The organism is Algoriphagus lacus (assembly GCF_003583985.1).
In the GTDB taxonomy this organism is placed as follows: domain Bacteria; phylum Bacteroidota; class Bacteroidia; order Cytophagales; family Cyclobacteriaceae; genus Algoriphagus; species Algoriphagus lacus.
Window position 1 is genome coordinate 1 of the sequence record NZ_QXML01000015.1, and the last position, 57,671, is coordinate 57,671.

49 protein-coding genes (1 of these 49 running past the window's edge) are annotated in these 57,671 nt (G+C 40.4%); all 49 read left to right on the forward strand.

From position 1 onward, the window contains the following. A partial coding sequence (locus tag D0X99_RS19300; RefSeq protein WP_119479515.1) for an oligosaccharide flippase family protein occupies nt 1-1,249 on the forward strand: 1,249 nt, incomplete at its 5' end. Nucleotides 1,250-1,853: 604 nt separating this feature from the next. Continuing rightward, complete coding sequence (locus D0X99_RS20350; protein ID WP_147392271.1) at nt 1,854-2,342, forward strand: glycosyltransferase family protein; 489 nt, start codon at nt 1,854-1,856, stop codon at nt 2,340-2,342. Then, nucleotides 2,339-3,418: a glycosyltransferase gene (locus D0X99_RS19310; RefSeq protein ID WP_119479517.1), complete on the forward strand. Its 1,080-nt coding sequence runs from the start codon at nt 2,339-2,341 to the stop codon at nt 3,416-3,418. The genes D0X99_RS20350 and D0X99_RS19310 overlap by 4 nt, the downstream gene beginning before the upstream one ends. A 1,119-nt stretch (nt 3,419-4,537) precedes the next feature. Beyond that, on the forward strand, nt 4,538-5,311 hold the full coding sequence (locus tag D0X99_RS19320; RefSeq protein ID WP_119479519.1) for a WecB/TagA/CpsF family glycosyltransferase: 774 nt from the start codon (nt 4,538-4,540) through the stop codon (nt 5,309-5,311). Beyond that, a complete protein-coding gene (locus tag D0X99_RS19325) occupies nt 5,295-6,950 on the forward strand; it encodes a capsule assembly Wzi family protein (RefSeq protein ID WP_119479520.1) in 1,656 nt (551 codons plus the stop codon). Before D0X99_RS19320 ends, D0X99_RS19325 begins: the two co-directional genes overlap by 17 nt. Before the next feature lie 18 nt (nt 6,951-6,968). Continuing rightward, nucleotides 6,969-8,363, forward strand: coding sequence for a UDP-glucose 6-dehydrogenase (locus D0X99_RS19330; protein WP_119479521.1), 1,395 nt, complete (start codon nt 6,969-6,971; stop codon nt 8,361-8,363). Between the two features lie 284 nt (nt 8,364-8,647). Continuing rightward, the gene (locus D0X99_RS19335) at nt 8,648-9,952 is read left to right on the forward strand and encodes a nucleotide sugar dehydrogenase (RefSeq protein WP_119479522.1); all 1,305 of its coding nucleotides are present in this window, start codon (nt 8,648-8,650) and stop codon (nt 9,950-9,952) included. Between the two features lie 108 nt (nt 9,953-10,060). Next, nucleotides 10,061-10,891 (forward strand): polysaccharide biosynthesis/export family protein, encoded by an 831-nt coding sequence (locus D0X99_RS19340; RefSeq protein WP_233553764.1) that lies wholly within the window; start codon nt 10,061-10,063, stop codon nt 10,889-10,891. A gap of 9 nt (nt 10,892-10,900) precedes the next feature. Then, nucleotides 10,901-13,285 carry a GumC family protein gene (locus D0X99_RS19345; protein ID WP_119479523.1) on the forward strand — a complete coding sequence of 795 codons (2,385 nt, stop codon included), beginning with the start codon at nt 10,901-10,903 and terminating at the stop codon, nt 13,283-13,285. Nucleotides 13,286-13,294: 9 nt separating this feature from the next. Continuing rightward, the gene (locus tag D0X99_RS19350; RefSeq protein WP_119479524.1) at nt 13,295-15,088 is read left to right on the forward strand and encodes an ABC transporter ATP-binding protein; all 1,794 of its coding nucleotides are present in this window, start codon (nt 13,295-13,297) and stop codon (nt 15,086-15,088) included. Between the two features lie 436 nt (nt 15,089-15,524). Continuing rightward, nucleotides 15,525-16,214 carry a glycosyltransferase family 4 protein gene (locus D0X99_RS20795; protein WP_394336587.1) on the forward strand — a complete coding sequence of 230 codons (690 nt, stop codon included), beginning with the start codon at nt 15,525-15,527 and terminating at the stop codon, nt 16,212-16,214. 8 nt (nt 16,215-16,222) lie between these two features. After that, entirely contained in the window at nt 16,223-16,918 is a 696-nt protein-coding gene (locus D0X99_RS19360; protein WP_119479526.1) for an FkbM family methyltransferase, read from the forward strand. 2 nt (nt 16,919-16,920) lie between these two features. Then, a complete protein-coding gene (locus D0X99_RS19365; protein ID WP_119479527.1) occupies nt 16,921-17,931 on the forward strand; it encodes a glycosyltransferase family A protein in 1,011 nt (336 codons plus the stop codon). Beyond that, nucleotides 17,932-18,612 carry an acylneuraminate cytidylyltransferase family protein gene (locus D0X99_RS19370; protein WP_119479528.1) on the forward strand — a complete coding sequence of 227 codons (681 nt, stop codon included), beginning with the start codon at nt 17,932-17,934 and terminating at the stop codon, nt 18,610-18,612. It begins immediately after the preceding gene. After that, nucleotides 18,605-19,645 (forward strand): N-acetylneuraminate synthase, encoded by a 1,041-nt coding sequence (neuB, locus tag D0X99_RS19375; protein ID WP_119479529.1) that lies wholly within the window; start codon nt 18,605-18,607, stop codon nt 19,643-19,645. Before D0X99_RS19370 ends, neuB begins: the two co-directional genes overlap by 8 nt. Then, entirely contained in the window at nt 19,635-20,774 is a 1,140-nt protein-coding gene (gene neuC / locus D0X99_RS19380) for a UDP-N-acetylglucosamine 2-epimerase (protein ID WP_119479530.1), read from the forward strand. The genes neuB and neuC overlap by 11 nt, the downstream gene beginning before the upstream one ends. Nucleotides 20,775-20,784: 10 nt before the next feature. After that, entirely contained in the window at nt 20,785-22,173 is a 1,389-nt protein-coding gene (locus D0X99_RS19385) for a hypothetical protein (protein ID WP_119479531.1), read from the forward strand. A 12-nt stretch (nt 22,174-22,185) separates the two neighbouring features. Further along, nucleotides 22,186-23,325 (forward strand): glycosyltransferase family 4 protein, encoded by a 1,140-nt coding sequence (locus D0X99_RS19390; RefSeq protein WP_119479532.1) that lies wholly within the window; start codon nt 22,186-22,188, stop codon nt 23,323-23,325. Continuing rightward, nucleotides 23,326-24,456 carry a glycosyltransferase family 4 protein gene (locus D0X99_RS19395; protein ID WP_119479533.1) on the forward strand — a complete coding sequence of 377 codons (1,131 nt, stop codon included), beginning with the start codon at nt 23,326-23,328 and terminating at the stop codon, nt 24,454-24,456. After that, nucleotides 24,453-25,559 (forward strand): glycosyltransferase family 4 protein, encoded by a 1,107-nt coding sequence (locus tag D0X99_RS19400; RefSeq protein WP_119479534.1) that lies wholly within the window; start codon nt 24,453-24,455, stop codon nt 25,557-25,559. Before D0X99_RS19395 ends, D0X99_RS19400 begins: the two co-directional genes overlap by 4 nt. A gap of 56 nt (nt 25,560-25,615) precedes the next feature. Continuing rightward, entirely contained in the window at nt 25,616-26,962 is a 1,347-nt protein-coding gene (locus D0X99_RS19405) for an O-antigen ligase family protein (protein WP_147392272.1), read from the forward strand. Nucleotides 26,963-26,986: 24 nt separating this feature from the next. Then, nucleotides 26,987-28,312, forward strand: coding sequence for a phenylacetate--CoA ligase family protein (locus tag D0X99_RS19410; RefSeq protein ID WP_119479536.1), 1,326 nt, complete (start codon nt 26,987-26,989; stop codon nt 28,310-28,312). Continuing rightward, entirely contained in the window at nt 28,312-28,776 is a 465-nt protein-coding gene (locus D0X99_RS19415; RefSeq protein WP_119479537.1) for a hypothetical protein, read from the forward strand. The genes D0X99_RS19410 and D0X99_RS19415 overlap by 1 nt, the downstream gene beginning before the upstream one ends. Then, a complete protein-coding gene (locus tag D0X99_RS19420; protein WP_119479538.1) occupies nt 28,773-30,428 on the forward strand; it encodes a hypothetical protein in 1,656 nt (551 codons plus the stop codon). The genes D0X99_RS19415 and D0X99_RS19420 overlap by 4 nt, the downstream gene beginning before the upstream one ends. Continuing rightward, the gene (locus tag D0X99_RS19425) at nt 30,425-31,486 is read left to right on the forward strand and encodes a lipid II:glycine glycyltransferase FemX (RefSeq protein WP_119479539.1); all 1,062 of its coding nucleotides are present in this window, start codon (nt 30,425-30,427) and stop codon (nt 31,484-31,486) included. The genes D0X99_RS19420 and D0X99_RS19425 overlap by 4 nt, the downstream gene beginning before the upstream one ends. Then, a complete protein-coding gene (locus tag D0X99_RS19430; RefSeq protein WP_119479540.1) occupies nt 31,483-32,679 on the forward strand; it encodes a glycosyltransferase family 4 protein in 1,197 nt (398 codons plus the stop codon). Before D0X99_RS19425 ends, D0X99_RS19430 begins: the two co-directional genes overlap by 4 nt. Then, nucleotides 32,676-33,560, forward strand: coding sequence for an NAD-dependent epimerase/dehydratase family protein (locus D0X99_RS19435; protein WP_119479541.1), 885 nt, complete (start codon nt 32,676-32,678; stop codon nt 33,558-33,560). Before D0X99_RS19430 ends, D0X99_RS19435 begins: the two co-directional genes overlap by 4 nt. Further along, on the forward strand, nt 33,557-34,588 hold the full coding sequence (locus D0X99_RS19440; RefSeq protein WP_119479542.1) for a glycosyltransferase: 1,032 nt from the start codon (nt 33,557-33,559) through the stop codon (nt 34,586-34,588). The genes D0X99_RS19435 and D0X99_RS19440 overlap by 4 nt, the downstream gene beginning before the upstream one ends. Before the next feature lie 3 nt (nt 34,589-34,591). After that, nucleotides 34,592-36,442: an asparagine synthase (glutamine-hydrolyzing) gene (gene asnB / locus D0X99_RS19445; RefSeq protein WP_119479543.1), complete on the forward strand. Its 1,851-nt coding sequence runs from the start codon at nt 34,592-34,594 to the stop codon at nt 36,440-36,442. After that, the gene (locus tag D0X99_RS19450; protein ID WP_119479544.1) at nt 36,439-37,401 is read left to right on the forward strand and encodes an MraY family glycosyltransferase; all 963 of its coding nucleotides are present in this window, start codon (nt 36,439-36,441) and stop codon (nt 37,399-37,401) included. The genes asnB and D0X99_RS19450 overlap by 4 nt, the downstream gene beginning before the upstream one ends. Continuing rightward, nucleotides 37,401-38,375: a hypothetical protein gene (locus D0X99_RS19455; RefSeq protein WP_119479545.1), complete on the forward strand. Its 975-nt coding sequence runs from the start codon at nt 37,401-37,403 to the stop codon at nt 38,373-38,375. Before D0X99_RS19450 ends, D0X99_RS19455 begins: the two co-directional genes overlap by 1 nt. A 574-nt stretch (nt 38,376-38,949) precedes the next feature. After that, a complete protein-coding gene (locus tag D0X99_RS19460) occupies nt 38,950-39,420 on the forward strand; it encodes a nucleoid-structuring protein H-NS (protein ID WP_119479546.1) in 471 nt (156 codons plus the stop codon). A 26-nt stretch (nt 39,421-39,446) separates the two neighbouring features. Then, nucleotides 39,447-40,022 (forward strand): hypothetical protein, encoded by a 576-nt coding sequence (locus D0X99_RS19465; protein WP_119479547.1) that lies wholly within the window; start codon nt 39,447-39,449, stop codon nt 40,020-40,022. Then, complete coding sequence (locus D0X99_RS19470; RefSeq protein WP_119479548.1) at nt 40,019-40,858, forward strand: hypothetical protein; 840 nt, start codon at nt 40,019-40,021, stop codon at nt 40,856-40,858. Before D0X99_RS19465 ends, D0X99_RS19470 begins: the two co-directional genes overlap by 4 nt. Continuing rightward, nucleotides 40,845-43,295, forward strand: a complete 2,451-nt coding sequence (locus tag D0X99_RS19475) for a leucine-rich repeat domain-containing protein (RefSeq protein WP_119479549.1) — start codon at nt 40,845-40,847, stop codon at nt 43,293-43,295. Before D0X99_RS19470 ends, D0X99_RS19475 begins: the two co-directional genes overlap by 14 nt. Before the next feature lie 352 nt (nt 43,296-43,647). Beyond that, a complete protein-coding gene (locus D0X99_RS19480) occupies nt 43,648-45,156 on the forward strand; it encodes a hypothetical protein (RefSeq protein WP_119479550.1) in 1,509 nt (502 codons plus the stop codon). Further along, nucleotides 45,147-46,706 carry a hypothetical protein gene (locus D0X99_RS19485; protein WP_119479551.1) on the forward strand — a complete coding sequence of 520 codons (1,560 nt, stop codon included), beginning with the start codon at nt 45,147-45,149 and terminating at the stop codon, nt 46,704-46,706. The genes D0X99_RS19480 and D0X99_RS19485 overlap by 10 nt, the downstream gene beginning before the upstream one ends. A 241-nt stretch (nt 46,707-46,947) precedes the next feature. Then, on the forward strand, nt 46,948-47,454 hold the full coding sequence (locus D0X99_RS19490) for a winged helix-turn-helix domain-containing protein (protein ID WP_119479552.1): 507 nt from the start codon (nt 46,948-46,950) through the stop codon (nt 47,452-47,454). Nucleotides 47,455-47,553: 99 nt separating this feature from the next. Further along, on the forward strand, nt 47,554-48,174 hold the full coding sequence (locus tag D0X99_RS19495; protein ID WP_119479553.1) for a class I SAM-dependent methyltransferase: 621 nt from the start codon (nt 47,554-47,556) through the stop codon (nt 48,172-48,174). A gap of 207 nt (nt 48,175-48,381) precedes the next feature. Then, nucleotides 48,382-49,293, forward strand: a complete 912-nt coding sequence (locus D0X99_RS19500) for a glycosyltransferase family 2 protein (protein ID WP_119479554.1) — start codon at nt 48,382-48,384, stop codon at nt 49,291-49,293. A 3-nt stretch (nt 49,294-49,296) separates the two neighbouring features. Beyond that, nucleotides 49,297-50,241 (forward strand): ATP-grasp fold amidoligase family protein, encoded by a 945-nt coding sequence (locus D0X99_RS19505; RefSeq protein WP_119479555.1) that lies wholly within the window; start codon nt 49,297-49,299, stop codon nt 50,239-50,241. A 234-nt stretch (nt 50,242-50,475) separates the two neighbouring features. Continuing rightward, nucleotides 50,476-51,309, forward strand: a complete 834-nt coding sequence (locus D0X99_RS19510) for an ABC transporter permease (protein WP_119479556.1) — start codon at nt 50,476-50,478, stop codon at nt 51,307-51,309. Between the two features lie 252 nt (nt 51,310-51,561). Beyond that, entirely contained in the window at nt 51,562-52,524 is a 963-nt protein-coding gene (locus D0X99_RS19515) for a glycosyltransferase family 2 protein (RefSeq protein ID WP_119479557.1), read from the forward strand. A 27-nt stretch (nt 52,525-52,551) separates the two neighbouring features. Then, nucleotides 52,552-53,259, forward strand: a complete 708-nt coding sequence (locus D0X99_RS19520; protein ID WP_119479558.1) for a GNAT family N-acetyltransferase — start codon at nt 52,552-52,554, stop codon at nt 53,257-53,259. Continuing rightward, nucleotides 53,256-54,407 carry a dTDP-4-amino-4,6-dideoxygalactose transaminase gene (rffA, locus tag D0X99_RS19525; protein ID WP_119479559.1) on the forward strand — a complete coding sequence of 384 codons (1,152 nt, stop codon included), beginning with the start codon at nt 53,256-53,258 and terminating at the stop codon, nt 54,405-54,407. Before D0X99_RS19520 ends, rffA begins: the two co-directional genes overlap by 4 nt. Further along, nucleotides 54,404-55,015 carry a NeuD/PglB/VioB family sugar acetyltransferase gene (locus D0X99_RS19530; RefSeq protein ID WP_119479560.1) on the forward strand — a complete coding sequence of 204 codons (612 nt, stop codon included), beginning with the start codon at nt 54,404-54,406 and terminating at the stop codon, nt 55,013-55,015. Before rffA ends, D0X99_RS19530 begins: the two co-directional genes overlap by 4 nt. A 176-nt stretch (nt 55,016-55,191) precedes the next feature. Then, nucleotides 55,192-55,968, forward strand: coding sequence for a glycosyltransferase (locus tag D0X99_RS19535; protein WP_158587739.1), 777 nt, complete (start codon nt 55,192-55,194; stop codon nt 55,966-55,968). Nucleotides 55,969-56,297: 329 nt separating this feature from the next. Then, nucleotides 56,298-57,188 carry a hypothetical protein gene (locus tag D0X99_RS19545; protein ID WP_119479563.1) on the forward strand — a complete coding sequence of 297 codons (891 nt, stop codon included), beginning with the start codon at nt 56,298-56,300 and terminating at the stop codon, nt 57,186-57,188. 52 nt (nt 57,189-57,240) lie between these two features. Continuing rightward, on the forward strand, nt 57,241-57,671 hold the start of the coding sequence (locus D0X99_RS19550; protein ID WP_119479564.1) for a DegT/DnrJ/EryC1/StrS family aminotransferase. The gene runs 646 nt beyond the window's last position; only the first 431 of its 1,077 coding nucleotides appear in the window; it begins with the start codon at nt 57,241-57,243; its stop codon lies off the right edge, out of view.

A 57,671-nucleotide genomic window follows, 5' to 3' on the forward strand; every position in this document is an offset into this window, starting at 1 on the left:
GGAAGTTACACAAGCAATTGCAAGGTTTCTTCCGTCTTACAGATTATCAAACTCCAGGATCAATCTGGTTACAACAGGATTGGGAGTGACTTTAATAAGTTATTCCTTATTCTTGTTGTTTTTTTTCCTATTCGAACCATTAGTGTCAACTTATGTGCTGCTTCAGGAACTCCCTGAAAATTCTTATGCCTTAGTTGCTTTTTATGTGTTTTTAAATGGAATTTTTTTATTCATCCAAAACAACCTTAGGTGGACGATGCAGAGCTTGAAGTTTGCTTACACATCCCTCATTTATACTTTTTTGAATTTGATTTCAATCGGTGTGTTTCTTTTCTATTTGGATTTTGGACTTAATGGAGTATTAATCTCTGGAATAATTTCAACTTCAATTTCAATAGTAATCTCCTTTTTTTTTCAAAGAGAATATTATTCGGGGATCTTTTCACTAAAGTATGCACAACGAATTTTGAATTTTTCAATCCCTTTAATATTATCTGCTGTAGCGGTTTACTTTTCTTTGTATCTAGACAGACTAATCATCAATAAGTATTTAGGATTAAAGGAATTAGCAGTATTCGGAGTGGCATTTAGATTTGCTGCCTTAGTGGGTTTGGCTACTACAGGCTTTTCCAGTGCCCTTACCCCCTTGATTTATAATGACCCTTATTCCAAAACAACAAAAGAATCGATTGGTATTCTTTTTAGACATTTTTCCAGAGCATCACTTATTTTTCTTTTGTTCTTGACCTTTTTTTCCAGTGAAATTCTGATTTTTCTAACTACTCCGGAATACCTCGAGGCAAGAGTTTTAATTCCAGTCGTAACTTGTTCAATGATTTTTTCTTCCGTTTATGTTTTTTTTCCTGGGCTGACGCTTGCTAAAGAAACCGGAAAATTGGCACTGATAAATATCTTATCATCACTTGTAAATCTTGGTCTTTGTCTTCTGCTCATTGGGAGGTTTGGAGTAATAGGAGTTGCCTTTTCGACCTTGATAAGTTCTCTTTTTGGTTTAGTGGTCAATATAGTTTACAGTAATAAGTATTATTATCAATCTGTTATTTCTTTAGTAAAGGATAAATTTATTCTAATCATAGGAATTGTACTTTGTGCAACTATCCTCTATGATGACTTTATTTTTGTAAATTCTATTCAGTTGGATAGTCTATTGGCTAAATGCTTAATATTTTCTATATTTTTAATTATTTACATTATTCAATTGAGAAAAGGAAGCTTGTATTCCAATTGATTTTCCTTTCGATTAGATGAAAATAGCTTATTATCTAGTACATGACCTAACCCGTAATGATGGGGTAGTCAAAAAGATAAAATCCCAAATTTCGGAATGGGAAAATCTCGGTGTTGAAGTCAAGGTTTTTGCTATTTCCGGTTTCTGTGAAAATTCGATTATCGATGCAAATATTTATGGGTTCTCAGGTTTTATATCTTCTCGAGTTCGTCCAAATAAAAATCTGTTAAACGATATTGATGAGTTTAATCCTGATTTGGTTTATCTCCGATACGATACAGTTACGGCAAATATTCTCTTTTTGGCTAAAAAGTATAAGCTCATTTGTGAACTCAACACCATTGACCGGGATGAAGCAAAGCTTTTTTTCAAGAGTAATGTAAATCTAAAATCCACCTTTAGACTCTTGGCTTTCTACTTGCTCAGAAATAGATTTTTTCATCAAATGTCGGGGTTAGTTTCTGTTACACATGAGATTTTGAACCATAATTCGATCCGAAAGTATCAGATTCCTCAGGTTTGTGTTCCAAATTCGATCCAAACCTCTCAATATCCTACCTTAAAGTCACCAGATCCTAGCCAAAGTCGGATTGGACTGTTTTTTATGGGGACTCCCGACCAACCTTGGCAAGGCTTTGATATTTTGGAACAATTAGCACAAGACCTTCCTGAATTTGACTTTCATGTGGTTGGACTTTTAAAGCCTTCTTATTCTAATGTTTATTATCATGGTTTTCTTTCTGCTGAAAAGTATTTGCCTATCATGATGAAATGTCATGTATGTATTGGCACATTAGCGCTTTTCAGGAAAAATATGGAGGAGGCTTGTCCTTTGAAAATCAGGGAATATATAGCAAATGGATTTCCCATAATTATAGGGTATAAGGAAGCAATGTTTGAAGATCACAGTCATTTGCCTGAATGGGCTCTTGAAATTGACCCAAGAAATCCCAACCTTGTTTCAATACGGGAGTTTTGCGTTCGAGTGAAAGATAGAATTGTCTCCAATGCAGAAGCTTTTCCGTTAGTTGATTCCTCAATATTGGAAAAAAGGAGAGTAGACTTTTTTGATTCCATCCTTTCCCAGGAATGAAAATCCATCTGATAGTTACTCAACTCGAACCTGCAGGTGCTCAAAAAGTGGCAATCGATCTGGCTAACGGACTTGCCCAGCGCGGACACGAGGTGATGGTTGTGTTTTTTTTTGAAAAAGTACCGGTTACTTATAGGCTTGAACCTAACGTTTCAATTAAAATCCTTCTGGATTCCGGAAAACCATTGAATAAAATCTTTAACACATATTTTAAACTTAAGGAATATTGGAAAACGTCTCCTCCGGATGTATGCTTGGCCTTTACGCATTACGCTAACATCTACGCTGCGATTTGCGGAAAAAGTCTGGGAATCCCTGTCATTGTTTCCCATCATAACGAAAGGACTACTTATAACCCTGTAGTCCAAAAGGTCGATCAGTTTTTACAAAACAATGGATGGTATGCGGGAATAGTTTATGTCTCTCAAACCACCAAGAATTCTTTTCAGCCATTTTACAAACAGCAGGCGATTGATGAAGTGATTTATAATTCGTTTGAATCAGATTTTGATATCTCCAGATTTCAGATGGATGACACAGGCCCGCTTAGAATATTGAATGTCGGGCGACTTATGCCACAGAAAAATCAATTGTTTTTGGTTGAAAGCATTTCACCAGATATGAATGTTAAACTGAGCATAGTTGGTGAAGGGCCAGAGGAACAAAAACTTAGGGCAAAAATAAAGGAAAAGGGAATTGAAGCTCAGGTTGAGTTACTTGGCAAGAGGGATCATTCAGAGATTCTGAAAATGCTGTCCGAAACTCACTTTTTCGCAATGCCATCGCTATTTGAGGGAATGAGTATCGCGCTCTTGGAAGCGATTGTTTTGGGAGTAAACACGGTGGTTTCCGATGTGCCGGCGCAGGTAGAGGCTGTAACAATTGGTGGAGAAATTTACGGGGAAATTTTGCCTATAAACTCTTCTGATGTTTGGAAAGACTTTTTTAAAAATCAGATTCAAAATAAACCTAAGCATTTGAAGGGATCAAAAATCCACGATAAAATGGTGACGAGGTATTTGCGGTCCAGGTTCATTGATCAGTTCGAACAAATCTTTCTTTCTTTTCAAAAGTGAATTTTAGGATTTCTCTTTTACCCCATCAAATCCTGTATCTCAATATCCTGGTATTGGGATTTTTAAGTTTTTTAGGACTTAATCTTTTCAATCCTTCCATTTTATTTGAAGCGCTCCTTTTCGTCACCTTCTTCATTTATTTATCCACTATCCAAAAAGATGTCCTTTGGATTCCCATAGTTTCTCTCACTTATGTGACTTTAAGTTTGATCTATGCGGTAATCATCGAAAAGAATCATATTCTTGATTTTTTCCTGATTTTCAAGTCCTTCGTTTACTTGGTTATCATTAGCCAATTTGTCGGAAAAAACTCCCTTACTCCCGAGTATGTCAGGAAGATTTATTTGGTGGTTTTGGGATTGTTTTTTCTAAAATATCTTTTCCTCGTACTGCAGGGTACAGCAAGGCAAAGCATTCGGGTTTTTGACGAAAGCAATTTCGAATTGATGATGCTTTCTTGCCTTTTTTTGCTTGATTATCGAAATCGGAGGGAGCTTAATTATCTGGAAATTATGCTTTTGTTGATTACTTTTTTTCTTTCCGGGTCACGCTCAGGGTTAGTCATTATAGTGTTTCTAATTGGAGCATTATTTTTAAAGAACCTCAACAAGAGAAATTTTTTCATTCTGTTGCTTTTTGCACCTATTGGGATAGGGATGATTTATTTCATATTTCTGACTAGGTCTGAGGGAGACACACTTGAAAGTATAGACCGCTATATCTTTTTTATGAGTTTTCTTAAGGAGGTCAAAGACTGGACTTTTTTTGATTTTCTGGTGGGTTCAGAAAGGATAACAGCGTTGAGCCCTGAAACCTGTGGGAAACTTAACTATTATGAAAAATTATTGAGTTTCAGAAATGATGGAACCTGCTATAGTGTTATTCTACACTCCTTTATTATTAGGGTGATATTTGACCATGGATTAATTGGATTTTCGTTTCTTTGTCTTTCAGTTTATCATTTAGTTCGGAAGTCTGGTACAGATAGGTTCATTTCTTTTCTAATTTTAATGATTTTGATTTTGAACTCACTATCAGTTTCTGCATTCAACAGCGTGTATGCCATGCTGGGTGTTTCGTTGTTTTTGACTTCGAAAAACCCGGAAATCATCGTAAAAAATGACAAATAGGATATTAGGCGTTAGATTTGACAATTTCACAATTGATGAATTTGTCGATTTGGTTGTCAAAGAGATTGAGGCAAAGAAGAAATTTAGAATAGCGCTTTCCAATCCTGAGTTTCTATTGCAAGCCAGAAGTAATCCCCAATTGAAAAAATATTTGAATTCCATTGAGTTTAATGTTGCAGATGGAATTGGAGTAGTGCTAGCTTCAAGGCTGCTTCATCAATATCCTTTGAAAGAGCGAATCACTGGAACGGATATGTTGCCCCGTCTCATTGAAAAAGCAAAAGAACGAGGGTTAACTTTTTATTTTTTAGGCGGAAAACCAGGAGTAGCTGAAAAAGCAAAGCAAAAGTTTCTTGAAAAATTTGGGTATCAAGGAGTAATAGGCTTACACCATGGGTATTTGGATGATAACATGGAGAGCGTGATTATCGATGAAATAAGACTTCTAAAGCCTGATATTTTGATGGTTTGCTTAGGTAACCCGAAGCAGGAAAAATGGATTCAGGATAATTTCCATCTTTTGGAAGCTCGCCTGATCTTTGGTAATGGAGGGGCCTTGGATTATTATTCCAACAATGTGAAAAGGGCTCCTTTATGGTTTCAAGAAAATGGCCTTGAATGGTTGTTTAGACTGACTCAGGATTTTTCTTGGGCGAGGATAAAGAGGCAATCCAAACTGCTGAAATTTCCTTTTCTTATTTTATTTGATTTTGTGAAGCAGGGATTGAAAAAGGAAAAAATCTCTAATGAAGTACTTCATTAGTCTTATTTTATTATTGTTTTCCCTCCAAGTTTTTTCTCAAAGCAACCAGCCAGGGTTTCAGATTTTGGAGGAGGTTCAAAGGAGGAATTATTCGGCTCAGGATACAAATCAGAGATTTGGTGGATTTGTCCTCAGGATGCCTTATCTATCCAATCTTCCGGAATCGCCAAACAAAAAGGTTTCACTACAGGCTTTGCCTTTGATTAGTGCTACTCAGTATAGTGGAAAAAGACCTTACAGCTGGGGAGATGGACCAATGATACCTTCAGTAGGATGGCAGCAATATTTATCAACAGGATTTTATTTCAAGGCTTCCATTTTACATATAAGGTTTCAACCCGAATACGTAGTTGCGGAAAATCGGCCCTATGAAGGTTTTTCTGAACTTTTTCACCCCTCTGTTATCAAAGACAGATACCATTATTGGAATTATGATGATTCACCCGAAAGATATGCTTCAAGTACATTTCAGGATTTTTGGTGGGGACAAAGCAGCGTAACTTTAAGGTATGGTTCTTTCGAAACAGGATTGTCCACCCGGTCAATCTGGTGGGGACCTGGTCAATGGGCTTCCATGACTTTTTCAGATAACGCGCGAAGTTTTCCTCATTTAACTTTGAACACTGTAAAGCCGGCAAAAACTTTTTTGGGTAATTTTGAGGGACAATTACTGGTAGGTAGACTTGAAAATTCAGGCCTGGGAGCATCCCAAAATGAGCAACTCAACGAGCAGTATTTTTCCTATTTCTCGGGAGACTGGAGGTATCTGAATGCTTTGATGGTATCCTATAATCCAAAATGGATATCAAATGCTACAATTGGTTTCTCCCGAACTTTTCAACAGTTCAGCGAAGATCAAAGCAAAGATTTTGGCGGCTATTTTCCGATTTTTGAACCATTTCAAAAAGAGAAACTCTTTGAAAACAATAATTCAGTTATCTACGATGGGGAAGCCCAGGATCAACAGGCCACTTTTTTCTTCAGGTATGCAGTCCCCAAAGCCCAAGCTGAGATCTACGCTGAATATGGACGAAGAGACCATGCCTACAATTGGCGTGATGCCGTTTTAAGTCCTGAGCATTCCAGAGGCTACCTGTTTGGTTTTATCAAGCTTGTTGATTTGCCTCAGAGCAGCAGTGGAAAGAAAATTCAAATTCGAGGTGAGGTGATTCATCAACAAGAGCCTGTCAATCGATACGTAAGGTATATGGGACTGGGGGGAGATTCATCTTGGCAGCTCCATTATCAAGTCAGAAGCTATGGAAATTATGGTCAAGCACTAGGCACAGGTATTGGAACAGGATCGAATATCCAAATTCTTGAAGTTGCAGTGGTGGAAGGGTGGAATAAATTGGGGCTGGTCTTTCATCGGTTAGAGAATCACATGGATTTTTATAACCGTGCTTTTGTGAGCCATGGGGTGACTAATCCTTGGTTGGATTATACTGTTGGAGCATTGGTTAACCACGATTTCGGGAACCTGAAATTAACCTCCGAATTAAAATTTGTTCATGGCCGAAATTATCAATGGAAAGGTAACCTACCTGAAAATCTTGAAAATGGTACTGTTCAAAATATAAACTCATTCCATGGTAAAGTAAGTTTGATTTACTTTTTAAAGAAGGATAACAAGAATTGAAAACCAAAAATCATTAGTATGAAAGTTACAAAAATCTGTTGCATAGGTGCTGGATATGTAGGTGGACCTACTATGTCTGTGATCGCTCAAAAATGCCCGGATATTAAAGTTACCGTTGTAGATATAAATCAAACCAGAATTGATGCATGGAATGACCCTGATCTGAGTAATCTTCCTGTATATGAACCAGGTCTGGATAAGGTAGTAGCTGAGGCAAGAGGAAGAAACCTGTTTTTTTCGACGGATGTGATCAAAGCGATTGAGGAATCTGAAATGATTTTTATTTCAGTGAACACTCCCACAAAAACATATGGTGAAGGCAAAGGGATGGCGGCTGACTTGAAGTGGGTGGAATTATGTGCCAGACAGATTGCAACAGCATCAAAAGAAGACAAGATTGTGGTTGAAAAATCAACCCTTCCTGTGAGGACAGCCCAAGCAGTGAAGGATATTCTGGTAAACACTGGGAATGGTTTGAAATTTCAAATTCTTTCCAATCCTGAATTCCTCGCAGAAGGTACTGCAATTGAGGATTTGGAATCTCCTGACAGAGTGTTGATTGGGGGAGATGATACTCCAGAAGGGAAAATTGCAATTCAGGCATTGGTCGATATATATGCACGTTGGGTGCCTAAAGACCGGATTCTTACTACAAATGTTTGGTCTTCAGAACTTTCTAAGCTTACTGCAAATGCATTCTTGGCCCAGAGGGTATCTTCTATTAACGCTTTGTCAGAGCTATGTGAGGTGACTGGAGCTGACGTTTCTGAGGTGGCAAAGGCAATAGGAACTGACAGCCGAATTGGATCCAAATTTTTGAAAGCTTCAGTAGGTTTTGGAGGCTCTTGTTTCCAAAAGGATATTTTGAATATGGTTTATATCTGCAGAAGTTACCAGCTTAATGAGGTGGCCGATTATTGGGAGCAAGTAATAAAAATGAATGATCATCAAAAGGCCAGGTTCGCAAAGAAGATTATCAAGTCACTTTACAATACGGTCAGTGGGAAAAAAATAACATTTTTGGGTTGGGCATTTAAAAAAGACACGAATGATACCCGCGAATCTGCAGCAATCTACGTGGCGGATCATTTATTGAGTGAGCAGGCAAAAATTTGCGTGTATGATCCAAAAGTAAACCAGGAAAAAGTCTATGCAGATTTGGAGTATCTGAATACCAGATCCTCAGACGAGAATAGGCGCCATGTTAAGGTTATGAACGATCCATATGAGGCCTGTAAAGACTCACATGCGATAGCCATTCTTACAGAGTGGGATGAATTCAAAACTTATGATTGGGAAAAGATTTATCAAAACATGTTAAAGCCTGCTACACTTTTCGACGGCAGAAATATTCTTTCGAAAGAAGAAATGACAAAAATCGGTTTCAGGTTCTATGCCATTGGTAAGCCATAATGGAAGGCATCATCTCTGAATTGAATATTTCTTTTTGATTGGGAGTCATTCCAGAGTTTACAAACACACTTCAAAAAATATAAGCGGCAAATTATCTACTGGAATGAGTAACTTTGGTACTCATTCCAAGTGTTCCAATCTTGCCTTTAATCTTCCTTGATTTATCAAAAGGAGACAGAAAAAGCAAGTTCCGGATAGTCTCTCTACTAGGTCTGTTTGTGACCGAAAGGGCGAAGCTTTAAATAAGTACAGAACACAACATAAAACTTTTACCATAAATCGTCATGTTGACACCAATTCAGGATTCTAAAATTGCAATTATCGGCCTTGGATATGTAGGTTTACCATTGGCTGTAGAATTTTCGAAAAAATTTCCCGTTATCGGATTTGATATTGACAGGGCTAGAGTTGAAGATCTCAAGTCAGGTGTAGATAAAACTCTCGAAGTAGAGGATAACCTTCTCAAATCTGTCTTGGTAACTAATGTGCCCAAATCGGGAGATAAGGGACTTTTTCCAACCTTCGAATCCAAGTCATTAGCGGATTGTAACATTTTTATCGTGACAGTTCCCACCCCTACAGATAAATACAACCGACCGGTACTTACACCCATGTTGAAGGCTTCTGAAAACATAGGAAATTACCTCAAAAAGGGGGATGTGGTGATTTATGAATCTACAGTCTATCCCGGAGTGACAGAAGATGAATGTGTTCCGGTGCTTGAGAAAGTATCTGGTCTGAAATTCAACAAAGATTTCTATGCAGGCTACTCCCCGGAACGGATCAATCCTGGAGATAAAGAACATACCGTATCGAAAATCCTAAAAGTCACCTCCGGTAGTACTCCGGCGGTTGCAGATTATGTGGATGAGTTGTACCGATCTGTGATTGTAGCTGGCACCCATAAAGCAACTTCAATAAAAGTGGCTGAAGCAGCCAAAGTAATCGAAAATTCTCAAAGGGATATCAATATTGCATTTGTCAACGAACTCTCTAAAATTTTCAATTTATTGGGAATTGATACTCACGAAGTATTGGAGGCGGCTGGGACTAAGTGGAATTTTCTAAAATTTAAGCCGGGATTGGTAGGAGGACATTGCATCGGAGTTGACCCCTTCTACCTCGCACAAAAGGCCCAGGAGGTGGGTTACCATCCTGAAATTATCCTTGCTGGTCGTCGATTGAATGATAGCATGGGAAAGTATGTTGCCACAGAAGTGATTAAGCTTATGATGCGCAAGGATCTTAAGGTAATCGATTCCAAAGTCCTGATCCTTGGATTTACCTTTAAAGAAGATTGTCCGGATGTGAGAAACACTAGGGTAATTGATATTTACAATGAGCTTAAATCCTTTGATATGGAAGTGGATGTGTATGATCCATGGGCAAATCCTGCGGAGGTGCAGCATGAATACGGGATTGATATTATTTCTGGTGAGACTGCTCCACCACTAGAAAATTATTCAGCAGTGATCTTAGCGGTTTCGCATAAACAATTTAAATCACTCCAAATCCAAAAGTCCTCAAATCAGGTAGTATTTGACGTAAAAGGGTTTTTGGATAAATCCAAAGTGGACTCCAGACTTTGAGCCATTTGAGTCAGGGTTTAAATAGTAGTTTATCATTAGTATAAATTCTTATTTTTGGCCTTGTATTTTTGATAAAAATCACCTTTTTCAAAATTTAATTCTTCATCAATGAATAAGCTAGTAAAGTTTTGCGTCCTTGGAATAGCCCTTTCCTTGGGTCTTTTTTCTTGTGTCTCCAACAAGAAAATGATTTACATGCAGGAATTGGAGGAATCAACAGGACCTCTGGTTGAGACAAGTGAAAAGTATCCTTATGTCACAGAAGAGTATCTTCTACAGGTAAATGATATTGTCGAAATCAATATTAAGACTACTGACCCTACCTTGAATCTTGTTTTTGGGGCAGTATCAAATGACATTCAAAATCAGGCTGCAATGGGTGGTGGACAGGGTGCTGGCGATGCTTTTTTCATGAACGGATATACGATTGATGACGAGGGTATGGTTGAAATTCCGCTCATTGGAAAGCTGAAACTGGTTGGTATGAGTACTGAGGAAGCCAAACTTGCTGTTGAAAAAGAAGTGGTAAAGTATGTTAACCAAAATGAATTTTTTGTCAGGGTAAGACTTGGAGGAATCCGTTTTAGTGCCCTAGGAGAGTTTAACAGATCCGGTAAGTACACAATCCTTCAAAATAGGGTAACTATTTTCGAAGCCATTGCATTTGCCGGAGATCTTAGCAGAGTGGCAAAACGGGATGAAATTCTACTGGTAAGACAATATCCCGATGGATCACAGATCCATAAAATCAACCTTTTGGATAGAAAACTATTAGGCTCTGAGTATTTCTTTTTGAAGCCCAATGATATGATCTATGCCGAACCAATGAAAGTGAGAGAAATCGGAGCTGGAAACACCTTGGTTGAAACGCTCACTTTGTTGACTACTTCGATTACCGCCATTGCGCTTATCCTTACTTTAGTACAAGACAATAATTAATCCCACTTTATGAGTGTAGATCAGGAAGATAAAGACCTTTTTCACGAGGAAGAGAGTAGTTTTGATTTGAAGGCAATCCTTCCCAAAATCGTCAAGATTTGGCCGTGGATGCTTTTGAGTTTAACCCTATGTATTGGTCTTGCTTTTTACATAACCCAGACAACCCCTCCAAATTTTAGAGTTTCCTCAAAGTTTTTCATCAAGGAAAATGAGCAGGCATTTTCATTTTTTGAAAATCCTGCAATGGGTCAGGAACAAGGAATGGGGTTGACCAATGAAATGATCATTCTTAAGTCACGTCCAATTGCCGAAGCTACTTTGGCTAAGCTTGATTTTCAGGTTGAGTACTATGAAAAAGGGACTTTTGTCAATAAAGAGCTTTATCGGCAAACCCCAATTTTAGTTGAAGTTGACTGGAAAGCCCCACAATTACTAAACGGATTGATTGAGGTCAATTGGAATTCCATTGGAGAATTTCAAATGGTATTTCCAGAGGAATCTTACAGCCAGTTATTTCCGGATGGTAGTTATGGTTCTGTAAAAAATTTGGAATCCAATTCCTTCAAGTTTGGCGAATGGGTTGAAACTCCACATTTCAAAATTAAAGTAAGTAATACTTCGGGGCAGGCGAGCGGATCTTCCATGTTTCTTCTAAGAGATAAAAACTATCTCGTTAATACCTATTCACTTGGTTTGATCATTGAATTGGCTGAAAAGAACTCCTCAATTTTAGCGCTAAGTGTAGTTGTTCAAAACAGAGCTAAAGGAGAAGCATACCTCAACGCATTGATGGAAACTTATCTGGAACTTGAGCTTTTTGAGAAAAATGAGATCGCTAACAGGACCATAAACTTTATTGATTCCCAAGTTGCAGGAGTTGCAGATTCACTCACGTTTTTTGAAACACAACTCCAAGATTTCAGATCTTCGAATCAGACGTTTAACCTGAGTTCTGAGAGCTCCACCATTTTCAATCAGCTGACAGAAATCGAAACACAGTTGGCTAATGAAAATCTAAAGCGTCGATACTATCAATCGCTCAAGGATTATTTGGTAAGGGAAAACTATAATGAAATTGTAGTGCCTTCAGGATTGGGGATAGAAGATCCGTACCTAAATGGATTGATAGAAAATCTTTTAGCCGTTCAGGTGGAGCGGTCTCGATTAATGGCCACACAAACGGATCTCTCGCCTCAAGTCAGAGAGGCAAATAAAAAACTGGCTGATCTCAATAGGTCCATTTCCGAGATTCTTAATAATGTGGACCTCAATAATAAAATGTCCATTGAAGATCTTGAAAACAGAAAACGGAACATTGAAGCTTCATTCCGATCACTTCCTCAAGCTGAACAAAACTTAATCAGAATTCAAAGACAGGCTACTTTGAATGAGAATATCTACAATTTCCTGTCTGAAAGAAGAGCAGAATCTGCAATATCCAAGGCGTCAAATACCCCCGCGAATAAGATTATCGAATATGCAAAAGCTGGACTTTTGCAGGTAAGTCCTAAGCCTGCGAGGAATTATTTGGCTGCAATATTTGCAGGATTATTGATCCCGATCCTGTTTGTTTTTGGAAGGGAGTTTTTCCAGACAAAGATCGAAGAGCCGAAGTATTTGGAAAGGAAACTTAAAATACCTGTCCTATCTACCATCCTTCAAAATAAGGGAAAGGAAAATTTGGTTGTATTTGGTTCAGGGAAATCGGGAATTGCGGAAGGCTTCAGGTCGTTGAGATCTAACATAAAGTTCTTAGTGCCTAAGGAGAAGCAACTCACTTTCATGATCACTTCGACCATTTCGGGTGAAGGAAAGACTTTTTGCGCAATGAACCTTGCGTCTGTATATTCTTTGACCGGTAAGAAGACCGTCTTGGTAGGTTGCGACATGCGTAAACCAAAAATCTTTGAGGACTTTGGTTTAAAAAATGACGTTGGTCTTTCAACTTACCTCAGCGGTCAGGAAGACGATTTTAAAAAGGTGGTCAAGCAAACTCAATATGAGAATTTGGACCTAATTCTTTCCGGTCCAATCCCCCCAAACCCCTCCGAATTGTTGTTTTCTCCGAATTTTGAAGTACTCATTTCTAAATTAAGAGGCGAATACGATGTGGTTATTTTGGATACTCCTCCTGTTGGATTGGTATCTGAAACACTAGACCTGCTGACAATGGTAGACTTTACACTTTTCGTCTTCAGACAAAACTATTCTGAAAAAGGATTCATAGATGCAGTTAATGGGTTGAAAGAGCAAAAGGGCGTGAAAAACATCTATGCAATTTTCAATGGATTGGATGCGAGCAAAGTTTCTTATGGAGGATATGGCTATACCTATGGCTATGGTTATGGGTATTACGATGAAGAAAACAAAAAGAAAAAGCGATTCCGCATTTAATTACTCCTCTTGAAAAACTTCCTTCAAAAATATTTCAGGTACTTCTCATTTTTTTATGAGTACCTGGGATACAAAGTTATACTCCTAGTAGCCTCCAGTCTTTTGGTTGGTTTGCTGGATGGATTTGGTTTGGCCTTGTTCATCCCAGTTTTCCAGATCGCTGCTGATGGCATTACTCAGGAAAACCGGGATGCTCTAGGTAACCTTGATTTTCTCCTGGATTGGATTGAAGCCTTGGGTTTCGGTCTTGATCTCAATGTGATCTTGGGAGTGATGGTTGCCTTGTTCCTCATCAAGTCAGTATTTAAATTTTATGATGGAGTTTTTAAAACTAGGCTCCAAATGGAGTTTGTTAGAAAGCTTCGATATGAAATGGTGGATGGACTCGGTGGAATGAGCTACAAAAACTTTGTTAATCTCGATGCGGGTAAAGTTCAAAACACACTTTCAGGAGAGGTATTCAAAGTGACTTACAGTTTTCTTACCTACTTCAGTACCATTCAATATTTGGTGCTCCTGATGGTATACATTGCTTTAGCAATGCTTTCAAACTTTCAGTTTGCAATTCTGGTAAGCATTGGAGGTTTTATGTCCAATTTCATTTTTAAAATCATTTTCAAATTCACTGAAAAAGCTTCTGTTGGAGTAACTGCCTACAATCATGAATTCCAATCCTATTTGATTCAAGCTGTTCATAATTTTAAATACTTAAAGGCAACAGATTATTTTTCAAAGTATAAGATGAAACTCAAAGGAATCATTGATTCTATTGAATTTCAGCAAAAGAAGATTGGGATGTACAACGCCTTTTTAGGAGCGACCCGAGAGCCAATCGTCTTGATTATAGTTGTGGCTGTGATTTTAATTCAAGTGAACTACATGGGTGGACAAATGGCCACCATCCTTGCAAGCTTGTTGTTTTTTTATCGGGCCTTGAATTATGTCATCAGTCTACAGACCAGTTGGCAGGGATTTGTTGCCCATTATGGTGGTGTAGTAGCTGCAATGGAACTCATGGATGAGTTTAAACTCATGAAAGAGCCAACTGAAAGCAAGAATAAAATTCCAAGAATTGAGCAAATTGAGCTTTCCAATTTGAATTTTGCCTACAACCCTCAAACTCCGGTTTTAAATAATATTCAAATCAGAATTGACCATCTCCGCACTCTTGCCCTGGTAGGTGGATCAGGAAGTGGGAAAACGACCATGGTTAATTTGATCATTGGTTTACTTGAACCTACATCCGGGCAAATCCTTATAAACGGGAGCGAAAGAAGCTTTTTTGATAAATCAGCCTACCGAAGGAGGTTTGGATATATTACTCAAGAACCAGTAATTTTTAATGATAATATATTTAATAATGTGACTTTTTGGGATGAGAAATCTCCTCAAAACGTAGCAAGATTCAGAGAGGCCATTCGGTTAGCAAATATCGAAAGCTTTGTGGACTCACTTCCGGATAAAGAGCAGACCAAATTGGGTGACAACGGAATGTTGGTAAGTGGGGGACAAAAGCAACGGATCTCTATTGCAAGAGAACTCTATAAAGAGGTTGATGTCTTGATTTTGGATGAAGCAACTTCTGCCTTGGATAGCGAAACAGAAAGGTCAATTCAGGAAAATATTGAAAATCTCAGGGGCAAATACACCATCATTATTGTTGCACATCGATTGAGTACAGTGAAAAAAGCAGATAAAATTTTGGTTTTGAACAGGGGTATAGTAGATGGAGAAGGCTCCTTTGAAGAGCTGGTTGACCAGAATTCACTCTTTAAAAGGATGGTTGAGTTACAAGAGTTCTAGGATTTTTTCTTCTTGAATAAAGAAAAAAATAACGTTGAAAAACAAAATCAGAGTCCTTCTTTCAAATTTACCTCTTCCTTTTGACCAAGTAGGGAGTTGGACTTTCGAGTTTAATTATTTGCTTAAGCAGGCTCCGCTTTTTGATTATGTGCTTTCCCCAAATCCAATTCAATCAGATGTTTTTAGGTATTGTAAAAAAAGGAAATGGTTTAAAGGGGCAAAACTATTTAAAAACAAGTTGCTCTTTTCCTGGATTTTCCGTGATTATATCAGGGAGTTAGTTCTAATCGCAAAAGAAGGAAAACCGCTGCAGTTGCTTGTGGTTGATGACCAGGCCTTATTGTATGCATTGGCAAAATTCAAACCTCAACTTCCAGATAATAGTGAGCTGATTTATTACCATCATGGACATTCAATCGAACTGAGTCCTATGGTAATGTACCGAACTGACAAAGTTTTTTTTCTAACTAGGCTTGGATATAGAGAGTCAGTTATTTGCAATAACCAATTCACCCCTGAAGTTGAGATAGTTGGTAATGGTGTTTCTTCTGAGATTTTTTATCCCCTTTCAACGGAGGAGAAAATTAGAAAAAGAAAGTTGGAAGGATTTGGATCTAGTGAAATCCTAATCACTTGGATGGCCAATTCGAGACCTGTGAAAGGAATCCATTTATTTGAAAAAATGATCCCGGCACTTATTGAGTTGGACCCAAGAATTAAAATCATAATTATTGGAAATGCTCATCATTTAAAATGGAAGTCAGATAGACTTATTCAAAAGGGTAGATTAAACCCTCCTCAAGTTGCAGAAATCCTTCAAGTCAGCGACTTTTATTTTTTTACTTCTCTTTGGAAAGAAGGCTTTGGGTTATCACTTGTAGAAGCAATAAAATGCGGTAATTTTATTGTTAGTTCAAGAAATGGGGGAATTGCTGATGTAGTGGGAGGGTACGAAAGGGTAAGGTTCATTGAGGATCCCAATATTATTGCTTCTTGGATTACCGAGTTCGGAAATATTATTTCTTCCGACTCGTGGAGGGATCTGGACGAAAAAACCAGAAACTCGCTCTTCGATTTTTTCAGTCTGAAAAGCTGGGAAGATCGGATCCGAAACGGCTTAAAATAGAACCTTTAATGAGTAAAGTAAAAGACCTTTTAAGAACTCTCGTTTATTCCCGCTACAGAGTTTCTTTTTCAAAGGCTGGTGAGGATATTCAGTTGTTCAAACTATTTAACAAGTTTAAGGGAGGCTACTTGGACATTGGATGTTTCGAACCCATCACTTTCTCCAATACTTATTTTTTTTACTTAAAAGGATGGAGAGGTTTTGTGGTTGACCCAAATCCGGATCTGATTTCAAAATTTGCAGAAGTAAGACCCAAAGACACGTTTATTAACAGAGGAATTTCTTCCACCTCGGGAGTTTTGAAGTATTATATGTTGCCCCAGAAAATGGCATCAATGAATACATTCGATTACTCATTTCTTGAGAAGAACAATCTAGTCTCTTATATAGAAAAGGAGATAGACGTCCCTTTATCAAGTTTGGAAGAACTAATTGAAGAGTTTAAACTAGACAATCACATTGATTTTATTGATGTTGATGTCGAAGGTTTAGATTTTGAAGTCTTGCGTTCAAATAATTGGGAAAAATTCAGACCGCCCGTGGTGATGGTAGAAACCGACCAGCCTTTGGTAAATGATTTGACTTCAAATGTCACCAAATTGCTTGAAGATAAAGAGTACAGGCTATTGTCAAAGTTGGTTCAGAGCTCTGATGGAGCCGGAAATCTTATCTTTTGCAGAAAAGATTATAAACTTAATCACTAATAATGAGAACCGGGGTTAATCCTGCTAAGTTGAATTTCAAACTCGAGAAGCGAAATCATCATCGAATTATCATCCCGGTTTTTATTCCAAATTTTGAAGGCTATTTCCAGGAAATTTTTGAGGTATACAAAGCTTGTATCGAATCAGCCTGGCTGACTCAGCATAATCGATCAGCAATCACTGTGGTAGACAATGGGTCTTGCCCTGAGGTAAAAGCTTGGCTCAGACTTCAGCAGGATCTGGGAAAAATTGAAACTTTAATCACCCACTCCCAAAATATCGGAAAAGTGGATGCAATACTAGGTGCAGCGAGAGCTTGCCGGGAGGATTTGATTACACTTTCTGACAGTGATATACTTTTTAAAAATGGCTGGCAAGAGGCTGTAGAAAATGTTTTTGTGGAATTTGAACAAGCCGGATCGGTCGCTCCTTTTCCTATTGCCCGCCATCTTTACTATTACTCTTCCTCAGTGATGAAGGCTGTGATTCAGAAGAAACTTTCGTTCGGATTTGAAAAGACTGAGGACCAGGAATCCATTCGAAAAATCTACAGTTGTTATGGTTGGGATTTCAAGGAAGAATATGATTCCAATCTTCCCATTGTTCGAAGCAAGAAGGGTATGGCAGTAGCAGGAAGTGGACACCAGGTGATGACTATAAGAAGAGAGGCTATTTTCCAAATGCCTTTCAATCCAAGTTTTATCAAGATATCCAACAATAGCGAAGCCCTTTGGATTGATAAGCCGATTGACGATTTTGGATATTGGAGGTTAAGTACTCCAAAGGCATGGGTGAGTCACATGGGAAATCATTTGACTGATGAAAATAACAATGACTTTCAAACTTTAGTGAAAAATCAAACTGAAGTTGACTTAATTCAACTAAACAGCTTATCTCCCAAAAGAAGCAATTCCTTGATCAATAGGATTTACGGAAAGTTTTTTAGAAAAAGTTATGACCATCGTGGTCCCGCACCAAAGCTGAAGGTCCAGACTGAACAAGACGGTTTGTAGATGAATTATCAAGTGGTTATTCCAGCAAGAGGTGGCTCCAAAAGACTCAAAGGGAAAAATATCATTGAGCTTGGAGGCATTCCATTGATTGCACACAGTATTCTTTATGCAAAAAAATCACTTCCAAATCTGCAGATTTTCGTGAATACGGATGATGAGGAAATTGCCAAGGTGGCCAAAGCTTTTGGAGCAGAAATCACCTACAGGCCTTTAGCTTTAGGATCTGATACCACCAGTTCAGTGGAAGTGCTCCAACATCAGCTTCAATGGTTTGAGGAAAACCAAATTCAATGTGATGCACTGATTCTGCTTCAGGCCACAAATCCCCTTCGGCCTAACTGGCTTTTGGAAAAAGCGATTTTAAGTTTTGAAGGTTCGGGAAGACAAAGCTTGGCTGGTTTTTCTGCCCTAAATAAAAAGTATGGACAGATCGACAGTGACCATTTTTTTCATCCTGAAAATTACGAACCCGGTCAAAGGATGCAGGATCTGGTTCCCCGCTATTACGAAAACGGACTCATCTATATTACTCTTGCTGATAGTATCCGTGGTGGCCAAATCATCACTTCAGATGTCTTTCCCTTAGTAGTAGATCATATTACTGCTACAGTGGATATTGATGAGCCCCAGGATTTAGCCTATGCCCAATATATTCTAGAAAATCATAAGGAAAATGAATAGTTACATCGAGATAGCAGGCCGAAAAGTTGGGCCGGATTACCCTCCATTGGTCATTGCCGAACTAGGAATCAACCACGAAGGCAGCCTCAAGACAGCTTTTGAAATGGTGGATGCTGCTGCCAGAGCAGGAGCAGAAGTGGTGAAGCACCAGACTCACATTGTGGAGGACGAGATGAGCCGCAGTGCAAAAAAAGTAATTCCAGGCAACGCAACCGTCTCTATCTATGAGATTATGGAGCGATGTGCATTAAATGAAGAAGATGAGCGGGCATTGAAGGCTTATGTTGAAAGTAAAGGGATGATTTTTATTTCCACACCATTTTCCCGTGCTGCAGCTAATCGGTTACAGGGAATGGGTGTAGAAGCATTTAAAATTGGCTCAGGTGAATGCAATAATTACCCATTGTTGGATCATATTGCCTCTTTTGGCAAACCCATGATCCTAAGTACTGGCATGAACACGATTGAAAGTGTCCGAAAGGCTGTGGCTACTATCCAAAAACACGGTGTCCCTCTGGCAATCCTTCACACCACCAATCTTTATCCAACCCCAATCCATCTGGTTCGATTAGGAGCTATGCAGCAATTGATGGAAGAATTCCCAGGTATTCCGGTTGGATTGAGCGATCATACGCTTTCCAACTTAGCCTGTTTTGCAGCAGTAGCACAAGGAGCTTCCCTATTGGAGCGGCATTTTACTGACCATATGCAACGAACCGGTCCTGACATTGTTTGCTCGATGGACGAACAAGCCTGTAGGGAATTGATCCAAGGAAGCAGAGAAATCCACCAAATGCTTGGTGGAAGAAAGGAGCCTGCAAAAGAGGAGCAAGTTACAATTGACTTTGCTTTTGCCACAGTTGTTACAACTGAACCCATAAAGGCTGGTGATGTCTTTTCAAAACAAAATATTTGGGTGAAAAGACCAGGTACAGGAGAAATTCTCGCGGAGCACTACGAGTCTTTGATCGGAAAAAAAGCCCTGAAGGAAATTGAAGCTGACGAACACGTGTCCTGGAAGGATGTCGAATAAAAAGAAAATCCTGTTCCTTACCGGAACCCGAGCTGATTTTGGAAAGCTCAAATCCTTGATTTCAATAACTCGAAATCACCCTGATTTTGAGGTACATATCTTTGCCACTGGTATGCATATGCACCGAAAATATGGATACACAGTACTTGAAATCCATAAGTCAGGATTTGATAATATTTTCCAGTACATCAATTACACCACCGAGGCAAGTATGGATCTAACACTTGCCAAGACCATAGAGGGGCTTTCCTCATACATTCAGGAAAACAAGCCAGATTTATTGGTGATCCATGGAGATCGGGTAGAAGCACTCGCAGGTGCGATCACTGGGTCAATGAACAATATTCTGGTGGCACATATTGAGGGGGGTGAAGTGTCCGGGACAATCGATGAACTCATTCGGCATTCGGTTTCCAAAATGAGCCATGTTCACTATGTGTCCAACGAGCTGGCTAAAAGGCGATTGGTTCAAATGGGAGAGATGGAGGCAAATATTCACGTCATTGGTTCACCCGATATTGACCTGATGTTTTCAGATAAGCTTCCAAGTTTTTCTGAGGCTTTGGCCTATTACCAGATTCCTTTTGAGCAGTTTGGAGTATTGATGTTTCATCCGGTGACTACAGAGGAGGATAAAATGGCAGCCGCCTCCAAGGAATTGGTGGACGCCGCAATCGAATCTGACCAAAATTTCCTCGTCATCTACCCAAATAATGACCTTGGGTCCAGACACATTCTGGAGGCATATGAACGCTTGAAAGGAAGCCCCAAATTCAGCGTATTTCCAAGCCTGCGGTTTGAATTTTTTCTGGCCTTGTTGAAGAAGAGCCTATTTATCCTTGGGAACAGCAGTGCAGGTATCAGGGAGGCTCCTTATTATGGTATTCCTGCTATAAATATCGGTTCAAGGCAACAGAATCGCGCTTTACATTCTGAGATTATCAATGTGGGATATAATAAAGCTGAAATTGTAGAAGCACTTCAAAGGGTAATTGAAATGGACCGCCATGAGCCACTTCAGCTTTTTGGATCAGGAAATAGTGACCAATTATTCCTGGAAACACTGTTAAAGCCTGATTTTTGGGCAACCTCCAAGCAAAAGGTCTTTAAGGACCTTGATTTAAGTTGAGTCTTATCTAATGAAGATTTGTTTTTTGATTCCTGACGGAGTCGGTATTCGTAATTATTTGTATTCAGACCTTCTTTTGATTCTTCATCAAAGAGGCCATGAAGTAGTGATTTGGCATGCTTTGGATCAAAAAGTTATAGAGCTTGCTTCCAAGATTAATAGATTTACTCCCCATCAAGCAACTTTTACTTCTTACCCGGAAGATTTCATTATTCAGCTTTTACGGGAAAGTACCTCCTATGCCCGACTGAAGCACAATCAACAAATAACCGAGAATCCTACGATCATGCTCAACTGGCATGAAAAGAAAGGATCCTTTAAGCGAAAAGCGTTAATCTGGTTTTCCGAGAAAATAGGAAAAAGGATTAAAGGATATCAAAGCCTCGTTGCAACGGAGGGGATTTATTTTGCCAGACTACGAAAAACTGAAGCCTATCAGAAGTACAAATCCCAATTAAAAGAAATCAATCCGGATGTGCTTTTTTGTACGCATCAGCGGTATCCGGGAGCAGCATATGCCCTTGCTGCAGGAGAAGATTTAGGGGTCACAACGATGACCGCGATTTTTTCTTGGGATAATCTTCCAAAGGCACGACTTCCGATTCGGGCAAAATTCTATACAGTATGGTCAAACCACATGGCCGAAGAACTCAAATTTTATTACCCCGAGCTTAAAGAAAATCAAGTTCTGATTACGGGTACTCCACAATTTGATTTTTACAAGAATGAGGATTCTATCATTTCAAGGGAGGATTTTGCCGCTCAGTTTGGATTGGATGCTTCAAAGCATTGGGTTTGCTTTTCAGGTTGTGATTCCAAAACCTCTCCTTATGATTCGGATTATTTGGAAGATGTCGCAAATGCATTAAAAGGGCAAAAGGACATTCAGTTGATATTTCGCCAAGTCCCCGTAGAGACCGTAGATCGGTATCAAAATGTATTAAATCGCCATCCTGAAATCATACATCTTAATCCCATGTGGAATAAGGGGACATATTGGAACCAATTTTTTCCTTATCCGGAGGATATCGATCATTTGGTCAACCTCAGCTACCATTGTGCAACCGTCGTGAATATCGGAAGTACGATGGCACTTGACTTTAGTTGGTTTGATAGTCCGGGATTATACCTGAATTACGACCATAAGGAAGGACAAGAATGGACTGTGAAGGACATTTATCAATTTCAGCACTTTAGATCCATGGGCAATTGGGACGCCGTAGTTTGGGCAAATTCAAGTTCTGAAATTTTAAAGAAGATAAGGCTGATCATTGATCAACCTGAATCTGTAGCAAAAGACAGGAAACTTTGGCTGGATAAAATCATCGAGCCTGATCTCCAAGTAACTGCATCAGAAAAATTGGCTGAAGCCATAATTTCCGCCAAAAAAGCAGGTTAAACTGACTGAGTAATGCACATCTGTTTTCTTTCTCCTGAATTTCCGCGCAAGGGTGCCACTCACGGTGGAATTGGGACTTTTCTTCTCACATTTTCCAAAAAGCTCATTGAAAATGGTCATCAGGTAACTGTTGCCGGAATCAATGGAGGGAAATTGATCGATGAGCAAATAGACGGGGTCAGGGTAGTAACCTTTCCGGCCAGCAAAGCAAAGCTGATAGGTTGGTGGAGGAATTTTTCGGTGATTTCAGATTTTATTGATCAGACACATGAAGGCCATCCCATAGATATAGTGGAAGGATCTGAACTTACACTGGCATTTCTCAGGAAAAATCCAGCCATAAAGTATCTTATCCGACTCCATGGAGGCCACCACTTTTTTGCCGAGGGTGAAAAAAGGGGAGTCAACAAATGGAAGGGGTTTCAGGAAAAGAAGTCTTTTCAGAAAGCAGATGGCTTTGTTGCAGTTTCTGATTATGTCAAAACACATACCGAGACCTACCTTTCATATCATAGCAAGCCAATTGAGGTAATCAATTATCCGATTTCCTTTGATAAGTTTTACCCTGCTGATCCCGAGAAGACCATCCCTTTTCGTTTAGTTTTTGCCGGTACTGTTTGTGAAAAAAAAGGAATACGTCAGTTAATTGCGGCTCTTCCGATCGTTGCAGAGAAATTCCCAAAGATTCACTTGGAAGTCTATGGCAGAGACTGGCTGTTTCCTGACGGAAGATCCTACATCGGTTTTCTGAAGGAATCCATTTCTGAAGAGATTCTCAATAGGGTTCAATTCCATGGAGCTGTCAGCCATGACAGTTTACCAGGATTCTATGAGCAGGCAGAAATTTGCATTTTCCCATCGCATATGGAGACACAAGGTCTGGTTGCACCTGAAGCAATGGCTATGGAGAAGCCGGTTATTTTTTCTGAACTAGGTCCAGGCAAGGAAACAATCGATCACGGTGTCAACGGTTGGCTATGTAATCCCCATAGTCCGGAAAGTATCGCAGCCGTTATCATCGAAGCTCTGAATGCGAAGGACAGATTTAATGAAATCGGAAAATCGGCCAGAAAGAAAGCCTTGGAAAAATTTGATCCTGACCGGATGACCGCAAAAAACCTGGAGTTTTACCAAAAGATTCTCAATTCTTAAATGCACCTTTTAGTGATTGGACATGTGGTCCATAAACTTAAGGATGGAAAGTTTTTTGCCTATGGTCCTTATGTGAGAGAGATGAATTTATGGTTTAGTCATGTGGATTGTGTGACTATTTTGTCCCCCCTCGACCTGAGTCAAAAACCCGATCCTATTGACCTGCCTTATAATCACTCTGCTTTGAGTCTCGAGGAAGTGCCAGAGTTTAGTGTTCTTTCAATTAAAGAAATTCTTGGGACGTTTCTTAAGTTTCCTGTTTTGTGGACAAGAACATGGAAAGCCATGAAAAATGCAGATCATATCCACCTCCGGTGTCCTGGCAATATGGGACTGTTGGGGGCAATGGTTCAGATCTTTTTCCCTAACAAAATCAAATCAGCGAAATATGCAGGGAATTGGGACCGTTCCAGTGTCCAGCCCTTTACCTACCGACTTCAACAAAAAATCCTGAGCAATCCATTCCTGACTAAAAAAATGCAAGTCTTAGTCTATGGGGAATGGCCCAATGAGAGTCTGAACATCCGGCCTTTTTTTACAGCTTCCTATTCTGAAAATGAAAAAGAGGACATCGTACTAAAAAAGCTTAATCCTGAAGAAGATATCAATTTGATTTTTGTCGGGGGACTCAATTCAGGAAAGCAACCCATGATTTCTGCCGAAGTCGCCAAGGAATTAAAAAATTCGGGAAAAAAAGTAAGATTAGATTTTTATGGAGAGGGGCCCGAACGAAATAAACTTGAATCATTCGCGAAAGAAAATGATCTGCAAGATTCCGTTTTCATTCACGGTAATGTGTCTGCCGAGGTTGTAAAGAAAGCTTTCCAACAAGCTCATTTTCTGATTTTTATATCCCAAAGTGAAGGCTGGCCCAAAGTGGTGGCAGAAGCCATGTTTTGGGGATGCTTGCCAATCACAACGGCAGTTTCCTGCGTTCCTCAAATGCTTGGTTTTGGAGAAAGGGGTGATTTGGTTACGGGTAAAGTAGATGAGGTTATCAACTCCATAAATAAGTACTGGGATCAACCTGATTTGTATTCCCAAAAAGTGTTGGCCGCTGCTAATTGGTCCCGGCAGTATACGTTGGAAAAGTTTGAGCAGGAAATTCAGTCGGTGTTGCTAAATAGATGAGTAAGGATAACCTAAAAATCCTTCAATTAATAGATACACTGGATACCGGTGGTGCTGAGCGAATGGCTGTAAACATGGCCAATGCTTTTTTTGAAGCGGGTATTTCCAATTTACTGGTAGTCAGTAGAAGTAATGGTAAACTTCATCACCTGGTTAATAATAAATCCTCCTTAAGACTTCTTGGAAAGCGAAACACCTTGGATTTCAAGGCTTTTAAATCGCTCATTTCAATTTTGGACGAATTTAATCCGGATATTCTTCATGCCCATGGCACTTCGGTTTATTGGGGAGTAGGTATTAAATTCCTAAGACCAGGGGTCAAACTCATCTGGCATGATCATTTGGGAATATCTGAGGAAGTGATCCAAAAGAATCCTCGAAATGAATTGTCTTGGATTGGTTCCAAAATTGATTTCGTCCTCACAGCCAATGAATCCACCAAATCCTATTGGGAGCAGAAAAAGCTTGTAAAAAGTGAAAGGATTGCCTTCTTAGCTAATTTTCCAAGTCTTTCCAAAGTTGAAAAAAATAAACCTTCCATTTTTACTTTTCTGCATTTGGCTAATTTCAGAAGCGAAAAGGGTCAGGTAAACCTGATTAAAGCAGCTGGAATTCTGGATAAAAAAGGACTTGATTTTAGAGTTCGGCTAATTGGGAAAGAGGTGGATTCTATCTGGAAGAAAAGGGTCTTGGAGTTGAGAAAAGAATTGGAACTTGAGGAAAAAGTAAGTGTGGAAGATTCCGTCATGGATGTCTCCAATGTCCTTTCAGAAGTTCATTCAGGAATTGTTGCTTCAGATAGGGAAGGACTTCCAGTAGCCCTTTTGGAATATGGGTTAGCTGATTTGGCGGTTATTTCTACCCAAGTTGGTCAGTGTCCGGAAGTTTTGGGCCATGGGGAATTCGGTAAATTGGTGCCTTCAGAAAATCCTGAATCTTTAGCGTTGGAAATGGAGAGATTTATTACCAATCCTCAAGATGCTCTTAAATTGGGAGAAGATTTTGGTAAGCATGTTTCAAAAAACTACGGTTCAGCTCAGTTTCTTTCAGGTTATGTGAAACTTGTTGATGAACTTTTTAACTTAAAAAAGAGCGAAAATTGATCAAGCAGCTGATATTAAATAAGTATCCCCTTATTTGGATTCTCTTCCATATAGCTTTGGGGCTATCAGCAACTTTTTCTCCAATTCCGGTTATTGTTTGGTTTTATCTGGTGATTATCACTTCGTTAGGTTTAATCCTGAAGCGTTCCGAATCTCCATTTATTCTGATCGGGATATTGCTTTACTTGATTTCTTTTGAGCTTTTGGCTCGAATGGCCAGGACGTCTCCTTTCATTCCTTACGAACTAGGCAAATATCTACTTTGTGCCGGGATGATTTGGGGGATTTTAAAGTACAAAACTGGAGGAAAGGAAGGTTGGATCATGTTGCTCTGCCTTGTGCCCGCCATTTTTATAGATGTAACAGGGCAAGTTGTTAGTTCTGATTTGGTTTTCAATATTTTGGGTCCGGTCAATGTAGCCTTGGTTATTGTCTTTTTTTACAAACAGCAGGTAACTACTCGTCAATTGAGCCATTTGCTTCGGATGATCGTGTATCCTATGCTAGGTGTCTTGGGATACACCATTATCAAATCTCCGGACTTCAAGGAGGTTGAATTTGCACTTGGTGCTAATGTGGATTGGAGTGGTGGTTTTGGTTCGAATCAAGTTTCCACCTTGTTCGGTTTAGGGGCTTTTTTCATGTTTATCCTGATGATTAACCGATGGAAATTTTCAGGATACGTCCTAATTGATGCTCTTGTCCTTTTTGCATTTTCCTTCCAAGGACTACTAACCTTTTCAAGAGGAGGAATGCTTGGGGCGGTTCTGGGTATTATGGTTGTATTGTTTTTTTTACGGGGAGCCTCTCTACTGGATCGAAAAAAATACAAGCTTCCCAAAATCGGAAAGTATGTTTTGCCAGCGATTCTGGTTGCGGTTGTTGCTTATTTGGCGGTAGATGAAATCACAGGTGGGATGCTAAGTCTAAGATACCAGGGAGAAACCATGGGAACTCTGGAGGGAAGCAAAGTCAAATCCCTGAATTCGGTGACAACGGGAAGATTTGAGATATTCGAGGGTGACATTAATCTTTGGACTGAACATTTTTTTCTCGGTGTTGGAGCTGGTGCCTCTAGGTTCATCAGGGAAACCATGACTGGAACGGTTGCGCACGTCGAACTCAGTCGGCTTTTGGCTGAACATGGTTTGTTGGGATTGATTTACTTCTTGATTTTATGCCGTCTTGGTTTTCAGTTATTCAAATCCAATCCGAACCCTTTGATTAGAGGAATCCTTATGGCGCTTTTTGTTGTGGCGATGTATACCACTTTTCATGCTGCGATGAGGACTTTCGTAACTCCAGCACTCATAGGGCTCAGTCTTCTCAGTGTAAAACTCACTGAAAAGAAAAAACCAGTGCAACAGGTAAGCCCCCGAGCAAAAGTTGAAACTCTTGTTTAATATGATTTTCAATTTCTCAGATCAATGAAGTTGAATCCATTTTTTCTGGAAAATATCCTTCTTCCTCTCGGGGATACGATTTTGGGTTCCTCTTTCATATCCAGCCTTAAATCCTGGAGGGAGATTTTTGGAAGAAATACCTCCGAAATTGAAAAATTGCAGGCAGCAAAGCTCAGGAAGTTACTCGAATTCGCAGGGAAGAACTCACCTTATTATCGGCTTCAGAATATTCCAAGTCACAGAGATCCCTACGTTTGGTTGAAATCCTTTCCTGTTTTGCCTAAAAGGACCTTCCGGGAAAATCTTGAATATATACTTACCCAACCGGTAGACGGAAAATTAACCGCCGTAATGTCATCCGGGTCCACAGGACCTCCTTCCAAAGTATATTTTTCCAAAGCTGAACTCTCCAGCACCCGCGCTCTGCAGATTATTTGGTGGGAGTGGGCTGGGTATCGTTTTGGAAATTCCCTACTCCAGACTGGAGTAAACATGAAGCGGTCTAGGGAAAAAGCGATCAAAGATAAGCTATTGAATACCCGGTATATTGATGCCATGAGTCATTCGGAGGCTCAGATTTTGGAGGAATTAAACTTACTCAGAAAAGAACCAAGAGACCATTTTGTGGCTTACGCATCGAGCCTTTACCTGTTTGCAAAAACAGCCTTGGCTCATGAGATACGCGATGTGAAATTTCGTTCTGCAATTTCACTTGGAGAAAAACTACTTCCTCAATTCAGAGAGGCAATTGAAAAAGCTTTTTCATGCAAAGTCTATGATACTTATGGAGCATCAGAAGGATTTTTGATAGCCTCTCAATGCCATGAAGGGAAATACCATCTGATGACCCCACATGTAGTGGTTGAGATTCTGGATGAAAAAAGCAAGGAGGTGCAACCCGGACAAACTGGACGTGTTGTATTGACGGGTCTGGATAATTTTACTACCCCGATGATCCGCTATGAAGTGGGGGATTTAGCGGTCAAAGGAAAACCTGGAACCTGTTCCTGTGGTCTGGAGTTGCCGGTTTTGGATGAGATCATCGGAAGATTAACCGAGTTTTTGCTTACCCCTTCCGGCAAATTCATTACTGTTCAGACTGTGGTTAGGGTATTGAAACACTTTCCTGAAATTGAACAATTCAAGGTGATCCAGAAAGAATTTGATTTATATAGGCTTATTTATATTTCCCCTAAAAATCAATTGGATGTGAGGGAAGAGGGAGTCCAAAGGATGTTTGAGGAAGTTTTTGGTGAACCGCTTCGTTTTGAATTTGAAAAGGTCACGGAACTTCCTAAAGCTAAAACTGGTAAGTTTCAATTAATTGAAAATCAATACAGACCGATTTGATGCTAAAGCAACTCCGGAAACTCCGGTCTCAATCCATAGACATGCTGTTGTTTTATTTTCCTTATGGGGAGAAAAATGAGCAGGTGACCAACAATTGGAAAATAGAATTTGATGGAAACTCGAATGAATATCGAATTCAAGACGGAGATGTTTTGGTTCACCGCAGTCGGGTTTTTTTTAGTAGCCGCCTTCTTAGCAATTTTCATATCGGCGGTCCTTTGATCACCATTGGCGATTGTTTTACTGACGACCGCTATCGGGGAATGGGAATTTACCCTATGGTTTTACGCAAGATTGCGAATGAATATTGCATGAAAACCCAAGTATTCATCTTGGTGGCTTCGGATAACGTTCCATCCATTCGGGGTATAGAAAAAGCAGGTTTTCAGTTTATGGCAAGGCTTACTTGTTTTAGGTTTTTGATTTTTTACCTCAAGAAAAACGTGTCGATTATCCGAAGATGATCAAGGCCTGTAAGGCGGTATTCTTGCTTGAAGGAAAAGTCCTTGACCTTCAAAATGTAGTTGACTCACGGGTGGAATGGACCGAGGAGGGATGTTCTTTTCGATTTGAAGCAAAGGAAGATTTTACCATTTCTGAATTTTTCATTGACATTGAGTTTGTGGACCAGATTGTGCTTTGGCGCTATTTGGATTACACTTGGAAAAGGCCAGGGAATGATCGGTTGGTTGCCAACGTCCATAGCCCCAAAATCTTAAAATTGCAATCCGGACTTAATGTGGCAGCCACAGGCACCTCCGGTTGCTGGGAATATCAGCCAGGTTCAGGACATCTTCGGTGGTTTTTTTACCATCCCATGCTAAGTCCCACGATGGTTTACGACCAAATCGACCAAAGAATCTTTTTGAGAAAACAGCAAATCACAAAGGGTACTGTAATCAATAACGGCTTGATTGCCGGTAAAGGAAAAGCTGAAGAATGGGCGAGAACACCTTTGGGATTTGTACCTGTGGTATGCTTTACTGACCATTCGGATTTTGACACCAAAGCCAATCTGGAAGTTCAACGGGCACTTTTTTCTTCCTTGGGGATAAAGGTTACTAAAGGATTTTTTCTTTACGATTATACCCACAAGGCCGCTAATGCGAGCTTTGAATCAGAGGAATCGCGGCAAGAACTCATCGATTGGGATAATGAAGGGAATGAATTGGCCTATCATGCACTAAGCCAAAGCTATCGGGGCAATAAAAGTGAAGATGAATTCAAGACTTTTGAAAGCCCAAAAGAAATTAATCCCGTTACCTGTTACATAGATCACGGTTTTCATCCCTACAACTATACCAAACAAAAACTTGGAGAATGGAATTCTTGGTATACTCATATGTCCGAAAAAGGTATTCGATTGATTTGGAACTATTTGGATGCAGGAGAAGGCAACCTATACACAGTTAACCAGTTGAACCCACACGGGTTTACTTTGAATTGCCTGAAGAAATCTTCCCAATATTTCAATTCCAAAGGGAAAAAAAGAAGTCCAAAAAATGAACTGCGGAATTTTTTGATGTATGGTGTTCCGGAGGATATTTTGAGGACTTCCAAATTTCTAAAAGGCAGCCTTGGAGCAGTCAAATCAAAACCCGGATTTAAGTCCATAAGAGGATTAGCAGGTGATTTGACCTCATTGGCAAAAAGGCTATTAAGCCCAAAAACAATTAAAGAAATCAATAAAAGGAGAATTGAAATCTTTGAAATAAATCGATTTGGGACTGTTTTTTTTAAGGCTTGTAATCAAAAGGAGACTGACATTCAGGTTTTTCAAACCCTTTCTGTAAGAGATTTTGATATTGTTTTTTCAGAAGAAGCTTTGAATCGCCTCCAGGATGAATCGGGCTTGATGATCGCACATACGTACTTTGCCTACACGGGAGAAAATCACGAAGGAAGGCTTTTTAAAGGTGATTCTGATGATCTTAGGGAAGAAGCAAAAGCCGGACTGGAACGGTTGGGTGAAAAGATTCAAAAAGGTCAAATTTGGAATCCCAAGATTTCTGAACTGGCTGGATTTTTTAAAAAATTTGAATCGATTACTTACATCAAAGAAGGAGAAGATTTGAAAATCTCTTGCTTCGATGGAATCAAAAGAAGTATCGAATGAGTGAAATTCAATGGCTTGTAACCAAGGAACCCGTCTGGCTTGCCAAATGGGATGAACTTCAAATCAACCAGGAATCCGGCATGTTCACTCAGACCTCGACTTGGTTGAATTCGTATGAGGCCTATGGATTTGATTTTGAGTTGCTACTTGGAATGGATGAAAAGGAAGAGATTTTGACTGGTTTTGGAAGTTTGATTGTAAAGGCAGGACCATTTAAGATCTATAATTGCCCTTGGGGACCCTGGTCCAAAACCAATGAACTGTTCGATTTGGCTACTGATGCCTTTCTTAAGAGAGCCAAGGAAATTGGAGCTTTTGCCTGTCAGCTCAATCCCTCACTTTATGATAGTTCAAATTCCACCCACCATTCTCTTCAATCAAAGGGTTTCCAAAAGGGGAACCTTCTGAACAAAATCTATTCTCCGATTCATTTCAACCTAATCCATTTGCCGCAAGTGAGCAATGCTGACCTGGAATCCCAACTCCTGAAGGGGTTTTCAGAAAATGCGCGAAGAAATATAAAATCCGGATTGAAGAATGAAGTGGACATGAAACCTGCCCAAACTCCTGAAGAAGTCCGCTTGGCCTATACTTGTTTTGAGCAAAATGCAGCAAGAGAAGGATATAAAATAAGGGACTGGAATGATTTAGGCCCCTCCTTGACAGCTTCAGTTTTAAATGGCAATGCTTTGGTTTTTTTGGCTCTTCATGAAGCAAAAACAGTTGGAGCAATATGGGTGGCAAAGGGAGGCCGCATGCTTTCCTATATAATGGGAGGGGTGGAGCGAACTGAAAAGGACTTGAAAGTAGGCCATCTTTTGCAGTGGAGATGTATTCAAAAAGCCGCCGAACTTGGGTATTCCCGATACAATATTTCAGTGGGTGGAAGTGATGGAGTTGTTCGTTTTAAGAGTAGCTTTTATCCTCAGGAACTCAGTGCGGTTGGACCCTCTTACCACGTGCTTTCTCCCATTAAATATCAAATTTTTAAATCCGGATATTCCTTCCTTGAGAAAAACAAAAAACTGGCCGTCAAATTCCTGAAGCTGATTCGGTGAAAATCCTTTATTTCTATCAGTATTATGCCACACCCAAAGGTTCTTGGGGTACCCGGGTCCATGAATTTGCTCAGGAGTGGGCCAAGCAAGGGCATCAAGTGCAAGTGGTCACTTCGATTTATTCCAAATCTGACTTGAAGGCAAAAAGATTCATCGAGCATCAGAATTTTGAAGGAGTGGATGTGACCATCATCAATGTTCGAATTGACAACAAACAGCCTTTTCTCAAAAGAATCTACACGTTTTTAGCTTATGCTGTTTGCTCAGTTTGGTTTGCATTGACCGCAAAAGCCGATGTGGTGATTGCTTCTTCAGGCCCGATCACTGTAGGAATTCCCGGACTTGTCGCCCGCTATTTACGTGGGAAAAAGCTGATTTTCGAAGCCCGTGACCTTTGGCCCGAGGGAGCAATTGAACTGGGATTGATCAAAAACCAATTCTTCCAAAAAATAGCTTATGCCCTGGAGGCCAGATGTTATAAGGCTTCTTCATTGGTCGTGGCACTTTCCATTGGAATGAAGCAAAACATTGAACGGAGATTTCCTGGCACTCGGGTGATTGATGTCACCAATGCTGCCAACATCCCGCTCTTTTCCCAAACCGCTGCTTTTGAAGGGCGAGGATTATTGGTGCCGAGGAAATATGCCATATACACTGGAAATATCGGTCAAGTGAATAACTCCCTCTGGCTTTTGGAAGCTGCAAAGGTTCTTCAGGCGAAAGGTCGAACTGACTTGAAAATTCTGCTGGTAGGAGAGGGACAACAACGGGAACTGATTGATGCGGAAATCCAAAAACAAAACCTTCAAACGCTTGTCATCTGGGGTTTAATGCCCAAAAAAAACCTTGTTGGACTAATCCAGAATGCCATGGTTTCTTTGGTGCCACTAAAGGGAACCCCGGTTTTGGATACTTCTTCACCAAATAAATTTTTTGAGTCCCTTGCAGCAGGTGTGCCGGTGATTCAAAACACCCAAGGTTGGATGAAGGATTTTTTAATCCAGCATGAGGTTGGTTTTACTCTGGACCCAAATGATCCTGTTCAACTGGCTCAAAAAATCATTGATCTGGACACGCAGCAGGATAAATTGGAAGAAATGGGCACAAGGGCAAAAGTCCTTGCAGCCCAATTATTTGACAAGGACTACCTAGCCCAAAAAATGCTCGACGGAATAACCCAAGCCATTCAGTGAAAATTCTCATTACTGGAGGAACCGGATTCTTAGGAAAGATCCTCGTCCATGAGCTTAAAAAGTCCCATGAGGTTATTTCATTGGGACGGGGTTCATTAAATCAAATCTCATACGACCTCTCCAAGGAAATTCCTGCCATTCCTCAGGTTGATATGATCATTCACGCTGCTGGGAAGGCTCATGTCATCCCCAAGTCTGAGGCGCAGAAAAAGGAATTCTTTGAGGTCAACCTTGCGGGCACAGCAAACCTCTTGAAAGGAATTTCCAATGTTCCTCGCTCTTTAGTTTTTATAAGCACGGTGGCTGTTTACGGGTTGGAGAAAGGTGAAGAAATAGCAGAAAACAGCCCTCTCCTTGGGGAAACACCTTATGCTAAAAGCAAACTGGAAGCAGAAAATCTGGTAAGGGAGTGGGGCGTAACTAATCGGGTAAACATCCTGATTTTAAGACTTCCTCTTATCGTCGGGCCAAATCCTCCAGGCAACCTTGGGGCAATGGTAAGTGCCCTCAAGAAAGGTTATTACAGAAGAATGGGCGAGGGCTCTGCCCGGAAATCCATGGTTCTGGCCGAAGATATTGCCAAGGCGTTGCCGGATTGGATGGGTCTATCCGGAACTTATAATCTCACAGATGGGATTCATCCCAGCATGGCCCAATTGGATGTTGCCTTGGCGGGAAAACTGGGAAAAACTGTAAAAACATTGCCTCTTTGGCCGCTTAAAACTTTGGCTAAAATCGGGGATTTGATTCCGGGATTCCCACTCAATTCCTACCGATTGGATAAACTTTCACATTCACTGACTTTTTCAGATCAAAAGGCACAAGTGGAACTGAAATGGTCTCCAAGATCAGTATTGGAAAATTTTGATCCGTCCATATGAGAATCCTTTTTTTAGGTGAGACGTATCGGGCAGATGCCCAAACCTGGATTAAGGGAATTGAAAAGGCTTCAGGGATTAAGCTGGAAACGAAGGAACTGCCCAAAACCGGTGGCCGTGCAGCACGAATAATCAAAGCTTTTGGTTTTCTGCTTTCCTTAGGCCTATCCAAAAAGCAATACGATATCACCCTTGCAGAGCGAGCCACTAGCTATGGATTTTTCAGTTTGCTGGTCAAATCAAAAGTCCGAATAGTGGCCCAGCAGGGAATTTCGGATGCTTTTCCGGAAACAGGTTTTGCAGGCTGGTATAAGCGAATTCTTCAACGTGCCATTTATACCCGAGCAGATTTGATCCATGCCTGGGGATATGTTATGACTTATGCCATGCTCGAGTCAGGTGCTGCTCCTTCCCGGATTTTGGTGAAACCCAAAGGACTCAATTTGAATCTCTTTAGGTATTTTTCAGAAAGATCAGAGGCTTTTATCACAGCCGTAGTCACACGCAGTCTCTACGATATTTACCGCCATCATGAAATTTTGGAGGCTTTGGCAATTCTCCGAAAAAAAGGGATCATCGTCCATTGTATTATGATCGGAGATGGAGCAGAAAAGGAAAAATTAATCGATCAGACATCATCCTTGGGCTTGGGAGATCAAGTTCATTGGATGGGAAGAGTTCCCAACGATGAGTTGCCATTACAACTTGCAAAAGCACAGCTTTACATCGCAATTCCCGAAACAGAAGGAGTCTCAGCTTCTCTTTTTGAGGCCATGGCTTGCGGCTGTTTCCCTATTGTTACTGATTTACCAGCAAACAGAGCATTTATTACCAGTGGTCAAAACGGGTTATTGGTCCAAGTAGGGAATCCCCAGGATCTTGCTCAAAAAATTGAACTTTACACCGCTAACCCTTCCAGATTTTCTCCTTTCCTTCAATCGAATCGAAAATTCATCGAGAAGAACTGTAATCTTGAAGTGAACATGAAGGAATTCTATTTAACCTATCAAAAGCTTATAAACCAAAAATAAATCATGTGCGGAATCGCAGGATTTTGGAATAAAAACAACCACAAAGCTGAGTTAAACCGCTTGGTGACCATGAGGGATTCGATGTTTCACAGAGGACCGGATGCCGGTGGGGAATATTTGGACGAAGATGTGGCTTTTGGGCACCGAAGACTTTCTATTTTGGACCTAAGTCCCGGTGCCAACCAGCCTTTTCTCTCTCCGTGTGGAAACTATGTACTCCTGTTCAACGGTGAAATTTTCAATTATCAGGACTTTTATCCGGAACTGAAGTCCAAAGGATACCAGTTCCGAACCACCTCTGATACTGAGGTTTTGCTTTTCTTGCTAATGGAGCATGGAATGAAAGTTTTACCCAGACTTAACGGTTTTTTTGCATTTGCTTTTTGGGAAAGGGAAAATCGCAAAATGACCTTGGTAAAGGATAGATATGGAGTGAAGCCACTTTTTTGGGCTGAAACTTCTGAAGGATTGGCTTTTGCCTCAGAGCCAAAAGCATTTTTTGCCTGGGGAATGGATAAGAAAATCAATACTTCCAATTTGGACGAACTTTTTTTCTATCGGCATGTCAGTGGGGAAAACACTGTTTTTGAAGGAGTCAATCGTATGCTTCCAGGACATTATCAAGTTTGGACTGATGGTGTTAAGCTGGAAAAAACAGTAAGGTGGTATCATCTAGGTGAGGAATCAGCTGGTTTTCCCCAAATCGCTGATCCAAAAACCTGGTATGAAGAGACTTTTTTGGACGCAGTCCGCTTACGGATGATCTCCGATGTTCCTGTGGGGACAATGCTTAGCGGAGGTTTGGACAGCAGTAGTATTCTTTATGCACAGCATCATTTGGGTTATAAAGGACTTAGCTCATGGAATCTTAAATTTCCGGGGTTTGAAAAAGATGAGTCTCATCTAGCCAGCCGCCTGAGTTCCGACTATGGCATAGAATACAACGGCCATGAATTTGTAGGGGAAAATTTGGCCGACTTATTAAGTGAATCGATTCGCGTAAACGATGAGCCTCTGATGCACTTCACCGACGGGGTATTGCTGGGATTGTCAAAAAAAGCAAAACAAAAGGTGACTGTTCTCCTTACAGGGGAAGGCGCAGATGAAGTCATGGCTGGATATGTCAGACACAAAGTTTTCGGAAATGCAATGCGGTATGAATTATTGAAGCTATTGCGGTATGTTCCTGAAAAGTGGTTGAAACAGGAGCGATTGAAGAAAATGCAACGATACCTTTCGGTCAATAACCCTGACTTTCAATTGCTTTCCAATGCCAATGAACTGTACCTAAGTGATTTTAAGAAACTAGGATTGGAATCTTTGAATCTATTGCCGGAGTACCGGGTAAAAATGCTCGAAGAAGCTAAGCAGTTCTTTCCCAATAACAGACTTCGACAATTGCTTTACCTGGAGTTGCATACTCACCTTTGCTCGCTCAATGATAAAAATGATCGGACTACTATGGGTGCATCGATTGAGTGTAGAGAACCTTTTTTGGATTACCGCTTGGTTACTGGTATTACAAGTTTGCCAGATTCCTATTTTTCCACTTCAGGTAAGGGTAAATGGCTTTCAATGAATACGATTGGAAAGAAACTTCCAGACTACATCCAAAATCATGAAAAAATTGGTCTGGCCATTCCTTGGGGTAACTATTTTCTTGAAAACCCTGTTTTTAGAGATCATTTGGAATCCATGCATCAAAGCCCGCTTTTCCAGATGGGATGGTTGGTGTATCTTGATGTGAAGAAAATAGTTTCCGATTTCAAGGCTGATCCCATTCGTAACTATCCGATCATGCGGCTCCTGTTCTTTAATTCGTATTGGTATAAGACGGTTTTTACCTCCTCATGATTTTATCTTACCTCATTGTATTTCTACTTCTGATGCTGGTCGGTCTGATCTATCTCAGACTGGCTATCAAATTCGGGATAGTAGACAAACCTAACCACAGAAGCTCTCATTCCAGTGTCACTGTCAGGGGAGGGGGAATTTTGTTTCCTTTTGCAGTTATTTTCTGGTGGATGGCTTTCGACTTCCTTCATACCTGGATGGTATTGGGGTTGGTTTGGATCGCGACCGTCAGTTTGTTGGACGACATGTATACACTTTCCCGAAAACTGAGATTCGGAGTTCAGTTTTTGGCTTTGAGTATGGCATTTTATGATTTGGGAGTTTTTGAGCGGATGGATTGGATGGCCTTACCTATGTTGTATTTTGTCAGTCTGGGGATCATCAATGCCATTAATTTCATGGACGGAATCAATGGAATATCAGGTCTTTACGCTCTTGTGTTCTTTGGGAGTATGTTAGCTGTCCAAGAGTACATGCCCATTTTTGAAGAAAGTTTGATCCGATATGTTATCCTTTCTGTCTTGGTATTTCTTTTTTTCAATCTGAGGAAGAACGCCCTGATGTTTGCCGGTGATATCGGAAGTATTTCCATTGCGTATTTAATGATCTATTTTCTGGTCCAATGGTATATGGTAGGTCACAGTTGGACGATAATCCTATTTTTGATGATCTATGGAATTGATGTCTTTCTAACCATGGCTCAGAGGCTTAAAAACAAAGAAAATATTACTCAACCTCACCGAAGTCACCTATACCAGCTCCTGGTCAATCAATCAAAATGTGATCATGTTACTATAGCTTTGATTTATGCACTCCTTCAAGGGGTGGTGAATTTGGGACTTTTTATTTTTCCTCAAACCCTTCCGAATTCCTTTTTGGCCAGCGCAATATTATTGGCATCCATGCTTGTTTATCTCATTATTAAGTCCGGGATTCGAAAAAAATATCAACTCATCTGATGCTACAAGTAGAAATTCTGTCTATTCCCAATTTTTACTCCTCGTACTATCTTCTTGGTTTTAATAATTCCTTCAAGCTTAAATACTCACCGGAGAAGGAATTTGAAAAGTTCAATAATAGAGGATTTATAATTTTCAGATGTGAAGGTAAAATCGGAGTAATCGACAACCATGATCCGGTAGGGGTGAATCAGGAACTATACCAAGTGGCTGATTTGTATTTTGCGACCAACAAACTTTTGGACCAAGACTCCTATAATCAACCGAAAGTCAAGCCGCTTTTTCCGCATTATCCTGTGAATATCCTACCCTTATATTTGAGATTTTTTGGGTTTGACTTGATTCGAAAACTCTCCCCAAAAGATCTTGCGAGAGAGATTTATGTACTGAGATCCCGGCCTAAATTTGTTAGGGAAGGAGATAGGTATAAGCATGGCAATTATGTTTTCTTCTCAGGAAGTACTTGGAAAAAAGAACCTTGGGCTAACAAAATAAGAGCAGAATTCATAAGAGCGTGCAAGCAGCATCCCGAAATTGAGTTTGAGGGAGGTTTTATTCCCAGGTCTGACGGAGATAACTTTGGCTTCGATGATGAACTCAATAAGGTAAAATATCCTCCAAAGAAGTTTTCAGAATTAAGTGCGAAATCCTTGGTTTCCCTGAATAACCCTGCGGTGTTGGGGGCAGTAAGTTGGAGACTTGCAGAATATTGGAACTTCAGTTCATTTGTGCTCTCTTTTCCTTTTGCAATCGACCTTCCGGTCTTTCCTATACATGAAGAGAACATCCATTTTATAGACAATTCAACTGAATATAAATCTGTTCTTGACAAAGTCCTCCATAACCCTGAATATCATGAGCAAGTATCAAAAGGGGGAAAGGCTTATTTTGATAAATATTGTACTCCCGAAGCCCAAGCAAAATACGTCATTGAATCCCTTATAAATGGAATTCCCAAGGGCATGGTTGGATAATCTCCAACCTGATTAGTAAATCTCCCTTTCCTCTGCAGAGGAAAAAGTTTTCCTAAAAATTAACTTCAATTGATGCCGCTTTTAGCGGCATTTTTTTTACCCAACCAAAGAGAATTATTAGTCCTCGGCAATAACAAAAAAAAGGCCCCCGGATTCCGGAAGCCTTTTACATTGGCTTGCGCCAGATTTAAAACTTAACACTTCACAAAAATCGAATAAATTTTTCCTCTAATAAATACCCTATATAGGGTATTTTTTGAAAGTTTTAAGAAGTTAGTAGAGCTATTTTTAAATCAAACTCCAATAAGTATGTCAATTTGAAAACTTTTCCTTTTTTAATTTTTTCTCGGACTTCTAATTTCAAAAAATAAATTTTCTTAAAACTTCTTTGCTTTTAATTAAAAAATAAATGCTTCAATTTTCAGTTTTTTTAACCTTTTTGGAAAATAACGGACTCGTTTAGGCACACGTATTGCCCTAAAGTCGGTCTATTTTGTTTACTTTGCGACTCGGAAGATCGCCCAATTTCCGGCACAATCAAGTTTAACTATTAAAAACCTAATTTATCAAAAAGATGAAACAGTCCTTGTTCGCTTTTTCAGTAAGAAAAACCCTGTTTTTGGCGCTATTTGCCATGTTGGCTATGGGTGCTTGCAAGAGCAAAAAGAAAGCTGTGGCCCCTGCTCCAGCTCCAGCTCCACAAGAGGAAGTGGTTAAGCCAACTCCAACTCCTTCACCAGCAAGATCTGCTGAAGAAGTTGCTGCTGAAAAGCTGGAAAATTATTTTAACGCAGTTGCTGCTGCAGGAAACCCAAATTCCGCTAATCAAACCATTCAGGAAACTCTTGGAATGTTCTCAAACCAAGAAACTCCGGTATTGATCGTAATCCATGAGGAAAACGGAGTAAAGGATTATGATGAGCCTACCACCATCAAAAAATACCTTGACTACCTTAAGGATACCAAGAAAAATCTCAACTATATCTCTGACATCAGAATGGATGTAAGCGGTAAGGTGTCCGAGTTGGAACTGAGAAGAAAATAAGCCTAACCAAGATAATCCGAATTCATATGAAAAATAAATTGATTCTATTCCTGGGATTGTTCCTGTCTACTTCTGTTGCAGTCCTTGCTCAGGATAATATCAGCCCTGCACGAAAGCAGGCAATTGATTCACTTGCCTTGGAAAAGGTAAAGGACCTTTCCAAATACATTTCCATTATTGGTAGCAAGGAGACACAATTCTCAGAGGCGAACCGCGTTATGGATAGAGCTGAGGAACTTTTTGCTCCTGGAGCTGAAATGGGAGTTTCTTCGATCAACACTCAGGAAATCGCTTACTATAAAGTAAGGAGATATTTCGAGCGACTGATGGCTCTCAACTATGATCGAGTAAATATCACTTGGTATGACATACAATACATCTCTGACTTGGAAAGACAGCCTGACGGTAGATACGTTGGTGTGATTACCATCTATCAGAGATTTGAAGGTACTTCTATCGAAACTGGAATGAACTACAAAGACACCACTAAAAAGGATATCACTATCTACGTGGAAAAGAAACAAACCCAGATTGCCGGTCGTACTATCGAGTTTTGGGACGTCATGTTAGGTGACGTGAGAGTGACTGAAACCTCCGCATGAGAAAAACCTTTCTGATTTTTGCGTTTTTTATCGCAATCATCTCCAATGTCCCGGGGCAAGGCCTTGGCAGCCCCGGGACAATCAAGGATGATGGCAGATTTGCAGCTTCAACTAAGCAACTGAATCAATTTTTTAGAAGATTCAACGGAGAAGAATCAGTTGATGGTAACATCAGATTTTATCCTCAAGACTCTCTTTACAGGAACCTTCCCTTACGAAAAGGCTTTCTTACCATCCTTTTTGACAACCAAACTTCATCCATTTCCCCTGACCTCAAAAATCAATTCACCAAGAATGTGCTTTCTGAAGTCTATCCCCAATATTTGGTTTTTCATCAGCCAGGTTGGTATGCTGAAGTAAACACAGAGTTTTTCTTTAAAGGGAAAAGGGAAAAGGCTACACTCATTATGAAAATACAGGCCGAAGGGCTTGGTTATGAATGGGTTATTGATAAAGTAATTTTTGAGCCATTCAAAAATCTCTTCAATAAGCCGGTTGGTGATCAAAAAGCCTTTCTTCACCCTCTAAGTCATGAAATTGGTTTTATGAATATGAGGAGGGCATTTCAGGATTCGGGTTCACCGGAATCTTTCACACCAAGTACGTATGAACCGGATTATCTGGCAATCTTCTTGTATGAAATGAAGCAAAACAATCTTCGCTTTGAGACGGTCACTGGTCTGAAGTTTCACTTCTTTCAAATCGAAGGTTGGTATTTTGAAGTTAATCAATTCAACCGCCCAGGGTTCAACACCGGATGGTTGATCTCTAATTTGGTCAGACTGGGTCCAGGTGACAAAGAGACCATTCTCAAATACATTTATGATCAAGAATAAGCACATATTACTTACAGGCTTATTTTTCCTTATCAACCTCTCCCTTCAAGCCCAGACTATTAAAGGGTACACAAAAGAAGAGGTGCAGGAATTTTCCGCAAAAGTGGAAGATCAAGTTAGATTTTTGGAATACCTGCTGAATACTGTAGGAAGTACTGAAACTCCGGCCAGGGATAAAGATGTGATCATCCGAGAAAGCTATCTGAAAATTTTTCGTGATGAAAAAGTACAGGTGGAAGATGATTTACTTTTGGACAGAAAGGTGGTTACCAATAAGGACGTAACTGCTTACCTCAAGGACATTGAGTTTTTTTATAAAAACGTAGAATTTAAGTTCAAAATCCGTGAAGTAAAAGCAGCCCAGAAAGACAACGGAGAAGTTTATTTCCTCGCTTCTCTTGACCGCACCTTGACTGCCACTTCACTTTCCGGAGAAAAAATCACCAACACCAAACCACGCTTTGTTGAGGTTAATCTCCAGGAGAAATCCGAGGAGTTGAAGATTGTAAGCATTTACACCACCAAAGTAAGTCGGGACGAGGAATTGACCGCATGGTGGAAAACAATGGACGAGTCATGGAAATCTTATTTTAAGGAAAGATTTAACCTGGCACAAGAAGATTCGGCAAATCTTGACTGGTTATATCGGTTTGTGAGCATTGACTCGCTGGATATTTCCGGTAAAAATGAAATTAAAAGCCTAAGTCCACTTTCCGAACTGAGAGATCTGAAAGTGGTGAATATTTCCAATTCACGGATTACAGATCTTGGGCCGATTTCGAATGTAACTTTCTTGGAAAGCCTGAATTTAGCCAATACCTCTACTTCTGATATTCAGTTTATCAAATATTCCGACAGACTTAAGCACCTGGATATTTCAAATACTCAGATTGAGGACATCTCTCAGTTGCTCAATCTGAAAAGCCTTATTTCATTGAAAGCTCAAAAGACTCCTGTGATGAGTTTTGCAGTTTTGAATGAATTAAAAAACCTGACTCAGTTGGACTTAACAGAATCCGGTTTCAACAATGTGGAGAATGTGAAGGATTTGGTAAAGTTGGAGACACTCAACCTAAGCGGGAACTATATGATCAATTTCACCTCGCTGTCAGGATTAACTGCCTTGAAAAATCTTAACCTGTCTACTTCCAATCTGCAGGATTTGAGCCCCCTTCAGGGTTTGTCCAATCTGGAATTTTTGGATATCTCCGGAACGCAAGTTGCTGATTTGACGCCTTTGGAATCTTTGGCCAACCTGAAGAAAATCTCTGCAGATCAAACTAAACTCACAGCATTGGCTGCGGATGGCTTTGTGAGAAGAAATCCGGAAATTTTATTGATTCATCACGTGAAAGATCTTGAGTCTTGGTGGGCTGGGCTTTCACCTGCATGGAAAGAGGCACTTAAAAAGAACAATCCTGCCATAGCAAATGATACTCCAGGGGTGGAGACACTGACTCAAACAGTCACGCTTACCACACTAAATCTGGACAGCGCACAGATTGAAAATCTCAATCCTGTTACCCGGTTTGTGAATTTGGCAAAAATTGATTTTTCAAATAATCCGGTTTCTGATCTCCTTCCTTTGAGCGAAGTGAAAACCTTGGTCACTGTCACTGGTAAGAATACCCAGGTGAGTGACCTTTCTGCGATCAAGTCAAATGAACTTTTAGAGCGAATAGATCTTGAATTCAGTCCGGTCAAAAGTATTAAGGATATTGTTGCCTTGCCAAAACTCAGCTATCTGAATGTCAATGGTGGGGAGTTTTTTAAGGAAGAAGTGCCGGAGATTTTAATTCAAAAACCGGAAATGATACTTGTCTACCGAACTGATGAGCTCAATACCTGGTGGGAGAAATTGGATAGTCAGTGGAAAGAGGTCTTGAGAAGACAATTTTCATTGGGAGAAATCCCTGATACGGATCAATTGCATGTATTGACAGGAAAGTCTGAATTGGTATTTGAACGAGTTAGTATTTCCGATCTACAGCCAATCACCGCATTTTCCAATCTTAGAAGCCTTACGCTGTTTGATGCACCTGTTTCATCAGTATCACCAATCAGTGGCATGAAACTGCTGACCAAACTCCGACTTTCTCAGCTTCCGGTGATGGATTTTTTACCATTATCAGGATTGTCCGCCCTTCAGGAACTTGATATTTCTAATACGGGAATAGAAGATCTGTCTCCGATCAGTAATTTGTTTGAATTGAAAATTCTAAACCTTTCAGGTACCAATCTAAAAAGTCTGAAAGGACTTGAAACATTGGTTGCATTGGAAGAATTAGATGTGGCAAGTACCAACCTTAGATCTTTGAAGCCATTGGAAGGATTGAGCAATCTTAAAAAACTTTCCTGCTTCAACACCAACCTCACTACCCGTGCGGTGGATTCATTCAAGTCAACTCACCCCGATTGCGAAGTGAGGTTTTATTGAAAATAAAAAGGGGGAAAAAAATGCTGAAAAAAGTCCCTTAAAGATTTTCTAGAAAAAATAATGAGAAAAGTTGCTTAATCACCCTGACCAAAATTACATCCGTTACTCTTCCAAAAAATACCCAGTACTGGGTATTTTTTGTTTTTAAGGGTGGGAATTTTTCCACATTTTTAAATTATTTCAATATTGAGTATTGTTTATTGAAGAATGATAAAATTGATTTAGTTTATAATTTTTCTCATTTCAAGGGATCAAGATTCAGGTGATTGGCCTGAAACATCAAAACCTTTTGAATGAAAATCAAAAAGTGAAAATCAGCTAAAGATTAATTCCCAAGTCCTTATTTTCGGGAATGGGCAAAATTTTACCAGCCTCAGCGATCTTAGTTGTTTTCATGATCATGGCAGGTTTAAACCGTGGTTTTGATATTTCCGATGAGGGATTGTATGTTCTTCTTGCCGATCCATTGCAAGCCAATGTGGCTGGAATCTTTAATTACGATTTGCTTTTGAAATTGAATTACCAACTTTTTGGATATTCATTTTCACTTGTTGAACTCAGATTTCTTCGTCTCTTACTTTACCTTGCCGGTGCTTGGGCCTTGATCGGATTTTGGAAAAATGTAGCCGAAGAGCATAAACTCGACTGGAGTCATTTTTGGATTTTGTGTCTTGGGATTTTTTCCGGGTACGCATTTTTGCCCCCTACACTTTCCTATAATTCCCTTACTGTAGTCCTCACTTGCTTTTGGCTGAAATTGATTTCTGAAGCAGAATTTTCCGTTAAAACTGTGATTCTGCTTGGTGTTGTACTGGCATTTTTTGCTTACGTGAAAATTTCCTTAGTGATGATTTTCATTCTGATGACCATTCTGGCGATCCTATTCCTGAAAAAGGAAAATCCTTTCAAGGTGGTTCTTCTGTTCTTGCCGTTTATTTTTCTTGAGTTGATATTTTTTATGTTGTTGGATGAAAATGCCTTAACACGTCTTACAGATGGAATTCCTCTTAATCGGCAAAGACCGACTTACCAATTGGTGCACTTGATTAAAAGTGTACTTGTTGGAGTGTTTTGGGTAGCGATTCCCGCTTTTTTTTTCTTTGGTGTTGGGTATCTGGGAAGAACAAAGAAAAATGCCTTATATAATATTATGGCTATTGTGGCTATTGGCGGTTTTTGCCTAGTATGTTTTCTAACCCATGTGACTGAAGAATGGAATCATATTGTTCTGATTTTTTCTGCGGCTGTCCTTGGGTATTATTTTGGAAAAGGACCTAGTCCATTTGGAATATTGAATCTTTGGGCAATTATTCTTTTCCTTTTACCATTTCTTCTTCATTTCGGGAGTAATGTCTATTGGCTTAGAATTGGGATTCACTATTGGGTTTTCTGGATTATGGCTTTTTTTCTCCTTTCCAAAATAGAACCAAGAAAACTCTCAATTCCTATTAGTTTCATTTCCTTGGTTTTAGTGTTCAATGGGATTTGGTGGCATCCGTTTGGACTCGATACCCCTCTTTGGACTGAAAAAGTAGAGTGGATTAGAAATGGGAATGAGACCATTTATATTGATCGTGAACAAGTTGAGCTGGCTAAAAAAATCAAAGAGTGGAAAAGCTTAAGCGGAAATACCGAACTTCTTGCGGCTTATCGGATTCCGGGCCTAGTCTGGTTAGCCGATTTAAGAATTCCATATTCCCCCGGTTTTTGGGAAGAAAGGCAGCTAATTATTTTTTTTAAAAGCCAGCCTAAGGAAATGATCTATTGTAATCTGGAAGCCCTACCAAAAGACTGGAGTTTTGGTCATGCAAAAAACCTTGGTCAAATTCAGGGAAATAACTTTCAGTTATTATGGGATTGACTATAAACAACCGCTTTTTGATTTTTTGGTCCATCCTTGGAGCGCTTGGATTTATCCTCATCTGGAATCTCCCCTGGAGATTTCAGGTCAATGATGACGTGATCATGATGTGGTTGGTTTCTGGAGCCTACACAGGTACTCCTGAGTCCTATGCTGTTTTTATTCATCCGATTTTAAGTTGGATTCTTTCTCAACTCTATGAATGGAAACCGGAAATTCAATGGTATGGTGCTGCCTGGTTTTTAGTGATCGGACTCTCTTATTTTTTATTGATATTGAAACTATCAGAAACTACTTATGAACCCTCCCAAAAGGCATTTTTGGCTTTTTTTATCCTCCTTATCAGCATCCATTTTTGTATTTTCCCCCAATTTACATTGGTGGCTGGTTTTGCCTCTTTTTCTTCACTTTCGCTTTGGTATTCACGGTTAAACAGTCACAATTTTTTGATTAAGGGACTGACTATAGTGCTCTTTATTTTGGCAATAATGATACGATGGGAATCTACAGTTTTGATGGGGATAGGATTTGTGGCCTACAGATTATCCCTTGAAGGACTGAGATTTTTGAGCTCTAATCTTGTTAAGCTAATTGCTTTCGGGGTTTTGTTTCTTGTCCTTTTTGGAGGCAAAGTTTATTGGGAGAAGAATTCCGATTTTGCTGATTTTCTAAAATTCAACAAGATTAGAGCAGGAGTAATTGATCATCCGGTTTTTAGGCAAGAAATACTTGAAAAAAGAATTGAGGTGAATTCCGAATTTTACTTTTTTTCAAGATGGTTTTTTGAAGGCGAACGTCCAACTGAAAATGAACTCTTTGAGAAAAAGAGGATTTTGGACTCGCAGTTTTTTACAAAAGACCAGTTTACAAACTCTTTTATAAGATTGTGGGATTTTCAAAAGATAGAGGCATTTAAGTCTTTTCTGATAGCCGGGATTTTGTTTTTGTTTTTTTTCTCAACCAAAAGATCCTTCGCCTTATTCTCATTTTTTTTCATTTGGTTACTGTTCTTTTTTATTTTCAATCACTTCTATATCATTCAAGGACGGGTGATCTTTTTATTTTTTCTTTGTTTTCTGTTTCCGGTTTTTGAGGATTTTCTTCCAGCTTTCAACAATTTGGTGGTCAAAATGGCCTTTTTACTTTGCCTAATAGCCTTGCTTTATCACAGCTTCAATTTTCTTAAAGAAGCCAAAGGCAGGGCAATTATGGATAGGGAGTTTTTGGCCCTCAACCTAACTTTGGAGTCGGGAGTCCCTTTGATTTTTGAAGGGTATCAAGAGCATAACCTTGGTATTAAGTATTCATCCGCTCATCCTGTTTCTTTTATTTCCACAGGTTGGATTTCTAGAAGTGTTTTTCAGAAGAAAGCCTTGATTAGGATAGGACTTAAGGGATTTGAAGAAATTAACCGATTTGCACTGATTACTCCGACAATCAATAATGAAATCGTTTTTCCGGAATACATGAGCCATACTTTTGGAGATTTTAGAATGCTCGACTCGGTTAAAACCGATAATTTCCTTCTGATGGAATTTGTTAAAAAATGAATTTTGAAAACTTGTTGATTTTGTTTCAACCTTGGATTTTTCCCCTTCCCGATTAAATTTGTTTAACCGAGTAATTTTTTTACTCACTCTGCTAATTCCCCCTGGGACCGAAAGGGCGAAGCTTTTTCACGACTTTCACTTCAAGGATAAAATAACTCAACCACCTGAAAAAATAAAAAAATGAGTTTGTCCATTGAAAATGGATCATTCAAAACCATAAACCTATAACCAACCACTTTTTCTGCTCGACTCTCTCGTAACTTCCAAAACCCGGATCAAACTTCTTCTGAAGTTTTTTTCTCATTCCAACTCCGGCTACCTCCGATCTTTGGCTAAGGAATTTGATGAATCCACCAATTCTGTTCGGGTTGAACTCAATCGCCTCACGGATGCAGGACTGCTTTTGGCTGAGGATGATGGTAAGACCAAAGTCTATAAGGCTAACCAAAGCCACCCTTTTTTCCAGGAAATCAAAGGAATGGTCAGCAAATTTTTAGGTCTGGATGATTTGGTGGAACGGGTAGTCAAGCGGATGGGAAATGTAGAAAAGGCCATCATCACCGGAGATTATGCCATGGGAATTGACTCCGGAACAATTGATTTGACCCTGATCGGTAAAAATCTTGACCAGGAGTACCTCAATTTCCTAATTCATAAGACTTATGAAAAAATAAACCGGAAAGTCAAAGTGGAAATTCTGGAACATGATCCAGGCAATCTAAGTGGGATTCTGGTGTTCGGAAATTAATTAAAAGTGGAAAAGCAATACGTTAAGCCAGTTTTCAAAATTCTAGGAAGATTTCTAAGTGAATGTTTTACCTATCTAAACACTGGTAAAAATCTGGGTATGGCCCTTAGGGCCTTTCCGGCTTACTATTCTTACAATCGGAAACTTATCCCTCCCTACAAAGCTTCCAAACCGTGGATAGCACATTTTGCATTTCAACGATTGAAAAGTTTGATTAGGCCAAATATGTCCGTTTTGGAGTTTGGTTCTGGAGGGAGTACACTTTACCTCGCTGATAAGGTTGAATCGATTTACAGTATTGAGCATGATCCTTTTTGGTTTAAAGAAATCCATAAGGAATTGGAAAAGTATCCAAGTGTGACCCATGTCTTGGTTTCTCCTGAGAAAAAAGAGGGCGTGGAACAATATAAAAGTGTTAACGGACTTTTTTCCACGGGCCTGGACTTTGAAAAGTATGCACATGCCGCTGATCATTTGCCAGATAACAGTATTGACCTCCTTATCATTGATGGCAGGGTGAGACCACAATGTTTGAAACAAACAAAATCCAAACTCAAGCCAGGAGGAATATTGCTATTTGATAATGCTGATAGGGAATCCTATCAGGAGACCATTAAATCAGAACTTAATGGATGGAAAATGGAAATGTACAATGGGGTGACCGTATATGATGCTTTTTTTAATGAAACCAGAATTTACTATAAACCTTCTCATCTGTAACATGTCCAAACCGATAATGAAATATAATTTTAGTGGTTAAAGCCTTGTTTGATTTTTCTGTGATTGGCTCGGCTTGATTTCTTAAGAATGGGAGAACTTGAGAATAGCTTTTCCCGCAGAACCATCTATAAGGAATTTATACAGGTGATAAATTTTTTTAATGCAAAAAATGTAATTTCAGCTTCTGTTAAATCCCGATTTTAAGTTTTGGTAAGTGCAATCGTACCTGTATTCAATGCGGAAAATACACTAGTTAGAGCAGTTGACTCTATATTGATTCAGCCCGAAGTCGATGAGCTCATTTTGGTGGAGGATGGAAGCACAGATCGTAGTTTGGAGCTTTGCAGATTATTGGAAAGCCGGCACAGGAAGATTAAAGTACTTCAACATCCAAGGGGGGGCAACATGGGAGCGCCTGAATCCCGAAATTTGGGACTTTCTTTTGCTAAAAATGAATGGGTCCAGTTTATGGATGCTGATGATCAGCTGCTACCAGGCAAGATTTCTGATCAACTCTCCAGGGTAAAAGATGGTGTTGATCTGATTCTGGGAAAGGTTATCTATATTAACCAAGATGGTTCAGAGTCGCTTATAAATCCCTTTAAAGATGTTTGGTCAGGATTGATCGCTACACGATTGGGTTATACATCTTCCATTCTTTGGAGAAAATCTGCGGTCATAAAAGCTGGAGGCTGGGATGTAAACTTGCTCAATATTCAGGAATACAACCTGATTTTTTCCATGTTGAAATTGGGCTCAAAGGTGAACTATTCAAATCTTGGCCTCACAAGAGTTTATTTTTTGGCAAATTCCATTACCAATTCAAGTGATGTAGTTAAGGAAAAACGGGATCATTATTTTAAGTTCAGAGAGGAAATCCGAAACTATCTAATTGAAAAAAAACAATTCACACTTAAGAGAAGACATCATTTCAACAGTGTTTCGGGACTTATGTTGAAGTACCACCAACCGGAGTTTAAGGTGAATTTGGACAGGTTTTATTTTTGGTTGTATTCCCAAGTTAGATCAGTAAAAAAAACTTCCAAAAGTTTGAAAATTGGGATTTCAGGAGTGTTGATATTACTTTTTATCTCAATCTTGATCAAAATGATTTTATAGTGAATGCTTGAAGAAATTGATTTTCAGCGGATAAGAGATCGTTTTTTTGAATTTAGACACTCAATTTCTTCCTATCCGGGATTACATAGGTTGTTTTTAAAAGCACATGGATATCCACTTAACCTGAAGAACCCCAAAACGCATAACGAAAGACTCAATCATAAAAAGATTTATGACAGGAATCCCTTGATTCCGATTACATCGGATAAAGTAAGAGTCAGGGAGTTTGTAAAGGAGAAATTGGGAGAAAAGGAAGCAAACGAAATTCTGATTCCGGTCTATCATATTAGCAAAACCGGACAGGATATTCCTCACCACCAATGGGATTTTGAGTTTTTCATGAAAGCCAATCACTATTCGGGAGGAAATATGCTGGTGACACCCGGTACAGATCCGGAGTTGGTTAAAAATACCTGCCGTACTTGGTTGAAGTCCAGTTATGGGCAGGCACTTCACGAATGGGCTTATCGGGATATTCCCCGGCGAATTGTTTGTGAAAAAGTAATCCGAACAGAAGCCGGTGAAATCCCTGCAGATATAAAGTACTACTGTTATAATGGGCGGCCCAAAATGATCATGATTCTATCGGATCGATTTGGAAAGCAAAAAAGGGTCTTTACGGACGAGAACCTAAACTTCCTGCCCGGTGCCCAGATGTATGGTCAGGATCTGTTGTTTCCAATTCCAGAATTGCCAAATCATCCCAAAATGATGGAATTGGCTTCCAAACTAGCTGAGCAGTTTACTTTTTGTCGGATTGATTTCTACAGCGTGGGAAACAGGATTTTTTTCGGCGAAATCACACATTATACCGGATCTGGACTGGAAAAATTTGATGATTACGACTTGGATCTGGCTATTGGAAACCTTTGGCTTCCTGAAAACAGGGAAATTTCAGCTCTGCAAATGCTGGAAAAAGTGAAATACCAGAAAAATGAATCTCTTTAAAAAGAGGCTTTTCTGTTAAGAGATTTTTCCTTTTTTGCTTCACTGATTTAATTGGAATAAAGTAATCCTGATTAGTCATAGACCAAAGATCCAAATATCCAGACCTGAGCTTCCTGCGTAAAAAAGTGGCTTCAGAGAAATTTCTGTCAGTTTAGTTATCAGTTACCAACCTCTATAAATTCTTGTAAACTATTTACAATTCCCATCAGAAGTAAAGTTGTTTTCCAATCATTAATGACTACTCCAAACCCAAAAACCGTCAAAATCATCCAAGCCACCTCCGGCTGGAGGCTGATCGATTTCCAAGAGCTTTGGAGATATAAGGACCTCCTATATTTCCTGACGCTCAGAGGAATCAAAGCCCGATATGCACAGTCGATTTTGGGGGTGTCGTGGGCGATCATCCAACCCTTGTTTACGACCTTAGTTTTTACGTTGGTTTTTGGGGGACTGGCTAAAGTAGATTCTGACGGAATGCCTTATGTGCTCTTTTCCTACCTCGCACTTTGGCCGTGGAATTATTTTTCCGGCACCTTAACGGAATCCGCGAATTCCCTCATCCAAAATGCCAACATGATCACCAAGGTATATTTCCCAAGAATGGTACTTCCTCTTTCGGCAATTTTGTCCAAACTTCTTGATTTTGTGATAGCCTTTGTGGTGGTAATCGGGCTGTTAATTTATTTCAGGCAAATTCCAGGTTGGGGAGTCCTTGTCCTCCCATTGCTTACAATCCAACTGCTCATGTGTTCCTTGGGAATTGGAATGTTTCTTTCCGCCCTTGCAGTGAAATACCGCGATGTAAAACACGCCCTGACTTTTGTGGTTCAGCTGCTTTTATACGCAGCTCCTGTGGTCTATAGTACCTCTGCAGTTCCCGAAAAATACCTTGGTTTTTACATTTTGAATCCAATGGTAGGGGTTATTGAAGGTTTTCGGGCAGCATTTCTGGATCGCCCCATGCCTTGGGAGTGGATCTGGCCAGGTAGTCTGGTAGCTGTGGTATTCTTCATATTTGGAATGATGTATTTTCGTAGGATGGAACGAATCTTTGCAGACGTAGCGTGATCTTCACTATCCGAAGATCCCGATGTCACTTTTTTTTAAAAACAATGGGTACGTAGGATGGAACGGATCTTTGCGGATGTAGCGTAATGCCTTCGGTTCTTGGGTTGTTGTCCGCTGAAGCTGTTCTCAATTTGTTTTCCAACTAGTAGTCTGAGAACAAAACTACTAGGGCAACCCGATAAGGTGACAAAGAAAAGCTTATAATAATAACTTGAGTCCACAGACGATATAACCACCGGACTTTATCAATTCATGGCATCTCTTTCCATAGTTTCTCCAGTCTATCGAGCAGAACAAGTACTCGAACAGTTAGTCTTAAGGATCAAAAGCGTGGTAGAGGGAATTACTTCTGATTTTGAAATCATCCTCGTGGAAGACGCAAGTCCTGATCGGTCATGGGAAGAAATCGAACGGTTGGCAAAAGTCCATCCCGAAATTAAAGGCATCAAACTCTCACGTAACTTTGGACAGCACTATGCCATCACGGCAGGATTGGATCATGCCAAAGGAGAATGGGTGGTGGTCATGGATTGTGATCTTCAGGACCGGCCTGAGGAGATACCTGCCTTACTTACCAAAGCTCAGGATGGATTTGATGTAGTCTTAGCTCGTCGGGCAAACCGGCAGGATGGATTCATGAAGCGGCTATCGTCCAAACTTTTTTACCGTACTCTGGCCTGGTTGACAGGCTCGCATCAGGATGAAACCATCGCCAATTTTGGGATTTACAGTCAGAAAGTAGTTCAGGAAATCATCGGAATGCGGGAAAGCATCCGGTACTTCCCAACCATGGTCCGATGGGTAGGATTCAGACAGACCACCCTCGATGTAGTCCATGCTGCCAATGAGGAACGTGAAAGCAGTTATAACTTCAAACGCCTTTTCAATTTGGCGTTGGACATTATGCTGGCCTACAGCGACAAACCGATACGTCTTACTGTCAAACTTGGGCTTTTGGTTGCCCTGACCGGATTTTTGTTTGCCATTTATACCCTTATCAGATATTTGCAGGGAGAAATCATAGTGGCAGGTTATGCAAGTTTGATTATTTCCCTTTGGATGTTGACAGGTTTTATTCTGGTGACTTTGGGAATGGTAGGACTGTATGTGGGGAAAACTTTCGAGGGAGTCAAAAAACGGCCGATTTATATTGTGGAAAAGATGATCTCAACCGGAGCAGACTCCTCGAGCAAAGAGAAAGGTCTTAAACAATAACAGCTACTCTCAGTCAAAACGCTCGATATGTTACTTTCCCCACTTCCTTTCGATTCAGATCTGTTTGGCTATCCTGTAGGAAAGTGCCAAATAGCCGGAGATTGGGATGAGGAAAGTTTTTTGAGGCAAGCTAAGGACTATCGTCTGGTTTACATTTTTTCAAAAAAAACACTCAAGAATAACTCAACTTGCATCCATTTGGCGGATACCAAACTTACTTTTGAGAAGGGTATTCAAGAATTAGAATCATCCGATCCAGTTATTGTGCCTTATTCGGGAGAATTGACCGAACCACTTTTGAATCTCGCATTGGCAAGTGGTGGTTTTTCCCGATTCCATACCGATCCTGGATTTGTCAAAGGCGAATACGGGAAGCTTTATTCCCTTTGGATTAAAAATGCCCTTGCCCAAAATGAAGTTCTGATTGCAGATCAGATGTCAGGATTTGTCAGTTGTTCCATTTCCGGAGAAAAGTCAAACATCGGATTGATCGCCGTGGACAAAAACCAAAGAGGAATGGGCTGGGGAAAAAGACTGATCTTAGCCGCTGAGAATTTTGCCCAAAAAAAAGGAGCCAAATCTATGACCATCGGTACCCAGGAAGCCAATATTCCCGCTATAGCACTCTATAGAAGTTTAGGATATGAAGTGGTGGAACGCATGTACGTGTACCATTATCGGCCGCTGGGGAAAATTCCTTCGGTCGAAATGACCAACTCACTACCTTTGAAATGACCATCCCCTTCAATAAACCCTACCTTACCGGCAAAGAGCTGACCTATATCCAGGAAGCCGTAAACTTGGGTAAAATTTCAGGAAACGGGGAATTTACCCGGAGATGCCAAGACTTTTTTGAGAATCGGTATGGATTTCACAAATGCCTGCTCACTACTTCCTGTACAGACGCCTTGGAAATGGCAGCTATTCTGTTGGACATTCAGCCCGGGGATGAAGTGATCCTTCCCAGCTTCACTTTTGTGTCTTCTGCCAATGCATTTGTTTTAAGAGGCGCCAAAATTGTCTTTATCGATAGCAAGCCGGATCACCCCAATCTGGATGAAAGTCTGTTGGAGGAACTCATTACTCCGAAAACCAAGGCTATTGTGGTGGTTCATTACGGAGGACTTGCATGTGAGATGGAAAGGATCATGGACATTGCTGAAAGGCACAACCTGTTTGTCGTGGAGGATGCAGCCCAGGCGATTGACAGTTTTTACAAAGGAAAAGCCTTGGGAGGAATTGGGCATTTGGCCTGTTTTAGCTTTCATGAAACCAAAAACATCCAATGCGGAGAGGGCGGAATGCTGGTTGTCAATGATCCTGACTTGGTCAAGCGCGCAGAAATCATCTGGGAAAAAGGGACCGACCGTGCCGCTTTTTTCCGTGGAGAAATCGACAAATACGGTTGGGTGGACGTAGGGAGCAGCTTCCTGCCATCCGAAGTCACCGCGGCATTTCTTTGGGCCCAATTGGAAAACCTTGATATGATTCAGGACCGGAGGATGGAAATTTGGGATGCTTATTTTCAGTTTTTCAATGAAGGAAATCAAAACCAGAAGCTTTCTTCAGATTTTCTTGGACTGCTCCAAAAGGCATCTGAAGGATTGCCCTTCCATACGGCGGAAAGAGAATATCAGGCAAATGCCCACCTGTTTTACCTCATCTTTGATTTCCCGGAAGACAGATCCAGGTTTGCTCAAAGACTAAAAGAAAACCATATCCTTTCCGTATTTCATTACCAGAGTCTTCACCGTTCCCGATTGGCAAAGGCTTATTTCCCGGATCAAAGCCTAAGGGTTTTGCCTAATTCTGACCGGTTTTCTGACTCCCTGATCCGGTTGCCACTGTTCTATGAGTTGACTCCTCTGCCCAACGTCCCATGATCATCGCCGGTGCCGGAGGACACGCCCTGGAAGTCCTCGATATCCTAACCCATAATCAAATTTCTTCTATCGCTGTTTATGGAGAGGAAATATCACCTTTTTGGCCCTCCCAGCTCACTTCTTATACCCAGCTGGACCAAGTCGGGATGTGGCTTGCGCAATCCCCGGAATTTGTGTTGGGAGTAGGCTCTCCAACTCACAGAAAAAAACTCTTTCAGGCTTTTTCACAAAGGGGAGGGGTGTTGCAGCCCCTCAGAGGTCCTCAGGCTATAATCAGCCCAAGTGCCAAAAGCCATGGGGCGGATGTGCTTTCAGGCGCCTTTGTCGGTGCCCATGTTCAGCTTGGACTGGGTGTCTTGGTGAATACCGGAGCTCAGATTCACCATGAAGTCAGGGTGGGGGACTTCTCGGTGATCAATCCGGGAGCGGTCCTTCTTGGGGCTTGCCTGATCGGTTCCGAATGTTTTATCGGTGCTCAGGCAACCATTCTTCCCGGAGTCCGGATTGGGGATAGGGTGACGATCGGAGCAGGTGCTGTCATCATTCGAGATGTGCCTCCTGGAGTAACCGTTGTCGGTGTCCCCGGTCGAATCTTACCTCGACCGTAGCAGTCACCTCGAACGCAGTGAGAGGTCCCAAACAGTAAACACTGCTTCATGTTCCGCCATAGGTTAGAGAACGTAACCACTATGACAATCCGACAACCTGAACTTGATAATCCGATAAAATCCCCTCCAACTAACCAAACTGATAACTGCCCACTGCTCACAAAACACTGCTTGCCTTGATTCTTTCAGTCATCATCCCCAATTTCAACTCAGGGTCATTATTGGAGATTTCTGTTCGAAGACTTTTTCAATTTCCCTCGGCCAATTCCTTCGAAGTTTTGGTCATGGACAACTGCTCCATTGACGGTTCCACAGACTTCATCATTGGAAACCAATTTCCGGAAGTGCGACTCATCTCCCAAAATGACGGGGGAGTCTATTACGCCATGAATGAGGGAATCAGAAGATCAAAAGGGGACTGGCTCTATTTTTTGGGAGCAGGAGACTGCTTTTTCCCCGAACTATTAGATGAATCTGTCTTTCAAACAAATGCTGATTTCATCTATGCGGATGTTGATCAAAGTCCAAGTAGCCTCAAAGGAAAGGTTTCTCTCTCCGAAATTCTTTTTGAGAATATTTGTCACCAAGGTATTTTTTACAGAAGGTCTGCGATAACCAATCTGGGAGGCTATGATCCCCGATACCGCTACCTTGCAGACCATATTCTCAATATCCGTCTCTTTTTTGATCCTAAAATCAAAAAAATCCACCTTCCTTTGACCATTGCGTCCTACCTGGGAGGAGGTATCTCTTCAACCAAAAAGGATGAGTTTTTTCGTAAAAACAAGAAGAAACACATTCTCCGGGAACTCCTTCGCAACCCGGGGTTTAGTAGAGGACTAACTGTGGCCAACTATTTCTGGAAAGTGGGATCTATACATTTGACAACGGCTCTTTCCCGATATTCCCGCAGCAGTCACCTCGAACGTAGAGAGCCTGTCCCGAAGAAATGAGGGAAGGTCTCACTAGCTCACCATTTCTCTTCATCATAAGATTTCTCACTACGTTCGAAATGACTCTTCCCTCTTGCAATTCTCACGCGACCGAGTAATTTTATTACTCAGTCAGCTAAGTCCCCATTGGGACTGAAAGAGCGAAGCATTGATCAATGGTCAATTCCCAATTCTCAATAATCAAATACCAGGTATCGGTTTCTAAAATCCCTGAAAACTTGTAATGAGCACCTTGGAGACGGGAGTCGACAAGTTCGAAGTATTGATATTGTCCTGAAATCGCCCGACAGCAGTCAATCACCCGGCTGAAAACCCTACAAACCACCAACATGCCCCAGAAAAATAACCTGTTCCAAAAGTTAAGACTTTGGTTTTATGTACTGAGGCAAAACCGCTTTCGTGACAAACTGACTAAAAGGATTCTAAAGTTTACTTCCTCTCCTGAAGGGAAGAAATATGAAGCCGAAGGTGCATTCATCGCCAGCCATGGCTTGACCGTTTTTCCCTATCCTTTTCAATTTAACTACGACAGGAGCAAAGTTGAATTGGGGTTTTCAGAGGAGTATCCGTATTTCGATTATAAAGGAAAGCCCCTTTTCCTTCCCAAATCATGGAGTAGCGATAAGGCAAAAGCCTATGCAAATGATGTTCTCAAGGAACAGGATGCACAATCCCCGCATGTTTATAACACCCCTCTTTTCACCTTGGATCAGGAAGATATCCTGTTGGATATCGGGTGTGGGGATGCCAATTTTTCTCTTGAAAGCATTGAAAAGGTAAAAAAGGTCTTTCTTTTTGAATCGGATCCGAAATGGGTTATTCCTTTGGACAAAACCTTCCAAAAGTGGAAAAATAAAGTCCAGTTTTTCAACAGGCGGGTAGGAACTGATTTGGATTCCATTGATCTATCTAAGATAAAAGACCTGGCTTCCCAACAAGTGGTATTCAAAATTGATGTGGATGGGGCCGAACGGGAGGTGCTCAAATTGATTGATCCCCTGTTGAACCAATTGAAGTCCATAAAAGTAGCCATCTGTACCTACCATCAGAATCAGGATGCCAGTGATTTTGAGCATTGGTTTAAAACCCGAGGATTTGACACAAGCTTTGGAAAGGGATACATGGTTTTTCATCCCGATGCCCAGATCAAAAAACCCTTCTTCAGACCGGGAGTCCTTTTTGCCTATCGTAACTCAGTAACCAGCCTCAGTAATCAGTAAACAGTCTGATCACTGTAAACTGTTTACTGACCACTGCCTACTACCAACTGAAATGATTCCCGTTACAAAGCCCTTCCTTCCTCCCCGAGCGGAATACGACCGCTACCTCGACGGCATCTGGGAACGAAACTGGCTGACCAACAACGGCCCCTTGGTCAACGAACTGGAGCTTTCCCTCAAAGAATACCTTGGACTGGACCACTTGCTTTTCGTCGGCAATGGTACCATCGCACTCCAACTCGCCATCAAGGCTCTGGACCTTAAAGGGGAAATCATCACCACACCTTTTTCCTACGTAGCCACTACTTCCAGCATCGTCTGGGAAGGCTGCATCCCTGTTTTTGTGGATATTCTTCCGGACAAACTCACGATCGATCCTACCAAGATCGAAGCAGCGATAACGCCTCATACTTCTGCCATCCTCGCTACACACGTCTATGGGATTCCCTGTGACGTGGAGGCCATACAGGAGATCGCAAACCG

What these genes read in the sequence shown, in the direction of transcription:
- D0X99_RS20350 (WP_147392271.1), top strand. Translation starts at nt 1,854, where the DNA reads ATGGGGACTCCCGACCAACCTTGGCAAGGCTTTGATATTTTGGAACAA.
- D0X99_RS19310 (WP_119479517.1), top strand. Translation starts at nt 2,339, where the DNA reads ATGAAAATCCATCTGATAGTTACTCAACTCGAACCTGCAGGTGCTCAA.
- D0X99_RS19320 (WP_119479519.1), top strand. Translation starts at nt 4,538, where the DNA reads ATGACAAATAGGATATTAGGCGTTAGATTTGACAATTTCACAATTGAT.
- D0X99_RS19325 (WP_119479520.1), top strand. Translation starts at nt 5,295, where the DNA reads ATGAAGTACTTCATTAGTCTTATTTTATTATTGTTTTCCCTCCAAGTT.
- D0X99_RS19330 (WP_119479521.1), top strand. Translation starts at nt 6,969, where the DNA reads ATGAAAGTTACAAAAATCTGTTGCATAGGTGCTGGATATGTAGGTGGA.
- D0X99_RS19335 (WP_119479522.1), top strand. Translation starts at nt 8,648, where the DNA reads ATGTTGACACCAATTCAGGATTCTAAAATTGCAATTATCGGCCTTGGA.
- D0X99_RS19340 (WP_233553764.1), top strand. Translation starts at nt 10,061, where the DNA reads ATGAATAAGCTAGTAAAGTTTTGCGTCCTTGGAATAGCCCTTTCCTTG.
- D0X99_RS19345 (WP_119479523.1), top strand. Translation starts at nt 10,901, where the DNA reads ATGAGTGTAGATCAGGAAGATAAAGACCTTTTTCACGAGGAAGAGAGT.
- D0X99_RS20795 (WP_394336587.1), top strand. Translation starts at nt 15,525, where the DNA reads ATGTACCGAACTGACAAAGTTTTTTTTCTAACTAGGCTTGGATATAGA.
- D0X99_RS19360 (WP_119479526.1), top strand. Translation starts at nt 16,223, where the DNA reads ATGAGTAAAGTAAAAGACCTTTTAAGAACTCTCGTTTATTCCCGCTAC.
- D0X99_RS19365 (WP_119479527.1), top strand. Translation starts at nt 16,921, where the DNA reads ATGAGAACCGGGGTTAATCCTGCTAAGTTGAATTTCAAACTCGAGAAG.
- D0X99_RS19370 (WP_119479528.1), top strand. Translation starts at nt 17,932, where the DNA reads ATGAATTATCAAGTGGTTATTCCAGCAAGAGGTGGCTCCAAAAGACTC.
- neuB (WP_119479529.1), top strand. Translation starts at nt 18,605, where the DNA reads ATGAATAGTTACATCGAGATAGCAGGCCGAAAAGTTGGGCCGGATTAC.
- neuC (WP_119479530.1), top strand. Translation starts at nt 19,635, where the DNA reads ATGTCGAATAAAAAGAAAATCCTGTTCCTTACCGGAACCCGAGCTGAT.
- D0X99_RS19385 (WP_119479531.1), top strand. Translation starts at nt 20,785, where the DNA reads ATGAAGATTTGTTTTTTGATTCCTGACGGAGTCGGTATTCGTAATTAT.
- D0X99_RS19390 (WP_119479532.1), top strand. Translation starts at nt 22,186, where the DNA reads ATGCACATCTGTTTTCTTTCTCCTGAATTTCCGCGCAAGGGTGCCACT.
- D0X99_RS19395 (WP_119479533.1), top strand. Translation starts at nt 23,326, where the DNA reads ATGCACCTTTTAGTGATTGGACATGTGGTCCATAAACTTAAGGATGGA.
- D0X99_RS19400 (WP_119479534.1), top strand. Translation starts at nt 24,453, where the DNA reads ATGAGTAAGGATAACCTAAAAATCCTTCAATTAATAGATACACTGGAT.
- D0X99_RS19410 (WP_119479536.1), top strand. Translation starts at nt 26,987, where the DNA reads ATGAAGTTGAATCCATTTTTTCTGGAAAATATCCTTCTTCCTCTCGGG.
- D0X99_RS19415 (WP_119479537.1), top strand. Translation starts at nt 28,312, where the DNA reads ATGCTAAAGCAACTCCGGAAACTCCGGTCTCAATCCATAGACATGCTG.
- D0X99_RS19420 (WP_119479538.1), top strand. Translation starts at nt 28,773, where the DNA reads ATGATCAAGGCCTGTAAGGCGGTATTCTTGCTTGAAGGAAAAGTCCTT.
- D0X99_RS19425 (WP_119479539.1), top strand. Translation starts at nt 30,425, where the DNA reads ATGAGTGAAATTCAATGGCTTGTAACCAAGGAACCCGTCTGGCTTGCC.
- D0X99_RS19440 (WP_119479542.1), top strand. Translation starts at nt 33,557, where the DNA reads ATGAGAATCCTTTTTTTAGGTGAGACGTATCGGGCAGATGCCCAAACC.
- asnB (WP_119479543.1), top strand. Translation starts at nt 34,592, where the DNA reads ATGTGCGGAATCGCAGGATTTTGGAATAAAAACAACCACAAAGCTGAG.
- D0X99_RS19450 (WP_119479544.1), top strand. Translation starts at nt 36,439, where the DNA reads ATGATTTTATCTTACCTCATTGTATTTCTACTTCTGATGCTGGTCGGT.
- D0X99_RS19455 (WP_119479545.1), top strand. Translation starts at nt 37,401, where the DNA reads ATGCTACAAGTAGAAATTCTGTCTATTCCCAATTTTTACTCCTCGTAC.
- D0X99_RS19460 (WP_119479546.1), top strand. Translation starts at nt 38,950, where the DNA reads ATGAAACAGTCCTTGTTCGCTTTTTCAGTAAGAAAAACCCTGTTTTTG.
- D0X99_RS19465 (WP_119479547.1), top strand. Translation starts at nt 39,447, where the DNA reads ATGAAAAATAAATTGATTCTATTCCTGGGATTGTTCCTGTCTACTTCT.
- D0X99_RS19470 (WP_119479548.1), top strand. Translation starts at nt 40,019, where the DNA reads ATGAGAAAAACCTTTCTGATTTTTGCGTTTTTTATCGCAATCATCTCC.
- D0X99_RS19475 (WP_119479549.1), top strand. Translation starts at nt 40,845, where the DNA reads ATGATCAAGAATAAGCACATATTACTTACAGGCTTATTTTTCCTTATC.
- D0X99_RS19480 (WP_119479550.1), top strand. Translation starts at nt 43,648, where the DNA reads ATGGGCAAAATTTTACCAGCCTCAGCGATCTTAGTTGTTTTCATGATC.
- D0X99_RS19485 (WP_119479551.1), top strand. Translation starts at nt 45,147, where the DNA reads ATGGGATTGACTATAAACAACCGCTTTTTGATTTTTTGGTCCATCCTT.
- D0X99_RS19495 (WP_119479553.1), top strand. Translation starts at nt 47,554, where the DNA reads ATGGCCCTTAGGGCCTTTCCGGCTTACTATTCTTACAATCGGAAACTT.
- D0X99_RS19505 (WP_119479555.1), top strand. Translation starts at nt 49,297, where the DNA reads ATGCTTGAAGAAATTGATTTTCAGCGGATAAGAGATCGTTTTTTTGAA.
- D0X99_RS19510 (WP_119479556.1), top strand. Translation starts at nt 50,476, where the DNA reads ATGACTACTCCAAACCCAAAAACCGTCAAAATCATCCAAGCCACCTCC.
- D0X99_RS19515 (WP_119479557.1), top strand. Translation starts at nt 51,562, where the DNA reads ATGGCATCTCTTTCCATAGTTTCTCCAGTCTATCGAGCAGAACAAGTA.
- D0X99_RS19520 (WP_119479558.1), top strand. Translation starts at nt 52,552, where the DNA reads ATGTTACTTTCCCCACTTCCTTTCGATTCAGATCTGTTTGGCTATCCT.
- rffA (WP_119479559.1), top strand. Translation starts at nt 53,256, where the DNA reads ATGACCATCCCCTTCAATAAACCCTACCTTACCGGCAAAGAGCTGACC.
- D0X99_RS19530 (WP_119479560.1), top strand. Translation starts at nt 54,404, where the DNA reads ATGATCATCGCCGGTGCCGGAGGACACGCCCTGGAAGTCCTCGATATC.
- D0X99_RS19545 (WP_119479563.1), top strand. Translation starts at nt 56,298, where the DNA reads ATGCCCCAGAAAAATAACCTGTTCCAAAAGTTAAGACTTTGGTTTTAT.